The following is a 56,400-nucleotide window of genomic DNA, read 5'->3' as shown; positions in this document are numbered from 1 at the left end:
CAGCTCGCTGCCGGTGCTGAAGGACGCCAAGCCGGTGTTCACCACGGACGCGGCCGAGGCGGCCACGTTCCAGGACGTCTACAACACCAAGTCCAAGCCGCTGCCGCTGGTGCCGGCCGAGGACCAGTTCGAGTCGACCGTGGGCAAGGCGATGAACGCCATGTTCGCCAAGATCGCCACCGGTGGGACGGTGTCCGCCGACGACGTGAAGGCCGCTCTGCAGACCGCCCAGGACCAGGTGGCCGCGAGCAGCTGACGTAGCGACCAGTGGCCCGGGTGATCGTGCCCGGGCCACTGCCCACGTCAGCCCACCAGCACCCAGAAGACAGGAGGCGACCCCGAGATGTCCGTCGCCACACAGGACGCGACGCCGGCCGCCGCGACACCTGCCAAGAAGAAGAAGCAACGCGGTCTCGAGCACCGGCCCGGTCTGAACCGGTGGCTTCCGTACCTGCTGCTGGCGCCCGCGGTGCTGGCCGAACTGCTGATCCACATCATCCCGATGATCGTCGGGATCTGGATGAGCTTCGTGAAACTGACCAAGTTCTTCATCGCGAACTGGTCCGCCGCCCCGAGCGCCGGGCTCGGCAACTACAAGGTCGCCCTCGACTTCAACAACGCCGTCGGTGAGGGCCTGCTGAAGTCGTTCGGCGTCACGGTCGTCTTCTCGCTCGTCACCGTCGCGCTGTCCTGGCTGCTCGGGATGGCCGCCGCGGTCGCGCTGCAGCCGCCGTTCCGCGGCCGCGGGCTGCTCCGGACGATGTTCCTGGTGCCGTACGCGCTCCCGGCGTACGCCGGGATCCTGACCTGGAACTTCATGCTCCAGCGCGACACCGGCGCCGTGAACCACGTGCTCGAGCAGCTGCACCTCAGCGACGGGACGACGTTCTGGCTGATCGGCGGCAACGCGCTGGTCTCGCTGATCGTGGTCGCCACCTGGAAGCTGTGGACGTTCGCGTTCCTCACCCTGATGGCCGGGCTGCAGAGCATTCCCGGCGACCTGTACGAGGCCGCGTCGGTCGACGGCGCCGGCAACATCCGGCAGTGGCGCAACATCACGCTGCCGTCGCTGCGGCCGGTGAACCTGGTGCTCGTGCTGGTGCTGTTCCTGTGGACGTTCAGCGACTTCAACACGCCGTACGTGCTGTTCGGTACGGCGCAGCCGCCCGCCGGTGACCTGATCACCTTCCACATCTACAACGCCTCGTTCCTGACCTGGAACTTCGGGACCGGGGCCGCGATGTCGGTGCTGCTGCTGATCTTCCTGATGATCGTCACCGGCATCTACCTGTTCGTCACCGGAAGGAGGTCGCGCCGTGCGTGAGACCCAGGGCTTCAAGATCTACCGCGGTGTCGTGCTGGTCGTGCTCGGCCTGTTCGTGCTGGTGCCGCTGTACGTGATGATCACGTCGTCGCTGAAACCGCTGAAGGACGTCCAGGGCGCGTTCACCTGGTGGCCGTCGAACCTGACCTTCGCGCCGTTCATCGACATGTGGAAGACGGTGCCGCTGGCCCGGTACTTCGTGAACTCGACGATCGTGTCGGTGGCCGCGACGGTGTTCTCGGTGGTGCTGGCGATTCTGGCCGCGTTCGCGGTGTCACGGTTCAAGTTCCGCGGCCGGACGGTCTTCACCACCACGGTGCTGTCGACGCAGATGTTCCCGGGCGTGCTGTTCCTGCTGCCGTTGTTCCTGATCTTCGTGAACATCAACAACGGGCTCGGCGTCCAGCTGGTCGGGACGCGGCTCGGGCTGATCATCACCTACCTGACGTTCAGCCTGCCGTTCTCGATCTGGATGCTGGCCGGGTACTTCGACAGCATCCCGCGCGAGCTCGACGAGGCGGCGATGGTCGACGGGTGCGGGCCGATGGGCGCACTGTGGCGCGTCGTGCTGCCGGCCGCCCGGCCGGGGGTGATCGCGGTGGCGATCTACTCGTTCATGACCGCCTGGGGAGAAGTGCTGTTCGCGTCGGTGATGACGACCGAGGCGAACCGGACGCTGTCGGTCGGTCTGCGGCAGTACTCGACGCAGACCAACATCTACTGGAACCAGATCATGGCCGCTGCCCTGGTGGTCAGCATCCCCGTCGTGATCGGCTTCCTGCTCGCCCAGCGGCACTTCGTCGCCGGCGTCACCGCGGGTGCGGTGAAGTAGTCCGTACGTCGTTGCGCCCGGCCCCTTCACGGGTGCCGGGCGCAACCTTTTACTCGAACGCCGACGCGGCGTAGACCGTGACCGAGGTCGAGAAGCTGGAGCTGGCGCGAGCGCCGCGGCCGACGGTCGCTCCGCTGTAGCCGTGGATCGAGAGCCGGAAGACGCCGTACCGGGCCTCCTTGACCGCACTCGGGCCGCCGTTGGGCTGGCCGGCGTGCTGGTTGGTGAAGGCCGTGATCTGCTGCCGGACCCCCGCGTCGAAGACCGCCAGCGGGAGGACGCCGGGCAGACCGGCCTTCAGCGTCGCGAACGCCTGGCCCGGTCCCTGCGGGAACTCGCCCTTGCCGGTGGCCCGGCCGCCGACGTCGACGCTCTCGACGAAGCCCTTGTTGGAGTACGCGCGGTCGATCCCGATCTCGAGGTTGCCCTTGTCGCACTCGATCCCGAGCACCCGGTCCTCTTTGCAGGTGTACCCCTTGGACTTGAGCGTGTTCACGAGTCCGGTGACCGTCACGCCGGGGAAGCAGCCCTTGCAGACCGGCGGCCCGCTCGGGCTGGGCTTGGCGCTCGGGCTGTCGGCGGCCGTCGGGCTGCCGCTCGGCACCGACGGCGACTCGTCGACCGGCCGGGTCGTGGCCGGTCCCGGGATCGCGTCCGCGGGGTCGTCGTCACGGCCGCCGATCAGGACGATCGCGGTGCCGATCACGGCGAGCACGCCGACGATGCCGACCACGATCAGCCCGCCGCGGGACTTCCGGGCCGGCGGGGGCGGCGGCGGCGCGGGGTAGCCGCCGTACTGGGGTCCGTAGTTGTTGGCCACGGCACGGACTCTAGGGTCACGCCGGTTCATTTGCGTCCTGCTGCAAAGGTCGGCGCGTCGAGTTCCTGCCACGGCGGGTTGGTTGCCGCAGGCATCGGCGTACGGTGGACGGTGGGAGCGACCACGGGAGGACGACGCGATGAGCGTGCTGGACGGGATTCTGGACGGGGTCCGCGAGGACCTGGCCGAACGGCAGCGGCAAGTGCCGCTGGACGAGCTGAAGGCGCGGGTCGCCGATCTGCCCCCGGCGCTCGACCCGCTGCCGGGGTTCCGGGCCGACGGGGTGTCGATCATCGCGGAGGTCAAGCGCAAGAGCCCGAGCAAGGGTGAGCTGGCCGGCATCCCCGACCCGGCGGGCCTCGCGGCCCGGTACGCCGACGGCGGTGCCGCGGCGATCAGCGTGCTGACCGAGCAGCGCCGGTTCGGCGGGTCGCTGGCCGACCTGACCGCGGTCCGCGCGCGGGTCGGCGTACCGGTGCTGCGCAAGGACTTCATCGTCGAGGAGTACCAGCTGTGGGAGGCGCGCGCGTTCGGCGCGGACCTCGCGCTGCTGATGGTCGTCTCGCTGGACGACGCCCTGCTCGGCGACCTGATCGGGCTGGCCGGCGAGCTCGGGTTGACGCCGCTGGTCGAGTCGCACTCCCTGGAGGAGCTGGAGCGCGCCGCTGCCACCGGCGCTCAGGTGCTCGGCGTCAACGCCCGCGACCTGACCACGCTGCAGGTCGACCGGACCGTGTTCCAGAAGCTCGCGCCGCACATCCCCGCCGACCGCGTGAAGGTCGCCGAGTCCGGCGTCGCCGGGCCGGAGGACGTCGCGGAGTACCGGGACTGGGGCGCGGACGTCGTACTGGTCGGCGAGGCCCTGGTGAAGTCCGGCGACCCCGCCGACGCCGTACGGAAGTTCCGGGCTAGCTGAAGAGCTTCTCGCCCCAGAACGAGCCCGCCGGTACGCCGCCTGGGCAGGCGAAGATGCCGGAGCCGACGTGGCGGATGTACTCGTTCATCACGTCGGAGCGGGCCAGCTGGTTCTGGATCGGGATGAACTGCTTGCGCGGATCACGCTGGTAGGCCAGGAAGAACAGACCGGCGTCCAGGCGGCCGAGGCCGTCCGAACCGTCGACGAAGTTGTAGCCGCGGCGGAGCAGCTCGGCGCCGTTGTTGAACTGCGGGTGCGCGAGCCGGATGTGCGCGTCGGTGGCGACCTTCGGCTCGCCGTCGGCGGTCTTCGCGGTGAAGTCGATCGCGTCGAACTCGTCGGACTTGCCCAGCGGAGAGCCGGTGCCCTTGCCGCGGCCGACGATCATCTCCTGCTCGCTGAGCGGCGTCCGGTCCCAGGTCTCGATCGTCATCCGGATCCGGCGCGAGACCAGGTACGAGCCGCCGACCATCCACTCCGGACCGTCCTCGGGCTGCACCCAGAGCTGGTCCTCGAGCTTCGCGGTGTCCTCGAGCTTGAGGTTGTTGGTGCCGTCCTTGAAGCCGAACAGGTTGCGCGGCGTGGTCTGCGCGCGCGAGGTCGACGACGTGCGTCCGAAGCCGAGCTGGGAGTAGCGGACGGCCGTCGTACCGAAGCCGATCCGGGCCAGGTTGCGGATCGCGTGCACTGCGACCTGCGGGTCGTCCGAGCAGGCCTGTACGGCGATGTCGCCGCCGCTGCGGGCCGGGTCGAGGTTGTCGCCGATGAAGTGCGGGAGGTCGACCAGGGCCTGCGGGCGCTTGGCTTTCAGGCCGAAACGGTCGTTGCCCTTGGCATCCTGGAAGAAGCTCGGACCGAACCCGATGGTCAGGGTGAGCCGCGCCGGCGGGAGGCCGACCGCCTCACCGGTGTCCTCCGGCGGCGCCTCGGCCGGGCCGTTCACCGCGCCGTACTGACCGATGTCGCGGCCGGCGGTGATCAGCGCGGCGGCGGCCGTCCACTCCTTGAGGAGCGAGATGACGGCGTCGCGCTTGTCGGTGGTGACGTCGAAGGTCGCGAAGTGCAGCCGGTCCTGCGCCGGGGTGACGATGCCGGCCTGGTGCTTGCCGTAGAACTCCACCGGGCCGGTGGAGTCCGCCGCGTGCGACTCCTCTTGACTCACCACTGAATGAGCCGCATATCCGGCGACTCCAGTGGCGACGGCGGCTCCCGCCGCGCCGAACAGGCCGCGGCGGGAGAGGCCCTTCTTCGGCTCACTCATTTCTTGGCGATGACTCCGGCGACCTTGCTGACCGGCTCGGCCAGCGCGTCGACCACGGTGGCCAGCGCCTTCCGCTCGTCGGCGGTCGGCTGGTACGGCTTGAAACCGTCGCCCACGCGGTACTTGTCGACGGCCGCGAAGACCGCCTTGAAGTTCGTGTCCAGCGTGGTCACCAGCGCGGCGTCGCGCTGCTGCAGGGCCGGGCGGAGCGCCTGGATCGCGGCCTGCGAACCCTCGACGTTGGCCTGGAAGTCCCACAGGTCGGTGTGCGAGTAGCGGTCCTCCTCACCGGTGATCTTGCCGGTGGCGACCTCGTCCAGCAGCTCCTTGGCGCCGTTGGCCAGCTGCAGCGGGTTCAGCTGCACGGTCTTGGCCTTCGCGACCACCGTCTTCACGTCGACGAGCAGCTGGTCGGCGTACTTGGCCATGCCGGCGGTGGAGTTCTTCTCCCACAGCGCCTGCTCGATCCGGTGGTACCCGGTCCACTCGGTGCCCGGCTCGACGTCGTTCACGCGGGCGTCGATCTTCGGGTCCAGGTCGCCGAACGACTCCGCGACCGGCTCGATCCGCTCCCAGTACGTACGGGAGACGGGGAACAGCGCCTTGGCCTTGGCGACGTCACCGGCCTTGACCGCGTTGACGAAGTCGGTGGTCTTCTCCTCCAGCGCGACGGCCTGGGAGTTGACGTAGCGCTGGTAGCTGACGGTGGCGTCCTTGAGCGCGGTGTCGGTGTCGACCTGCGCGGCCGCGTCACCGGTGACGGTCAGGTCGCCGCGGATGCCGTCGCCGATCATGCCCGGCTTGCAGACCGCCTGGTACTTGCCGGTCGGCAACTCGACGATCAGGTCGCGCTTCAGGCCCGGGCCGATGTTCTCGACCTCGCCCATCACCCGGTCGCCCTCGGCGTACACGTAGAACTCGGTGACCTTGCTGCCGCCGTTGGAGACCGAGAACGTGCTGGTCCCGGACTTCACGTCGCGGCGGCTCAGCTCGCAGCCGTCGTCGGAGGCCTGCACCGCGACCGGCCCGGTGGCGTCGCCGGGCGCGGCGGCCGGGGTGTCCTCGGCACAGCCGGTGAGGGCGGCCAGCAGCAGTACGGCGCCGGCTGCGAGGCCTCGGCGGGTGGTCGTGTTCATGCGCGTTCCTTGTCGACGGACGGGTGGTGAGGTTCAGGCTTGGGCGGGGACCGCGGGCGGCGCCGGCGTCTGCTTGACCGGGCGGAGGTACAGCACCAGCACCGGGACCAGGTAGACCAGCCAGGCGGTCAGCTCGATCACGGTCGGCGACGGGTTGAAGTTGAAGATCCCCTTCAGCACCACGCCGTACCAGCTGTCCGGCGGGATGATGTGGGAGATGTCGAAGGCGAGCGTCTGCAGGCCGGGCAGGATGCCGGCCTCCTGCAGGTCGTGGAAGCCGTAGGCGAAGATGCCGGCCGCGACGAGGATCAGCAGTGCGCCGGTCCAGTTGAAGAAGACGCCGAGGTTGATCTTGATCGCGCCGCGGTAGATCGCGAAGCCGAGGCCGACCGCGGTGGCCAGACCGAGCAGCACACCGACGAACGGCGTCGCGGTGGTCGCGGTGGCGGCCGAGGCGTAGACGATGAACGCGGTCTCGATGCCCTCGCGGAAGACCGCCAGGAAGGCGAGCACGACGACCGCGGCCGGACCGACCTCGAGGGCCGCGCCCATCCGCTCGCGCAGCTCGCGGGCGATGCTGCGCGACGCCTTGCGCATCCAGAAGATCATCCAGGTGACGAAACCGACCGCGACGATCGACATCACGCCGCCGATGGTCTCCTGGGTGGTGAAGGACTTGGCGGTCAGCGAGGTGATGAACTGCAGCAGCGCCCAGCCGGCGACCGCGACGGCGACCGCCGCGGCCACACCGGCCCAGACCAGCTTGAGCCGGTCCTTGTGCCCCGACTTCACCAGGAAGGTGGCCAGGATGCTGACCACCAGGGATGCCTCCAGTCCCTCACGCAGTCCGATGAGGTAATTGGCGAGCATGGCGGTACTCCTGGAGCTTAGGTATGTCTAACCTTCGGAAGGCTAACCTAAGAAATCCCATTCGCCTACTGTGTCGTACGCCGCACCGTGGCTCGGCCCCTCACCGAGACGCGACGAGATCAGCCGCAGACTCTCCGCGGTCCAGGCGGGCCCCTGGTACTCGTCGAAGATCCGCACCCAGCGCACCACGTCCACGGGCTGGCGCATTCTCGCCAGTGTCAGGTGCGGCGTGAACTTCCGCCCGTCCACGGTCACCCCGGCCTTGTTGGCCGCCGACCGCGTCGTCATCGCCAGGTGCTTGAGCGAGTCGGTCCCGTCCTCGACCCCCGTCCACAGCACCCGCGCGTTCGGTACGCCGGGAAACGCCCCCGACCCCCGCAGCCGCAGGTCGAACGGCTTCTGCCGCTTCGCGGCCCGCTCGAGCCCCTCCCCCAGATCATCGGTCTTCCACTCCGGCACCTCCCCCAGGAACGCGAGGGTGATGTGCCAGGTCTCGTCACTCGCCCACCGAACATCCTCGTCAGGATGCGCCCGACGAGGCTCCACGAACTCACTCAGATGCTCGACAACCTCCACCGGCGGCACAACAGCCACGAACAATCGCATGAACCAAGCCTAAGGCCGGGCTCGGACAGTGCATCCTTGTTCCATGACCACTGGATCGGATCTCTCCACCACCGCGTGACCGGCCGACTCCGCCCCTGGGCACGACTGCCCGAGCGGTACGCACCGGACGATGTCCTGGCCGCCTGCATCGACCATCGGGGTCGCCTGGTTGCACTGATCGCCGAAGGCGTGGCCCGCGGGTCCGCCAGTACGCCGTACGACGCGCGGATCGTGGCAGTGGAAGCCTCGGGGCAGACCACCGAGCTGGCGATCGAGCAGCTCGCGTTCAGGTGGCCGCTGGTCGACGCGCTGGACGACGGCTTCGTCCTCGCCGACGCCCGTAACCGCCCGCTCGACGGGCACAACCTGAGGGTCGTCGACGCCACCGGGGGCACCCGCGCCAGCTTCTCCGTCGGCGATGCCCTCGAGCATCTGCTGGTCGATCCCGGCGGCGACATCTGGACCGCGTACTTCGACGAGGGTGAGCTGCAGGTTCCTGGGAGCGACCGGCTGGTCTGTCCTGCCGGGCTCGCTCGGTGGCGCTCGGACGGTGAGCTCGCCTGGCTGGCGGATGGCGACGGGATCGACTGGCTCGACTGCTACGCGCTCAACGTCGGGCGAGAGCGGGCCTGGGCGTGCCCGTACACGATGTTTCCGCTCGTGGCGCTCGACCGGAACGGCGTTCTGGACGTCACGCCGTCGCCCGTCCGGGGAGCTCGGGGGCTGCTGATCGCCGGGGACACGGTCGCTTACCTGGGCGGGTACACCGATCTGCGGGCCAGCGGGCAGTTCACGATCAGCCTGGCTCAGGTCGCCGACGGCCGGTTGGCGACGGTTGGCACGGCGCGGCTGACGATGCCGGACGGGCGTGTGCCGGAGGGACAGCCTCGTCAGGTGGTGTGCCGGGACGATCGTGCGTACCTGTGCTTCGGTGACTGGAGCGAGTGGTTCGTGCTGGAGCTCTGACTCGGGTCAGACAGTCGCCGCGTGTTTCCAGAAGTCCTGGAGGTAGGTGGCGGGGACCGGGCTGTCCATCGCGACCTGGGTGAGGAGGATCGTTGTGGTGTTGGTGGTGGGGACGATGTGGGCGGAGGTGCCGGTGCCGCCGACCCAGCCGTAGCGGCCGGTGGGATCGACTGAGCCGCCGTAGCCCCAGCCCTGGTCCTGGTCGAGGAAGAGATCGGCGGTACGGCGGGTGGCGGGAGTGGTGTGGTCGGTGAGCATTTGGTGGATGGCGTGTTCGGAGAGCAGGCGGTGGCCGGATGGGGTGGTGCCGTTGGACAGGAGCATGCGGGTGAAGGTGAGGTAGTCGGTGGCTGTGCCGGTGAGGCCGCCGGACGGTAGGGGGAAGGGCGATGGGGTGGACCACTGGCCGGTGGGTGGGTCGGCTAGTTCCAGACCTGACTGGGTGTTGCGGTAGTACGACGTGAAGCGGGTGAGCTTTTCGGGTGGGACCACGAAGGCGGTGTCGACCATCTGGAGGGGGGCCAGGAGGCGGGTCGACAGGAAGTCGGCGTACGGGCGGCCGGAGGCTCGGGTGACGAGGATGCCTTGGAGGGTGGAGCAGGTGTCGTAGAGCCAGGCTTCGCCGGGGTGGTGGAGGAGGGGGATGCGGGACAGGGCCGCGATCCAGTCGTCTTCGGGGAGGAAGGACTGGATTTCCCGGCCGTCCTTCTGGACCTCGAAGAGGGCTTGCACGGCGGGGAGGGAGAAGTCCGAGGCGAAGCCGTAGCCGGCTTGCGAGGTGAGCAGGTCCTCGACGGTGATCGGGCGGTTGGCCGGTACGACGTCGTCGACGGGGCTGGTCGGCGTACGGACGACCACCGGGTCGGCCAGCTCGGGGAGCCATTCGGCGACGGGGGCGTCGAGGGTGAGGGTGCCGTCGTCGACGAGCAGCATCACCGCGGCGGCGGTGAGTGGTTTGGTGAGCGAGGCGATGCGGAAGATCGCGTCGTCGGTCATCGGGGCCTGGGACTCGAGGTCCATCGCGCCGACGGCGGCCCGGTCGAGGATCTGGTCGCCGCGGGCGATCAGGGCGACGGCGCCGGGGATCGCGCCGGAGGCGACGTGCTGGGAGAGCAGCTGCTGCAGATCACTCATCACACCACTCAAGCACCAGGGCGGGGCACACTGAAGTATGGACGAGCGGAAGTTGCCTTCGCCGTGTGTGGTGGTGCTGGTGGGGCCGGGGGCTTCGGGGAAGTCGACGTGGGCCGCGGAGCGGTTCGCGGCCGAGCTCGTGGTGTCCAGTGATCGGCTGCGGGCATTGGTGGGCGCCGGGGAGGACGATCTCGCGGCCAGTGCTGATGCGTTCGCGTTGCTGGAGCAGGTGGTGCGGCAGCGGATCGGGCGGCGGTTGACGACCGTGATCGACACGCTCGGGACGGATCGGGAGCGGCGGCTCGGGTGGCTGGCGCTGGCTCGGGAGTACGGCGTGCCGTGCGTGGCGGTGGCGTTCGATACGCCGGCCGCCGAGTGCCGGCGGCGGAACCGGGAGCGGCTGAAGCGGATTCCGGCCGATGCGCTGACGGCGCAGTTGAAGAGCTGGAGCGTGGCGAAGAAGGAGCTTCCCGAGGACGGGTTCGACGAGGTCCTGCAAGCGGAGGTAGGGGTTCGGGTAGTGCCTGAGGTGTTTGCTCAGGCACAAGGTCAGCAGATTGAAGCACCGCGTGGGCTGCGGTTCGGGCTGCAGATCTCCAGCTACACGCACAAGGGCGGGCGCAAGACCACCGGCGAGTGGATCCGGCAGGTCGGCGTACGGGCCGAGGCCGCGGGGTTCGACGCGATCTACGTGATGGACCACTTCCGGCAGATCCCGCAGGTCGGGCGGGCCTGGGAGGACTTCCTCGAGAGCTGGACGACGCTCGCCTACCTGGCGGCCTGCACCGAGCGGGTCCGGCTCGGGACGCTGGTCAGCGGGATCACCTACCGCAACGTCGCGCACCTTGGGAAGATCGTCGCGACGCTCGACGTGCTGAGCGGCGGGCGGGCGGTCTGCGGCGTCGGGCTCGGGTGGTTCGAGGCGGAGCACAAGGCGTACGGGTGGGAGTTCCCGCCGGTGAGTGAGCGGTACGCGTTGCTGGAGGACGCGGTGCAGCTGCTCCCGGCGATGTGGGGAGCGGGCAACAAACCCTTCAGGGGCAAGGTTCTCGACGTCCCCGATACGACGTGCTACCCGCGGCCGTTGCAGGAGCGCGTCCCGGTGCTGGTCGGTGGGAGCGGGCTGCGAACGCTACGACTGGCCGCCCGGTACGCCGACGCGGCGAACGTGTTCGGCACCGCGGAGCAGGTGCGCGCGAAGGCGACGTACCTGCGGGAGCGGAGGCGGCAGATCGAGCTGACGCATCTGTCGACGACGCTGATCGGCCGGGACCAGCGCGAGGTCGATGCCTTGGTCAACCAACTGCGGCCGCGGAACCAGGACCCGGCGAAGTACGCCGCGGCGGTGAACGCGGGGACGGTCGCCGATCAGGTGAGTCGCTTCCGCGCGCTGGCCGAGGCCGGCGCCGCCGAGGTGATGTTCAGCCTGCCCGACCTGGACGACGACCTGAGCCCGCTCGACGCCGCCGAGGTGATCGCGGCCTTCAGCTCTTCTGCTCCAGTGGCAGGTTGAGCAGCGCGTTCTCGATCAGCTCCGGCAGCGCCGGATGGATCCAGTACTGCCCGCGCGCCATGCTCGCAGCGTCCAGCCCGAAGCTCATCGCCTGGATCAGCGGCTGCAGGATCGAGCTCGCCTGCGGGCCGATGATGTGGGCCCCGAGCAACAACCCGGTCTTCGGGTCGGCGAGCAGCTTCGCGAAACCCGTCGTGTTCTCCATCGCCCACCCGTACGCGATCCCCGCGTAGTCGGCGCGGCCCACGACGTACGGGACGCCCTGCTCGACGGCCTCCTCCTCGGTCAGCCCGACCGACGCGACCTGCGGCGACCCGAAGACCGCCGACGGGACGTAGCGGTGGTCGGACTCGATCGGCGCGTCCGGATTCAGCAGGTTGTGCTGGACGACGCGGGCCTCGTGGTTGGCGACGTGCTTGAGCTGGTACTTCGACGACAGGTCGCCGAGCGCGTAGATCCCGTCGACGACGGTCTGCTGGTACGCGTCCACGACGACCCGCTCGTCCTCGTCGACGGTGACACCGGTCGCGGGCAGGTCGAGCAGGTCGGAGTTCGGCCGGCGGCCGATCGCGATCAGCACCTCGTCGACCACGATCTCGTCGCGGCCGCCCGGGCTCAGCGTCTCCAGCGCGATCGCGCCGTCGTCGAGCCGGCGGGCGCTGACCGTGTCGTGGTTCAGCCGGACGTCGTACGCCGCGGAGGCGAGCTCGGTGTACCGGGTCGCGATCTCGGTGTCCTCGTGGCGCAGCAGCAGCCCGGAGCGCGCGACCAGCGTCACCTCGACGCCGAGCGAGCTGAACACGTGCGCGAACTCGGCCGCGACGAACCCGCTGCCGATGATCCCGAGCCGGGCCGGCAGCTCGCCGAGCCGCATCACCGTGTCGGACGTGTGGTATCCGACCTCGGCCAGGCCGGGCACGAAGGGGATGTTCGGCCGGCTCCCGGCGGCCAGCACGAACCGGTCGGCGGTGATCACCCGGACCGAGCCGTCCGGCGCGGTCACCGACAGCTCCTTGACGCCGGTGTAGCGCCCGGTGCCGTGGTACACGGTGACGTTCGCGTTGTCGGCGTGGTGCTCGCGGTACTCCTGACCGCCGGCCGCGATCGGGTCGATCCGGCCGAAGACCCGGTCCCGGATCTCCGGCCAGCGGACGCCGGTCAGCTCCTCGTCGACGCCGAAGCGCGAGCTGTACGACGGGGTCTTGGCCAGGTCGGCGGTGTGCACGAACATCTTGGTCGGGATGCAGCCGACGTTCAGGCAGGTGCCGCCGAAGACGCCGCGCTCGACGATCGCCGTCTTCAGGTCCGCGAACCGCGGGTCGAGGATCGAGTTCCCGGAGCCGGTGCCGACGATCACCAAGTCGTAATGAGTCACAGCCTCATTGTGGCTGAAGGCTCAAGCGACCTTGGGGTTGGTCTCCACTGTCGCCTTGTCGGCGAGCAGCTCGGTCTGCGGCAGCACCTCGAGCCGCGGCCTGGGCAGCAGCCGGGGCCGGATCGCCAGACCGCGGCGCCGGGAGAAGTAGATCACCGACGCGGTGGTCCCGATCACGGTCAGCGCGCCGCCGACGATCAGCGACCAGCGGGCGCCGAACTCCTGCCCGACCCAGCCGATGAACGGCGAACCGATCGGGGTCCCGCCCATCAGGACCGTCATGTAGAGCGCCATCACCCGGCCGCGCATGGTCGGCTCGATGCTCAGCTGCATGGTCGCGTTGGCCGCGGTCAGCATCGTCAGCGAGGCGAACCCGACCAGCGGCAGCACCGCGGCGTACGTGAAGTAGTTCGGCATCAGGCCGCTGACCACGACGGCGATCCCGAAGACCAGCGCGGAGCCGATCACCAGCCGGGCCCGGACCCGGACCCGCCGGGCGGCCAGCAGCGCACCGGCCAGCGAACCGATCGCCAGCACCGAGCCGAGGATGCCGAACTCCCCCGCGCCCTTGCCGAACGCCTGGGTCGCCATCAGCGCCGAGGTGAGCTGGAAGTTCAGCCCGAAGGTCCCGGCGAAGAACACCGCGACCAGCACCATCATCAGGTCCGGCCGGCGCCACAGGTAGCGCATGCCGTCGCGGATCATGCCCTTCTCGCGGGCGGCCGGCTTCGGCGAGTGCAGCTCGCCGACCCGCATCATCCGCAGCGAGATGATCACCGCGGCGTAGGTGAAGCCGTTGATCATGATCACCGGGCCGGTGCCGATCCAGTGGATCAGCAGGCCGGCCAGCGCCGGGCCGAGCAGCCGGGCGGCGTTGAAGGAGGCCGAGTTCAGCCCGACGGCGTTGGCGAGCTCGTCGCGGCCGACCATCTCCACCACGAAGGCCTGCCGGGTCGGCGCGTCGAACGCCGTCCCGACGCCGAACAGCAGGGCGAGCAGGTAGACGTGCCACGCCTCGACCACGCCGGTCACGGTGAGCGTGCCGAGCACCAGCGCCACGGCGCCCATGAAGAACTGGGTGACGGTCAGGACGAGTCGCTTGGGGAAGCGGTCGGCCACCAGGCCGGCGTACGGGCCGAAGAGCAGGGCGGGCAGGAACTGCAGGCCGGTGACGATGCCGAGCGCCGTCCCGGAGTGGGTCAGCTCCAGGACCAGCCAGTCCTGGGCCACGCGCTGCATCCAGGTGCCGACGTTGGAGACGATGGCACCGGTGGCGTACAGGCGGAAGTTACGGACCCGGAAGGCCCGGAAGGTGGGGCTCACGAGCCCGCCAGTCGTTCGAGTACAGGGGCTGCCTTACGCAGGATGTCGCGCTCCTCGGGGGTCAGTTTCTTCAGCTTGGTCTGCAGCCACTCGTCGCGGCGCCGGCGGTTGGCGCGCAGCAGGGCGTGCGCGGCGTCGGTCAGCTCGACGACGATCTGGCGCTTGTCGGTGGGGTGCGGGCGGCGGACCACCAGGCCCGCCTCCTCCATGTTCGACACGATCCGCGTCATCGACGGGGGCTTGACCTGCTCGTGCGCGGCCAGCTCACCGACGGTCATCGCGTCGTGCTTGCCGAGCGCACCGAGGACGCCGAGCTGGTTCGCGGTCAGGTCGTGCCCGTCCTCGCGCTGCCGCCGGATCTGCCGGGACAGCCGCAGGGTGGACGACCGCAACGCGCTGGCCAGCCCCACGTCGCTCTTCACCTGCTGGGCGACGATCTCGGGCATGTCGTTAGCATAACTCATTACCTTTGCTAACGAAAAAGAGTTCCTGGGCATTCCACGGAGTGGTCCGGGGCGGCCGGTAGGGTGAGCCGCCATGGGGACACCGGTCGAGCTGGCGAAGTACGAGCAACGGTTCCGGCGGGCCGGGCTGCCGCTGTTCATCGAGGACTTCTCGCCGACCCACGACATCTTCGCCCGGGCCACCCCGGTGCTGGCGCTGGTCTTCCTGGCCGAGGTGCTCGGCGCGATCGAGCTGACCTGGACCTGGTGGCAGAACGCCCTGGCCGTGCTCGGCGGGCTGGCCGTGCTGATCGGCGGCTTCGGCCTGCTGAACGGGATGCGTGGCCGGCCGTTCTGGTCGTTCCCGACCCGCTTCGGCACGCCTGAACTGGCCGTCTTCGTGCTGCTGCCGGCGCTGCTCCCGGTGATGTCGCACTTCCAGTGGAAGCAGTTCTTCGGCGTCGCGGCGAGCAACCTGGTGCTGATCGGTGTCGTGTACGTCGTGGTCGGCTACGGCCTGATCGGGACCACGGTCTGGGGCGTCCGCCGGCTCGCCGGCGAGCTGGCGAACTCGCTGGCCAGCCTGATCCGGGCGCTGCCGCTGCTGCTCGTGTTCTCCCTGGTGCTGTTCGTGAACACCGAGATGTGGCAGGTCTTCGCGGGCATGCCGATCGCGTTCATCGTGCTCTCGGCGATCGCGTTCGCGCTGCTCAGCGACCTGTTCCTGGTGCTGCGGCTGCCCCAGGAGCTGGACCGGATCGAGCGCGACGCCGGCTCCGGCCCACCGCTGCGCCGGATCCAGCGGCTGAACCTGAGCATCAGCCTGGTGGTCCGCCAGTGGATGCAGGTCCTGGTGGTCAGCGCCGGCGTCGGCGCCTTCTTCGTTGCCTTCGGCATGCTCGCGATCAGCGCCAGGATCTACGGCGAGTGGGGTGTCGACACCGGCTCCTGGTTCTACACCTTCGACCTGCTCGGCCACCCGGTCCTGATCAGCGCCGCCCTGGTGAAGGTCGCGATCGGCATCGCGAACTTCACCGGGCTCTACTACTCCATCTCGCTGATGACGGATGCCACCTACCGCACCGAGTTCCTCGACAACGTCACCGACGAGCTCCGCGAACTGTTCACGGCCCGGACGGAGTACCTGGAACTGCGATCCCGGCTCGTCGGCTGAGCGCTGCCGCTAGGCTCTGAGGCCTGGGGCAGCACGTGACGAGGCGGTGACAGCCGGTGGACGAGATCCGGGTGCGGTTCTTCGGCGGGCTGCGGGTCCTGCGCGGCGACCAGGAGCAGCCGCTGTCGTCGGGCCGCCTGCGTGACCTGACGGCCGTCCTGGCGCTGTCGACCGGTGAGCTCGTCCCGGTACGGACGATCGGCGACCGGGTCTGGGGCGAGGACCCGCCGCAGCGACTCGCGCCGACCGTGCACACCGGGATCTCCAGGCTGCGCAAGATCGTCGGCGCGGACGTCGTACGGGCCGGTCCGAGCAGCTACGGGCTGGCCCTGCCCCGCTCGGCCGTCGACGTGCTGTGGTTCTCGGACGAGGTCGAGCGCGCCGCCGGCCGGCCGGTGCCCGCCGACGAACGCGCCGTACTGCGGAGCGCGCTCGCCGGGTGGACCGGTCCGCCGTTCGCCGACCTCGGGTCGCGGTGGTTCGCGGACACGGTCGCACCGGCACTGACCGAGCAGTACCTGAGCGCCCGGGAGCGCCGGATCGACCTCGACCTGGCCGACGGCGGGCTGGAGGCGCTGGTGGTCGAGCTGCGCGAGCTGATCGCGGCGTACCCGCTGCGGGAGTCGCTCCGGTACCGGCTGATCAAGTTGCTCGCAGCAACAGGCCGGTACGCCGAGGCGCTGGCCGGCTACCAGGAGGCCCGGGCCCGGATCGCCGGCGAGCTGGGAGTCGAGCCCGGACCGGAGCTGCGGGCGCTGCACACCGAGCTGCTGGCGACCGACGCGCCGGCCGCGCAACCGAGCCGTCCACGGCCCGCTGAGCGGGTGCCCCGGCAACTGCCGCCGGACTCGGTCCGGATGATCGGCCGCGACGCGGCGGTGAAGCGGCTCGACGAGCTGGTCACCGAGCTGGACCGGCCGGACCCGCCGACGGTGATCGCGGTGATCTCCGGGGTCGGCGGCGCCGGCAAGACCACCCTCGCGGTCAGCTGGTCGCACCGGGTCGCCCACCGCTTCCCCGACGGCCAGCTCTACCTCGATCTCCGCGGCTTCGACCGGGCCGACGTCCTGTCGACCGCCTCGGCGCTGCGTGCGCTGCTGACCGGTCTGGGTGTTCGGGCCGAGCGGATCCCCGAGGAGGAGGAGAGCCAGGCCGCGCTGCTGCGCACGACGCTGGCCGGGCGCCGGATGCTGTTCCTGCTCGACAACGCCCGCGACGCCGTACAGATCAGGCCGTTGCTGCCGGCTGGCGGCTGCCTGGTCGTGGTGACCAGCCGGAATCGGCTCCGTGGGCTGGTGGTGCGCGAGGGCGCGCACCGGATCACACTGTCGCCGCTGGACCCGTCGGACTCGGTCCGGTTGATCCGTGCACTCGCGCCGCAGGCTCCGGACGACCAGCTCGGGGAGCTGGCCCGGATCTGCGGGCACCTGCCGCTGGCGCTGGCGATCGCGGGTGAGCACGCGGCCCGGCTGGAGCCTGACCAGGTGGCACAGCTGCCCGAGCAGATGCGGAACGAGCGCCTGCTGCTCGACGCGTTCGAGGGCGACGACCACTCCACCGACCTGCGGGCGATCTTCTCCTGGTCACCGAAGTACGCCGCCACAGGTACCGGATGCACGACCTGATCCGCAGCCACGCGGCAGAGCTCGCCACCCAACTGCCGCCGTCGGTCACCGAGCCCACGCTCGACCGGGGTGCTGTCCTGGTACCACTACACCTCGCACAACGCCCGGCTGCGCCGCGACGACCGAACGCGACCCGCTCACCTTCCACCTGATCGAGTCCTGCGGCGGCGACCTGCGCGGCCGGGACCTCGACCTGCTCACCGAGCTTCTCGGACTGGCGCTGGACAGCTCCCAGCGGCTCGACTCCACACTCCCCCGGGCCTTCGTCGAGAACGCGCTCGGCATGCGGTACATCGAGCAGGGCGCCGACTACCTGGCCGGTCTTGAGCACCTGCGCCGCGCTCACGACCTGTTCGCGGCGAACGGCCACGAGCTCGGGCAGGCGCGGACCATCGGCAACCTCGCCATCACCTACGACTCCCTGGGGCGCTACCAGGAGGCCATCGGCTGCTACGAGCAGTCGCTCGAGCTCAAGCAGCAGATCGGCGACGTGGCCGGTGCCGCCCGCTCCCGCGGCAACCTCGGCTACACCTACCGCAGGCTCGGCCGGTACGACGAAGCCGCCGACGTCCTCGGCAAGGCGATCACACACTTCCGGTCGATGCGCAGCCGCCGTGCCAGCTCCCTCGACACCCTCGGCACTGTCGAGCTGAGCCGCGGCCGGCTCGCCGAAGCGATCAGCTGCGGCCGGGAGGCGCTCCGGTTGCACCAGGACCTCGGCTACCCGTGGGGCGAGGCCGTCGTGCTGACCAACCTCGGGCGGAGCTACCGGGCCGCAGCCCTGCCGGCCGAGGCCGCCGAGGTCTGGCGGCGAGCGCTCGCCATCTGCGAGCGCATCAACCCGCCGGTCTCGGACGACCTCGAGCCGGACGAGCTCCGCCGTCTGCTGTCCGCGGTCACTCCACCCTGAGCGCCTCCCGGAGGAAGTTGAGCTGGTGGCGCATCAGGCCCTCGGCGGTGGCTTCGTCGGTGGGCATGTGGGTGGCGCCGGACAGCGGAAGGACCTGATGGGGGCGGCCGGCGGCCAGGAGGGCTGCGGAGAGGCGGAGGGTGTGGGCGGCGACCACGTTGTCGTCGGCCAGGCCGTGGACGAGCAGCAGCGGGCGGGTGAGGTTGCCGGCCTCGGGGATGGTGGAGCTGCGGCGGTAGGCCTCGGGGTTCTCGTCCGGGTGGCCGAGGAAGCGCTCGCGCCAGTGGGTGTCGTAGAGGGTCGCGTCGCTGGGGCCGGCACCGGCTACCGCGGCGTGGAAGACGTCGGGGCGGCGGAGTAGGGCGATGGTCGCCAGGACTCCGCCGTAGCTCCAGCCGGTGATGCCGACGCGGGTCAGGTCGAGGTCGGGGCAGTGCTCGGCGGCCGCGTGCAGGGCGGTGACCTGGTCCTCCAGCGGGAGCGACAGGGTGTCGCCGTACACGGTCTTGTCCCAGGCCGGGCCGCGACCCGGCGTACCACGGCCGTCGGCGATGATCACGGCGAAGCCGTGCTCGGCGTACCACTGGGCTGTCGGGAAGAGCGGCGTGCTGGCCCGTATTGCTACCTGTAGCGCTGGGCCGGCGTACGGGGACATGAGGACGGGCAGTGTCATGCCGGGCTCGTACCAGGTCGGCAGGACGAGCGCTGTGCGCAGCTGGAGCTCTCCTGCGTGCAGCCAGGTGATGCGGGGTGCCAGCGACGGCTCAGCGGCCAGCGACTGGATCTGCCGCCCAGTACGTCGTACGGCGTACGTCTGGCCGCTCTCGGTGTTGGAGGTGACCACTCCGCCAGCCACTGCGTGCACGCCGGGAGTGCTGGTGAGCTGCTGGAGTCCTGTCGAGTCGTGCACCCACAGGTGGCGCTCTGTGGGCTCCTCATTGGCCTGGAAGAGCACCGCCTCGCCGGTGACGTCCAGTACGGCGCGGAGCTGGAGGCCCTCCGGTGTCACCGGCTGACCGTCGATCAGCAGGCGGCGGGTGGAGGGGGTGTCGTCAGCGACCACCAGCTTGCCGGAGGCGGTCCTGGCCGGCGTACCGGGCACCAGCTCGACCCATGCCGGGTCATGCTGCTCGTGCAGCAGCTCGGTGCGGCCGGTATCGGGGTCGGCGGCCAGCACCCGCACGGTCTTCTGGTCGCGGGACTGCACGCTGACCAGTACGCCGTGCTCGTCCCAGGCGACCGTCGGCAGGTACTCGTGGTCGCCGCAGCTGATCTCGGTCGAGCCGCCGTGCAGATCGAGCACGTGCAGGGTGACCAGCGCGTTCGCCGTACCGGCTGCTGGGTATGCGATCTCGCGCGGACGGCTGCCGGGGTTGGCGGGGTCGGCGATCCACCAGCGCTGGACCGGCGACTGGTCGACCCGGGTGGCGAGCAGCCGGGTGCCGTCGGGCGACCACCAGTGGCCGCGGTGGCGGTGCATCGACTCCGAGGCGACGTGCTCGGCCAGGCCCCAGAACACGTCGGGCCCGGCCGCGGCGACCTGGAGGTTGTTGCCGTTGGCAAGCTCCAGGGCGTGCAGCGCACCGTCGGACGCGTAGGCGACCCGGCGGCCGGTCGGGTCGAGCCGCGGGTCGACGACCGGGCCGGCGGTCTCCAGGAGACGCAGCGCGCCGGTTTGCAGATCGAGGTGCCAGAGCTGGCCGTTGACCGGGAACACCACGACCGACAGCTCGGCATCGGCGGAGAAGGTGACGATGCCGTTGCTGCGCTCGCGGGCACGTTCGCGGCGGACCTGCTCGGCCTCGGGGACCGGGCCGTCGGCGCCGAGCTGCTCGGGAGTGACCAGCAGGCGCTCGTCGTTGCCGTCCAGCAGCCACAGACAGCTGGTCCGGTCCTCGGGGCCGCGGGTGCGCAGGAAGAGCACGCGCTCGCCGTCCGGCGTACTGGTGAAGGCTTTCGGCTGCCCCAGCGAGAAGCGCTGGGTGCGGGCCGCGTGGGCGGGGTAGGTCTCGCGGTAGTTGTCCATAACCGGGAGTCTTGGCGTCCTAGCAGCAACCGCGGAGGGGGATTTTTACGCTCGGAGAGCCCGAAGACACAGACAGTTTACCAAGCCCCACGAGATGGGTAGGCGGCGCCCCAAAGATGAGCAGGCGCTGCCGATGTGAGCGGGTCCGGCGTGCACTGCAATGGAGAGCATGACGACCGATCTGATCGCCCACCTGCGCACGACGATCCACGGCTCCGTGGTGACTCCCGACGATCCCAGCTGGGACCAAGAGCGGCTCGCGTGGCACCTCCTGGTCCCGCAGCAGCCGGCCGCGATCGTGCACGTCGACGGGGTCGAGGACATCCAGACGGCGGTCCGGGCGGCCCGCGCGTTCGGCGTGAAGGTGGCCGCGCAGCCGCGCGGCCACGGCGCCACCGCCGACACCGCGACCGGCACCATCCTGCTCCGGTTCGACCGGCTGCGCGGGATCGAGCGCCGCGACGACGTGGTCCGGGTCGAGCCGGGCGTGCAGTGGCGCGAGCTGAACGCCGTGCTCGAGGGCACCGGCTACATCGCGCTGGCGGGCAGCAACGGCGACACCAGCGTCGTCGGCTACTCGGTCGGCGGCGGCCTGAGCTGGTTCAGCCGCAAGTACGGCCAGGCCGCGCACCAGATCCGCGCCATCGACCTGGTCGATGCCGAGGGCAACCACCGGACGGTGACCGCGGACCACGACCCGGACCTGTTCTGGGCGGTCCGGGGCGGCGGTGGCGAGTTCGGCGTCGTCACCGCGCTGGAGCTGCAGCTGCAGGCCGAGGAGCAGGTGTACGGCGGCCGGTTGATCTGGCCCGCCGAGCACGGCCGCGAGCTGCTGCGCGCGTTCGCGGCGGTCGCCGGTGACGCGCCGGAGGAGCTGAACGTCTGGGCCTGGCTGATGAACCTGCCCGACGTCGACCCCGTTCCGGAGCCGCTGCGCGGCCGCTGGTGGATCGCGATCGACGCCGCCTTCCTCGGCGACGGCGACGACGCGGAGAAGCTGCTGGCACCGCTGTACGACGTCGCGGCGCCGGCCTTCGGCGAGCTCGCCGTCGTACCGTTCGGCCAGGTCGGGTCGATCGCGCAGGAGCCGGAGGACCCGATGCCGGCGATGGGCCGGATCCGGCTGCTGACCGAGTTCGGCGGCGAGGCGATCGACACGCTGCTCGACCTGCTGCTGGACGGACCGACGCCGATCGCGATGGTCGAGGTGCGCCAGCTCGGCGGTGCCTTCGCACGGCCGCGACCGGGCGACGGTGCGGCCGGGGTGATCGAGGAGCCGTACCTGCTGCTCGCGGGCGCGCTCGCGATGGCACCCGGCGACGCCGACGAGATCGAGAACGCCTTCCACAGCCTGCACACGGGGATGGGCCGCTTCCTCAGCGACCGGGTGCCGCCGAACATGGCGACCGTCGAGCCGATCGAGCAGCTCTACCCGGCGGAGACGCTGGAGCGGTTGCGGGCGATCAAGCGACAGGTCGACCCGCAGGACGTCATCCGCGGCAACCACCCGGTGCTCTGAAGAAACGCAACCCATCAACAGCTTTCAAGTACCGGCCACCGATCGAGGGTCGGTACTTGAAACGAGAGATCCACAGCTTTCAAGTACCGGCCACCGATCGGGGGACGGTACCTGCCAACGAGAAACGGGGCTTGAGCCCATGGGTCCACGGCGCACCGCTCTGCCGCCGTGGGCCCATGGTTCGCCGGAGCGGGCTCGGGGTTGCTCAGGCGGACTGCTGCTCCCGGGAGAGGCCGAGCGAGCGGGCAGCGGCAGCGGCCTCTCGCCGGGAGCCGGCGCCGAGCCGGTCGAGGATGCCCGAGACGTGCCGGTCGACCGTCCGTACCGACAGCACCAGCTCGGCCGCGATCTGCGGGTTGGTCAGCCCGTCGGTCAGCAGCACCAGTACGTCGAGCTGCCGGTCGGTGAGCCCGCCCGGGTTCTTCCTGGTCCGCGCCTGTGCTCCCCGCGGGATGCGCAGCGCCCCCAGCTCCTTCAGCCGCCGCCGGACCAGCGCCGCAGCAGGTGCGGCACCCATCCGGTCCAGGATCTCCAGCGCCCGCAGCATCGACTCGGTCTCCCCCGAGTCGGCCAGCCGCAGCGCGTCCTCGTACGGGTCGGCGTCGCGCTGCCAGCCCGGCATACCCGGCAGCAGGTGCATCATCTGGTTCACCACGGGGATGTCGCTCAGCTGCTCGACGTGGTCGCGGATCGACTCCCACACGTCGGTCTGGTCGTTCAGCCAGGCCCACTCGGCCAGCGCGAACGCGGCGTACCCCTGGCCGGTGTGCGATCCCTGCTCCAGCCCACGCTCCCACGCGCACACCAGGAGCTTCTCGGCGTCCGGGTCGCCGCGGCGGGCCAGCAGGCGGCCCAGCGCCGAGTGGCTCATCACCGACATCATGCCGTCGTCGTCCACGGTGTCCAGCAGCTGCCGCAGCCGCTGCTCGGCCTCGTCCCAGCGGCCCAGGCGCAGGTCCAGCAGCGCCTGGTGCACCTCCAGGTTGTAGGCGTGCGAGCCGAAGCCGTGCTCACGCACGTAGGCGAGCCCGTCGCGCAGGCACTCGGCCAGCTCGGTCCAGCGGTAGCCGCGGTACAGCATCTCGGCCAGGTTCGTGTAGCCGCGGGCAACGGCTTCGTAGTCCCCGGTCGACCGGGCCAGCTCGATGCTCGTCCGCAGCTGGGTGAACCCGAACGGCGAGCCCAGGTCGCACCAGGCGACGCCCAGGTAGTTGTGGCAGAGCGCGTCGATGTCCGTCCGGCCCGCCTCGACCGCACGGTCGTGGGCCAGCTCCAGTGCCGGGATGGCCTCGTGGGCAGCACCGGTGAGCACCATCAGCATCGCCCGGCTCGCAGCAGCCGACGCCTGCACGGCGGGCGAACCTGTGTACTCCGCGACCTCGACAGCGCGCTCCCCCGCCTGTACGGCGGCCGGCGTATCGCCTGCCATGTAGAGGAACCGGGACTGGCGCAGCAGGGTCTCGGCCAGCGCGGTCGACTCCCCCAGCTGCTCGAACAGCCGCACCGCCTGGTCGCCGGCTTCGACAGCTTCGCCGAACCGGTGCGCGATGTGCAGCTCCCAGGCGTACGCGTCCAGCAGGCCAGCGCGCTCAGCGAGGACCAGGCGGTCGGCGTACGGGAGGACTGCTTGCAGGTTGGTCAGCGCCTGCCGATGCGACCCGGCACGGCTCGCCTCCCGGGCAGCCAACGGCGCCTGTGCCAGCACGGTGTCGATGTCGCCCGCCTCGACGGCGTGGTGGACCAGGCGGAAGCGGTGCACGTCCGGGCAGCCCAGCATCACCTTCAGCACGCGGCGGTTCAGGGACCGGCGGCGCAGCGGCGGCAGCGCCTGCTCGATCGCCCGCCGGGCGAGGTCGTGGCGGAAGGCGATCCGGTCGCCCGCCGTCTCCAGCAGGCCGATCTCCTCGGCCTCGGTGAGCTCGGCGAGCCCGGAGTCGAGCACGGCCTCGACGTAGCGCAGGTCGACGGCAGAGGGGATCACCGACAGCTGCTCCAGCGCTGCACGGCTCTCCTGCGACAGCCGGCGGATGCGTGACAGTACGGCGTCCACCACTGTCGCGGGGATGGTCTCTTCCGTCCCGGCGAGCACCTCGGTCAGGTAGAACGGGTTGCCACCGGTCAGCTCGTACAGCTCGTCGGCGTCGCGACCACTGCCTGCTGCGATCGCTCCGACCGCCGCACGCGACAGGGGGCTCAGCGCGATCCGCCGCATCGGTACGTCGGCCAGTGCACCGAGCCACGCGCGCAGCGGGTGCCGGGTGTCGATGCTGTCCTCACGGTAGGTCAGTACGACGACGGAGCCGGGGAGCTGGTCGAGCCGGCGTACGACGTACCGGAGGAGGTCGAGGGTGGCGTCGTCGGCCCAGTGCACGTCCTCGACGATCAGCACCGTCGGCTGCTCGAACTCGCGCAGCACCGCGTCGAATACCAGGTCGGACGGAACCGGCCGGTCCATCGGCCCGCCGGAGCCGCGGAACGCGTCCCGGATCGGCTGCAGCAACGGCGGTACCAGGAAGTCGTCGCAGGACCCGATCAGGACCCGGCGCTCGGACCCGATCCGCGCGACCAGCTCGCGGACGAGCGTGGTCTTGCCGACCCCGGCCTCACCGGTGACCAGCACCGTCGACCCGGTGCCGTCGCGGAGCAGCTCGAGCAGTTCCTCGACCTGATGCTCCCGTTCCCAGACGTGCGTCATTGTTCCCTGGCTCATTCCGAACCCCCGGCGGTAGCCGGCGACACGCCCCCGAGTCGCCGTGACCACGACAGCCTAGTCACCCCCGAGGGGGTGACCAGGCACGCTGGTTGAGACCTTGACGAGAATCAGACATCTTGTCACGTGGTCTGCCCGAAAGGGTCAGGTCAGCCAGTCGCCGAGCGGCCCGATCGCGAAGTACACGACGAACAGCGCCGACACCACCCACATCAACGGGTGCACCTGACGGGCCTTGCCGCGGACCACCTTGAGCAGCACGTAGGAGACGAAGCCGGCACCGATGCCGGCCGAGATCGAGTACGTGAACGGCATCAGGATGATGGTCAGGAACGCCGGGATCGCGACCTCGAGGTCGTCGAAGTCGATCCCCTTCACCTGCGTCATCATCAGGAACCCGACCAGCACCAGCGCCGGCGTCGCGGCCTCGTACGGGACCAGCGTCACCAGCGGCGCGACCACCATCGAGATCAGGAAGCAGATCCCGGTCACCACGCTGGCCAGCCCGGTCCGCGCGCCCTCACCGACGCCGGACGCCGATTCGATGTACGACGTGTTGCTGGACACCGACGCGGCCCCACCGGCCGCCGCGGCGACGCTGTCCACGATCAGGATCCGCTGCGCGTTCGGCGGGTTGCCGTCGGCGTCGAGCAGGTTGGCCTCGGCGCCGATCGCGGTCATCGTGCCCATCGTGTCGAAGAAGTCGGCCAGCATCAGCGTGAAGATCAGCAGGATCGCCGACACCGCGCCGATCTGCTCGAACGAGCCGAACAGGTTGAACTCACCGAGCAGGTCCAGGTTCGGCTTGCTGAACCAGCTGTCCGGCAGCGACGGCACGCTCAGGCCCCAGCCGCCCGGGTTGTCGGCGGTGCGGGCGCCGACGTCGGTGATCGCCTCGACCACGATCGCCAGCACGGTCGCGACCAGGATGCCGATCAGGATCGCGCCCTTCACCTTGCGCGCGTACAGCGTGACGATCAGGACCAGGCCGACCACGAAGATCAGCACCGGCCAGCCGCGCAGGCTGCCGCCGACACCGAGCTCGACCGGCGGGCCGGTCGGTGCCGCCGGACGGCGTACAAAACCGGCGTCGATGACACCGATGAACGCGATGAACAAGCCGATGCCGACACTGATCGCCACCTTCAGCTGCCGTGGCACGGCTTCGAAGACGGCTCGGCGGAACCCGGTCAGGACCAGGATCAGGATGATGATGCCCTCCAGCACCACCAGGCCCATCGCGTCGGCCCAGGTCATCTTGGACGCGACCGAGTAGGCCAGGAACGCGTTCAGGCCGAGGCCGGTGGCCAGCGCCAGCGGGAAGTTCGCGACCAGGCCCATCAGGATCGTGATCACGCCCGCGATCAGCGCGGTCGCGACGGCGACCTTCGCGATCGAGGCGGTCGGGTCGGTGCCGCCGCCGACGTACTGGCCGGTGCTGTCCTTGACCGTACCGATGATCAACGGGTTCAGGACGACGATGTAGGCCATTGTGAAGAAGGTGACCAGACCACCCCGGATCTCCCGGGGGACGGTCGAGCCGCGGTCGGTGATCTTGAAGAAGGAGTCCAGGAAACCGGGGCGGGAGGCAACAGCCGGGCGCTCGCTCATGACCGCATCGTGCCAGTCGGCCGTCGCCGGGGCGAGCACCGGTCGGGGTTAAGGTGATCAGGTGGCAGACGAGAAGCCGGCACCGGCGTCGAAGAAGCGCAACGACCCGACCAGTCAGCTGGCCCGCGGCGAGCTGGTGCACGCCGAGGTGAAACCGCTCGACCTGTCCGGCATCCCGACCGTGATCGCCGGGATCGTCGCGTGGGCGCTGGCGTTCGTGGTGGTGCTGATCTTCCACGACGACCTGAAGCGCTCCGGCGACGAGTGGTGGCTGTGGGTCACGGTCGCCGGCTTCGGCCTGGGTTGGATCGGGCTCGCGTACTGCAAGCGCCGCTGGACGAGCATCCAGGCCGGGCATGGAGCCCCGGCCCACGAGGACTGACCCCGCTCCAGCGCCTGCCGCAACCACCGTTGCAGCACCCGCCGCGCGCACGCCCTTCAAGTCCGCGCCGCCCCAGCGCCTGCCGCGCCCGCCCTCAAGTCCGCGCCGCTCCAGCGCTCGCCGCGCGCACGCCTGTCAACTCCACGCCCGCCGCGCGCACGCCTTTCAAGTCCGCGCGGCTGCTGACGAGCCGCGCGACCCGTCAGTCCTTCTCGACGACCTCTTCGACGCTCGCGGCGACTTCCTCGACCTCGTCGTCCGACGTCGGCTCGGCCGCCGCCTCGACCTCGGCCTGAACGGCGTCCGCCTCCGCGGCCTCGTCCCCCGCCTCGGCCGGCTCCGACGACATCGCCAGCTCGTCGTACCCGGTGGTGTCGAAGGCGTGCTCGGTCGACGGGTGGTCCGGGGCGTCGATCACGACGTCCGAGTGCGCCCCGCAGCCGTAGTCGTACGCGACGACGCGACCCTCACCGGGAGCCATCTCGTTCGCGCACGCACCGAAGGCCTGGCCGAGGCTGTCGGCCAGCCGGATCCAGTACCCGCACGAGTTGCACTTGAACGGCACGGCCTGCGCGATCGGCGACGACGGGCCGAAGTCCCCGGCGTACCAGCGCTCGGCGGCGTCCTCACGACCGGCCGGCGACAGCACCCGCTCGCGACCGAGCCCGAGCTCCTCGACGACCGCGAGCACCTCGTCGGGCGCGCCGGTGGTGTCGGTGTAGCCCGGCTCGAGCCGCGGGTCGTCGGGCAGCGTCGGGAACAGGTCGCCCGGCCGCAGGTCACCCGGCTGGACGCGCTCCGACCACGGCACCCACTCGGGCGCGACGATCGCGGCGTCGCCCGGCAGCATCACGACCTCGTTGACCGTGACCGTCTTCGCGCGCGAGGCGCGGGTGACGGTGACCGCCCAGCGCCACCCCTGGTACCCGGGGTGGGTGGAGGCGAAGTAGTGCGTGACCAGCCGCTCGCCCTCGACCGAGTGGCCGAGGTGCTCCCCGACCTGAGCGGCGCCGGCTTCCTCGATCGCGGCGTCGCGGGCGGGTTCCACCGCCGCGACGCAGACGGCGTCGGGCTTGGCGCGGACCGGTTCCGGAGCTTTGACGGGAGTCACAGTCGGTCATTCTCGCACGCCCCACCAAAGGAAACCGAACCGTGCCGCGCCTGCGCTCTGTCCCCCGCACAAGGCAGGATGGGTGCATGGAGAGTCCCGACCCGACGGACCGGCCGCAGAGCGAGCAGCCGCGGCGTCCCGACGCGGACTCCTCCGGCGGCAAGAGCGCCGGTACGGCGGGCTCGCGCGATCGCGCCGGTACGGCGGGCTCGCACGATCGCGGGCCGGGCTCCGGGACCGCGGGCCCCGGCACGGGTGGGGCCAACTCCCGCTCCGGCTCGGGCTCCGGCACCGACTCCAACACCCGCTCCCGCACCGGCTCCAGCTCCGGCTCCGGCTCCGGCTCCGGCTCCAGTTCCGGCTCCGGCTCCGGCTCCGGCTCCGGCAAGAAGTCTGCCGGGGAGCGACTCGGCGCTGCTGGGCAGCGACTCGGGAGCGCCAGCAAGAAAGTCGGGCATGCCTCCAAGGTCGGAGCGACCGGTTTCGCCTCGGTCTCCAAGAAGACTGCGGGAGTCACCGGCCGGGTCGGCAAGGCGACCGGGCGACGGATCCAAGGGCTGACCGGCGCCCAGGGCGCCCGCGAGTCCGGGCTCTCACGGCTGATCGAGCTCGGCGCAGTCAACGCAGCCGGCGACACCGCCTTCGCGGTCTCGCTCGCGGGCACCGTCTTCTTCGCCGTACCGAGTGAGCAGGCCCGCGACCGGGTCGCCCTGTTCCTGCTGCTGACGATGGCGCCGTTCGCGCTGATGGCGCCGCTGATCGGCCCGATCCTCGACCGGTTCCGGCACGGCCGCCGCTGGGCGATCGGCGCGACCCTCGGCCTGCGCGGCTTCCTGGTCTGGAGCCTCGCCGCGTCGATCCACGACAGCTCCACCTGGCTCTACCCCGCGGCGCTCGGCTGCCTGGTCGCCTCCAAGGCGTACGGCGTGACGCGCGCGTCCGCCGTACCGAGGCTGCTCCCGAAGGAGATCACCCTCGTCACCGCCAACTCCCGGATCTCGCTCGCCGGCGTCGCGGGCGCGACGATCGGCGCGGGTATCGCGGGCGCGTTCGCGGCGATCGGGCCGGAGTGGTCGCTGCGCTGGGCCGCCGTCGTCTACACCGTCGGCCTGATCCTGGCGATCCGCCTGCCGAGCCGCGTCGACTCACCGGCCGGCGAGGAGATGACCGGCTCCGCCGGGCGCGAGGCCCGCCGCCGGGCGATCACCGCGGCGGTCGCGCGCGGCATCCGCTGCAACCTCGGGCTGCGGTTCGTGTCGGGCTTCCTGACCATGTACCTGGCCTTCCTGCTCCGCGACAAACCGATCAGCGGGCTCGACGGCGTGGTCGCCGCGGGTGCGGTGATCGCCGCGGCCGGCATCGGCAACAGCCTGGGGACCCTCGCCGGGTCGTTGCTCAAGGCAAGAAAGCCGGAGGCGGTGGTGCTCGTCGTCCTGCTCGCCGACGCCGCCATCGCGGTCACCGTCGCGATCTTCTACGGCTTCCCGACGCTGATCGTGCTCGGCCTGGTCGCCGGCCTGTGCAGCTCGCTCGGCAAGCTGTCGCTGGACGCGATGATCCAGCGCGACGTCCCGGAGACGGTCCGGACGTCGGTCTTCGCCCGCTCCGAGACCGTCCTGCAGCTGTCCTGGGTGATCGGCGGCGGCTGCGGCATCGTGCTGCCGCTGATCCCCCGCCTCGGCTTCGGCTTCCTGGCGGCGGTGCTGCTGGTGGTCATCTTCCTGGTCATCCGCCACAAGCCAGCACCGCATCCCGGTCCGGCGTCCAGCCCGCCGGGCCCACGCACTCCGGCACCCCACCAGGAAACCCGCCCGGTCCGCCGCCCCGACGAGTCCCACCCCGAAGGCACCACCCGCACGGTGATGACCAGCGAGCCGCCCACCACCCGCATCAGCGAACGCCGAGCCCAAGCACCGCGAACGGACAACCCGAACCGGGTCAACGAACCGACCGTGGAGCTGAGGATCAACCCGAACGACGCGACCGGCTCCGGCGCTCCCGCCCCGAGCAACACCGCGGCCGCAGGCCGCTGGTGGAGCGGCCAACCCGACGACGACGAAACCGTCACCGAACCAACCGCGTGGTCGGAGGAACCAACCGTCGAACGCACCGCCGAGCAGCCGACCAGCCGCCCGCACGACACCCCGCAGGCCAGCGCGAACGACGAAACCCGCGTCGAGCGCCGCCCCGGCCTGTTCCGCCGCCGACCCCGCTGACCTGCCCGAACGACGAGCGCCGCGTCGAGCGCCACCCGGCCCGTTCCGCCGCCGACCCCGCTGACCCGCCCGACTGCCTTGGCGGCCGAACCTCCACCACTCACCAACCCTCGTCACCTCACCCCGTCTGAGCCCAGCACGCCTGCGAACGCACCACCCAGCGGTGGTTACTGAGTGGTGGACGTCCGCAGCCCACCACCCCTCCACAGCTCCCCCGCCTGAGCCCAGCGCGCCCGCGACCGCACCACCCAGCGCTGACCCCGTCGCTGCTCCTGGACCGCTTCGCCTCCGGGCTGGGTTAGTGAGTGGTGAACGCTCGACGCCCAACACCCACCAACCCTCCGGCCGTGGCACCGGCCCCACGGGGCGGAGGGCCGAGATCGGGCCGTTCGGCGGGATTGGACGATGGTGGACGTCCGACGCCCACCACCCACCAACCCTCCGACCGGGGCATCGACCCCACGGGGCGGAGGCTGAGGTCGGGCCGTTCGGCGAGGTTGGACGGTGGTGTCGACGAAACAGTCTGGCTACCTGTGGTCTGCGAGCTCAGCAGCGTCCACCGTCTCCGCAGTCCCCCGCAGTACGACGGTGATGGTGATCGCGGTGGCGACGAGCAGCACGGCGCCGACGATGGCGGCGACGTTGAGGCTGTGGTTGAAGGCGTGCCGGGCTGCGGTGACGACGGCGTCGTGGAGGTCGGCGGGGAGCTGGGCGGCTACGGCGGTGGCGGCGGGTAGACCCTCGCGGGCGCCGGCGGCGATCTCGGCGGGGAGGTCGAGCGGGAGCTTCAGGTCCGACCGGTACGCCGCCGTACCGATGCTCCCCAGCACCGCGATCCCCAGTGCCCCGCCGAACTCGCTGCAGGTCTCCATCAGCGCCGACGCCGAACCAGCACGCTCAGGAGCGACAGCGCCGACCACAGCCTCCGTGACCAGCGCCATCACCATCACCAGCCCAGCCGCAAGCAGGCCCGACCCGCCGAGCAGCATCCACAGCCCCGACCCGATCTCGATCTGAGTCAGCAGCACGAACCCACTGGCGGCCAGCAAGAACGCCCCGCCCAGCACGTACGCCCGGTCGAACCGCCCCGCCAGCGCAGTCGCCAGCGGCGCTGCTCCGCCGACAGCGACCGACGGCACCAGCGCCCACAGCGCTGCCTTCAGCGGGCTCATCCCCAGCACCAGTTGCAGGTACTGCGTCATGAAGATCGCGTTCCCCACCAGCGCCAGCATCCCGATCGTGTTCGCCGCCAGGGCGCCACTGAACGCCCGGTTACGGAACATCCCCAGCTCCACCATCGGGTACGCCGCCGTCCGCTGCCGCTGCACGAACGCCGCACCCACCAGCAGCCCGGCCACGACCGCCACCACCGCGACACCGGACACCCCGTGTGCCGCGATCTCCTTGATCCCCCAGATCACCGGCAGCACCGCCCCCAGCGACAGCACCGACCCGAGCAGGTCGAACCGCCCGAAGGTCGGTGCCTTGAACTCCGGCAGCAGCACCGGCGCGATCACCAGCAGCAGCACCATCGCGGGGGTGTTGATCAGGAACACCGAGCCCCACCAGAAGTGCTCGAGCAGCACCCCGCCGAGCACCGGCCCGAGCGAGATCCCGCCGAGCATCACCGCGCTCCAGAACGCGATCGCCTTCTGCCGCTGACCGGCGTCGTGGAACAGGTTGCGGATCAGCGCGAGCGTCGACGGCATCAGCGTCGCGCCACCGATCCCGAGCACCGCCCGGGCCGCGATCAGCTGCTCCGGGTTCTGCGCGTACGCCGCCGCGACCGAGGCCAGCCCGAAGGCGACCGCGCCGATCAGCAGCAGCCGGCGGCGGCCGATCCGGTCGCCGAGCGCGCCCATCGTGATCAGCATCCCGGCCAGCACGAAGCCGTAGATGTCGAAGATCCACAGCTGCTCGGTGGCGCTGACGCCGAGGTCGGCGGAGATGAACGGGACGGCGAAGTACAGCACCGAGACGTCCATCGAAACCAGCAGCAGCGGCAGTGCGAGCACGCCGAGCGCGATCCATTCCTTGCGGCCTGCTCGTTCGGTCATGACCCCTCCGAGTGATCTGTGTACGACGCACACTGTGTGCGCCGTACGCAGACCATAGCCGCCATCTGTCTATGTTGTAAACAGATAGACTGCGGGTATGGAGAAGCGCGAGGTGGAGCTGCCGAGAGTGCTGCAGCAGCTGTGGGGCTGGGAGCAGCCGGCCCGGCCGGGGCCGAAGCCGACGTTCCACATCAGCGAGATCGGCGCGGCAGCGGTCCGGCTGGCCGACGCCGGCGGGCTCGGCGCGGTCTCGATGAGCAAGGTGGCCGCCGAGCTCGGCTTCACCACGATGTCGCTGTACCGCTACGTCGAGGCCAAGGACGACCTGTACGTCGTGATGCTCGACGAGGCGTTCGGCAAGCCGGCGCCGGTCGATGAGTCGCTCGGCTGGCGGGAGCAACTCACCGCCTGGGCCGTGCACTTCCGCGACGCCCTGGCCCAGCATCCGTGGGTGCTGCAGGTGCCGGTGTTCGAGCCGCCGCTGTCACCGCAGCAGCTGGACTGGATGGAGGCGGCGCTGCGCGCGTTCGCCGGCACGCAGCTGACCGCCAACGACAAGCTGTCGTCGATGATGCTGGTCAACATCTACGTCCGCGGTACGGCGCAGCTGACCGCCCACCTGGATCTGGACGACGGCGCCGACCAGCTCTACGGGCAGCGGCTCGCGATGCTGGCGACCCCGGACCGCTACCCCACGATCGCGGCCGGGCTCACCAATCTGGAGATCGACTACACCGACGACTTCACCGACGGGCTGGACGTCGTACTGGACGGCATCCAGCAGCTGATCGAACGGCGCAACAAGTAGGGGGACTCAGATGTCGAGGCGGTCGGCGACACCGCGCAGTACGGTCGCGACCTGACGGGCGGCCTTGCCGTCGGGGTGCCGGCCGCGGCGGTAGCCCTCGCCGAGGTTGTCGAGCAGCTTGATCAGGTCCTCGACGACCAGCGCCATCTCCTCCGGCTTCGGCCGCATCGCCTTGGCCACCGACGGCGGCGGGTCGATCAGCCGGACCTGCAGCGCCTGCTCACCCTTGCGGCCCTCGACGACGCCGAACTCGACCTTCTGGCCCGGCTTCAGGCTGGTCACTCCGGCCGGTAAGGCCTCGGCGCGCACGTAGACGTCCCCGCCCTCCTCCTTGCTGAGGAAGCCGAACCCCTTCTCGGAGTCATACCACTTGACCTTGCCAACAGGCACGGGAACCTCTTCGATGTCGATCGTCGGAACAGGACGGAAAAGGTGACCGGACAGGCTGCCCGGGCCGGCTACCCAGCGTACGTGACCAGGGTCCGCCGCGCCTGTGGAAAACTACCTGATCAGACACCGATTCCACACTCCCCGGTCTCGTAATTCCGGGTCACCCGGTGCTGCGACCGGGTCGCCGATGGAACGATCCCCCGAACCGGCGCCGCCGACCAGCCCGGCAACCGTCTCCAGCACCGAATCTGCCCGATCGGGCAACCCGCGTCAGCGGTACTTCTCGGGTTCCTTGAGCCGCTCGTTCATCGACCCCGACCGGAACCCGCGCGGGTCCACCGCGGCCGCCGTGAACCCCTCGGCCCGGACCAGCTCGACCAGCGCCGAGCTGTCGACGGTGCCGAGCAGCGAGGCGTCGATCTCGATGCTCGCCGACTCACCCAGATCCCGGACGCGCACGTTCTGCACGCCGTACGGCGTGAGGTGCGCGCGGACGGCCGCCTCGGCCCGGTCGACCCGGGCGAGCAGGTTCGGTGTGATCCGGATCCCGTACGCGATCCGGCTGGACAGGCAGGCCGCGGCCGGCTTGTCCGACGTCTCCAGTCCCCAGCTGCGCGACGCCTCGCGGATCTGCGCCTTGGTCAGCCGGGCGTCCTTCAGCGGCGTGATCGCACCGCGCTCGAAGGCGGCCCGGATGCCCGGCCGGAAGCCGGCGATCGCGTCGTCGGCGTTCGTCCCGGTCGCGATCGCGGCGATGCCGAACTCGTCGGCGATCGGCTGCAGCGTCTCGACCAGCTCGGCCTTGCAGAAGTAGCAGCGGTCGCCGGCGTTGGCCTGGTACCCCTCGCGGTCCATCTCGTGCGTGTGCGGGGTGACGTGCCGGACGCCGATGCTGTCGGCGAAGCGCGCGGCCGGCTCCAGCTCCGCGACCGGCAGGCTCGGGCTGACCGCGGTCGCGGCGACCACGTTGGCCGGGCCGATCGCGCGGGCCGCGGCCGCCAGCAGGAACGCCGAGTCGGCGCCGCCGCTGAACGCGACGACGAGACTCGGGTACGACGCCAGCCGCGCCATCAGCGCCTCGAGCCGCTGCTCCAGCACGTACGCGTCCAGCCAGGCCGGGAACTCGGTCAGGTCGTTCAGTACGACGTCAGCGCCGTACGCGCGCAATTCGTCGGCGGTGAACGGCCCGGTCGCGACGCTCACCGCGACCGCACCGGCGGCGCGGGCGCCGTCGATGTCGGCGGTGTGGTCGCCGACGTAGATGCTCGCCTGGTGCTCGCGCAGCGCGATCCCCTTCTCGGCGCCGTGCAGGTCACCGACCGGCTCGTCGACGTCGAGGCCGAGGTGGTCCAGGTGCAGCTTGACGCTGGGGGTGTACTTCGCCGAGACGACGACGCTGCGGCCGCGCAGCGCGCGGACGGCGGCCAGCGACTCTGCGACGCCGGGCAGCGGCAGGCTGCCGGTGATCGCGTGCGCCGGGTAGTGCTCGCGGTAGCGGTCGATCATCGGCTGGATCTGGTCCTCGGGGAACCAGTGCTTCATCTCCCAGGTCAGCGGCGGCCCGAGCCGGCTGACCACCAGGTCGGTGTCGATCTCGGCGCCGGTCTCGGCGGCCAGCAGGTCCCAGACGGCCTGGATCCCCGGCCGGGAGTCGATCAGCGTCATGTCGAGGTCGAACCCGACCACGAGCTCCGGAACGTCGGTGGCGGTGGCAGCGGACGGCATCTCGGCGGTTGACACGTCCCCAACTCTACGTCTTCCCTCTCTTTACATTTTCCCTCCAGATGTAAAGAATGATCACATGACGAAGCGCCGCCTGCACGACGAGTTACTCGACGCGGCGTACGACGTCCTGGTGTCCGGCGGGTACGCCGGGCTGAAGATGGCGGAAGTCGGGCGCCGGGCCGGGGTGTCTCGCCAGTCGGTCTACAACGAGTTCAAGGACCGGTGGGGTCTGCTGCAGGCCGTGGCGGCGCGGGAGACCGAGCGCTTCCTGGTCGAGGTGAACGCGGCGCTGGCCGAGCACAGCGATCCGATCGACGGCCTGCGCGCTGCTGTCGAGCGGGCGCTGTCGCTGGCCGCCGACAACCCGCTGGTGAAGGCCGCGCTCGGGCAGCCCGGCTCGGACCAGGCCAGTCAGCTGCTGACCACACGGGGGCAGCAGGTGCTGGAGCTGAGTCACCAGCGGCTGGACGCGCACGTGCGGGAGCACTGGCCCGCCGTACCGGCGCAGGACGCGACCACGTGCGTGGACATCGCGCTGCGCGTCGTACTGAGTCACATCGTCAACCCCGGCGCCGCACCCGCGGTCGTCGCGTCGCAGGTGGCCCAGGTCCTGGGCCCGTTTCTCAGGAGGCAGTGATGACGACCACCGCTAATCCCCTGCACCGCAAAGGCTTCAACTCGTTGCGCGAGGGCGGCTTCAACTGGGACGCGCTGCCGCTGCGCCTGTTCGACAAGGGCAACCGCAAGTTCTGGAACCCGCGCGACATCGACTTCAGCCAGGACGCGGAGGACTGGCAGCGGCTGACGCCGAACGAGAAGGACAACGCGATGATGCTGTGCGCACAGTTCATCGCCGGCGAGGAGGCGGTCACCGAGGACCTGCAGCCGTTCCTGCAGGCGATGGCGGCCGAGGGGCGGTTCGGGGACGAGATGTACCTGACCCAGTTCTGCTTCGAGGAGGCCAAGCACACCGCGGTCTTCCGGCTCTGGCTCGACGCGGTCGGCGTCACCGAGGACCTGCACCGGTACGTCGAGGAGAACCCCGGCTACCGCGCGATCTTCTACGAGGCGTTGCCGGTGGCGCTCAAGTCACTGGCCGACGACCCGTCGCCCGCCAACCAGGTCCGCGCCTCGGTCACCTACAACCACGTAGTAGAAGGCACTCTGGCACTGACCGGCTACCACGCCTGGAACCTGCTCTGCACGGCTCGCGGCATCCTGCCCGGCATGCAGGAACTGATTCGCCGGATCGGTGACGACGAGCGCCGCCACATGGCCTGGGGCACCTTCACCTGCCGCCGCCACGTCGCCGCCGACGAGTCCAACTGGAAGGTCGTCACCGACACGATGGAGGAGCTCCTCCCGCACGCCCTGGTCCAGATCCAGTGGGCGCTGGAGAACTCCCCCGAGCTTCCGCCCGAGATCAACCCCACCGCCCTGATGACGTACGCCGGCGACCGCGCCACCCGCCGCCTCGGCGCCATCGAGTCCGCCGTCGGCGCCGACGTCGCCGGCATCGACCTCGACTACTCGCCGGAGAAACTCGAGGACGACTTCGGCGCCGAGGACTCCGCCGCTCTGGCCGCCGTCCGCTAGAACCTCTTTGTCGACAAATCCATTGCCGGGTGCAACTAGTTGGTCAGGCCGAGCAGCTCGACGGACTTCTCGCGCATCTCGACCTTGCGGATCTTGCCGGTCACCGTCATCGGGAAGTCGTCGACCAGCAGGACGTAGCGGGGGATCTTGTAGTGGGCCAGTTTGCCGGTGGCGAACTCCTTGATCGCGGCGGCGTCGAGAGCGTCTGCGCCTGGTTTGAGTTTGATCCAGGCGCAGAGCTCCTCGCCGTACTTGGGGTCGGGGACGCCGATCACCTGGACGTCGGCGATCGACGGGTGGGTGTAGAGGAACTCCTCGATCTCGCGCGGGTACACGTTCTCGCCGCCGCGGATGACCATGTCCTTGATCCGGCCGACGATGTTCACGTAGCCGTCGTCGCGCATCGTCGCGAGATCGCCGGTGTGCATCCAGCGGGCGCGGTCGATCGCCTCGGCCGTCTTCTCGTCGTCGTCCCAGTAGCCGAGCATCACCGAGTACCCCCGGGTGCACAGCTCGCCGGGCTCACCGCGCGGTACGACGAGGCCGGTGGCCGGGTCGACGAGCTTCACCTCGACGTGCGGCATCACCTGGCCGACCGTCGACGTACGCCGGTCGAGGTCGTCGTCGCGGCGGGTCTGCGTCGACACCGGCGAGGTCTCGGTCATCCCGTAGCAGATCGCGACCTCGGCCATGTGCATGTCGGCGACGCAGCGCTTCATCACCTCGATCGGGCACGGCGACCCGGCCATCACGCCGGTCCGCAACGAGGTCAGGTCGTAGTCGGCGAAGTCGGGCAGCCCGAGCTCGGCGATGAACATCGTCGGTACGCCGTACAGCCCCGTGCAGCGTTCGTCCTGCACCGCGCGCAGTGTCGCGGCCGGGTCGAAGGCCGGCGCCGGGATCACCATGCAGGCACCGTGCGTGGTGCAGCCGAGGTTGGCCATCACCATGCCGAAGCAGTGGTAGAAGGGGACTGGAATACAGAGCCGGTCCTCGGCGGTGAAGCCGATCAGCTCGGTGACGAAGTAGCCGTTGTTCAGGATGTTGTGGTGCGACAGCGTCGCTCCCTTGGGGAAACCGGTCGTCCCTGAGGTGTACTGGATGTTGATCGGGTCGTCGAACGCCAGCGCCGCCTCCCGCTCGGCCAGCTCGTCGTCGGTCGTCCGGCTCGCAGCCTCCACCACGGCGTCCCAGTCCGGCGTACCGATGTAGACGATCTCCTCCAGCGCGGCGCAGTCTCCGCGCACCTCCTCGACCATCGCGCGGTAGTCGCTGGTCTTGAACTCCGTGGCCGAGATCAGCAACCGCACACCCGACTGGTTCAGCGCGTACGACAGCTCGTGCGTCCGGTACGCCGGGTTGATGTTCACCAGGATCGCGCCGATCGTCGCCGTCGCGTGCTGCGTGATCGTCCACTCGGCGCAGTTCGGCGCCCAGATCCCGACCCGGTCACCCTTGCCGATCCCCCGCGCCAGCAGGCCTTTCGCGAAGGTGTCGACGGCAACCCCGAACTCGGCGTACGTCCAGCGCCGCCCCGACGCGACCTCGACGAGCGCCTCCTGCCCGCCGGACGCCGCGACCGTCCGGCGCAGGTTCGCGCCGATCGTCTCACCCAGCAACGGAACCTCGGACACCCCGGACGCGTACGAAGACAGACCCATGGCGCCATGGTGACTCTCCAGTAGCACTGCGACAACCTCCTTCGGCCTGTCGCGGATACACTAGCAGAGTAATCGAACACCTGTTCGAGTGAAGGCGAACAGGGTGTGGACGGCAAGCAATGTCATGACCAACTCTGCGTCATCGGTGGTTGCAGAGCGTGGTGGGCCGTTTACGCTGGACGGGAGAGGTGTGAGGCCATGGGCTGGTCGGTGGATCGACATGCCCGCAGCGACCGTCCGCCCGGGCGTACCGCCGAGGCGGCTCAGCGGACCGCTGCGGTCCGTGAGCATGTCCGCGCGCTGGAAGGCGTGCTGGCCACCGCACTGGCCGAGGAGGTGTGCGGCACCGATCTGCAGACGCTGAAGCGCGCACCGCGCCGGGCGCCGCCGCGGCTGGCGGAGGCGGACCGGCAGCCGCACCCGGGTCCGGTGTGGGCTGCCTTCCTGCCGAGCCCGCCCGGCCCGTTCGCGAGCTGGGTCGGTGGAAACCGGCGCTACGCCCGGCGATTGCGCGACGCCGAGGACAGGTTCGCCGAAGCGATCGAGCGGCACCGGCTGGCCGAGGAGGCCCGGCAGCAACGCGTCGTGCGGGCTGTCCGGGAGCAGGCCGAGCAGCAGCGGCGACTCGACGAGGCGACTGCCGCGCAGCATGCCCGCGTCGACGAGTACGAGCGGTGCGTGCGCGCGAAGGACCGGCGCGCGGTCAGCCGGTACTTCCAGAAGGCGCTGGACCGGACGCCGGAGCCGCTGGACTTCCCGACCCGCCGCAAGGCCGGCTACGTGCCCGAGTCGACGCTGCTGGCGCTGGAGTGGGACCTGCCGGACATCAGCGTGATCCCGAAGGCTTCGGCGTACCGGTACGACGAAGCGCAGGACGCCGTGGTCGCCGTACCGCGGGAGGACAAGGAGGTCCGGCTGCTCTACCAGCAGCTGGTTGCCCAGTGCGCGCTGCGGGCACTGCACCTGGTTTTCGCCCACGACCGGTACGCCGTGGTCGACACCGTCGTGTTCAACGGCATGGTCGAGGCAGTGGATGCCGCAACGGGCCGGACGGTCCGGCCGTGCCTCATCACGCTGCGGGCGACCAGGGAGCAGTTCACCGCGCTGGTGCTCGACCAGCTCGACCCGGTCGCCTGCGTGCGGCACTACTTCGGCGCCGAGGTCTCCCGGCACCCGGAGGAGCTGCAGCCGGTGGAGCCGGTGCTGGAGTTCGACCTGACCGACCCACGCACGGTAGAGCCGATGGACGTGGTCAGCGAGCTCGACACCCGGCCGAACCTGCTGGACCTGAGTCCTGAGGAGTTCGAGCACCTGGTGCACAACCTGCTGACCCGGATGGGTCTGGAGACCCGGCTGTTCCGCAGCAGCAACGACGGCGGTATCGACTGCGTCGCGTACGACCCGCGGCCGATCACCGGCGGCAAGTTCGTCGTCCAGGCCAAGCTCTACACGCGGACCGTGCCGCCCAGCGCCGTACGGGACCTGTTCGGCACGGTGGTCGACGCCGGGGCGACCAAGGGGATCCTGATCACCACCAGCGGTTTCGGCCCGTCCAGCTACCAGTTCGCGAACGGCAAGCCGCTGCAGCTGATCGACGGGACCGGGCTGCTCGCGCTGTGCCACCAGCACGACATCCCGGCCCGCATCGTCCCCAGGGCTAGCTGATCGGCGACTCGTACACGTACAGCTCGGTGCCGTTCTTGTCCTCGCCGTCGTCGGGAGCCGTGAACAGCCGCAGCGTCTTGCCCGAGACCTCCAGCGCCACCGGGTTGCGGGTGGCGCTGTGGCCGGTCGACGAGAACGCCGGGAACGGGATCTCGTGCAGAATCCGGTTGTCGTCCTTCAGGTCGATCAGAGCCAGTCCACCGAGCTCGTAGCCGCCACCGGTCGCGGTCGGCAGCCCGGTGACGCCACCGCAGAGCTGCTTGCTCCGGCTGACGTAGTCACAGTCCTGGTAGTCCAGCAGGTGGCTCTGGTTGGGCTGAGCGTCCAACTGCTTGCCGGACGCGGTCCACTCGTACAGGGTCCGCGAGCCCCAGCTGACGCCGTGCACCAGGCCGGTACGGCGGTCGCGGACGACGCCGCCGACGTGATCGCGCACCCGGAACTGCTCGGTGACCCGGTACGTCTTGGGGTTCACCTTGTAGACGATGGCCTTGCTGTCCGGCCGGTACTCCGCCGCCGGCACCCAGACGTTCTCGCCGTCGAAGTCGATACCGCCCGGGTGGTACACCGTGCCCTCACCGAGCCGGATGTCCTTCAGCAGCTCGCCCTGCCGGGTCAGCACGAACAGGTGCCCGATCCCCTTGCCCGGGCTCCGGTCGTACCCGTCCACCGGCACCGGGTACTTCACCGGTGCCTCCAGCACCTCCACGCTGGACAGGTAGATCAAGTCACCGACCAGCGCGAAACCCTGCGGGTGGTACGTCGGGAACTTCAGCGGGATCTTGGCGACCTGCGCCCACGGCGTACTGCGAGTGGTCGCCTCGAACGCGCGAGCGACCTGGTCGTCGCGTCCGCCCGCCTCCGCCCCGGCAGTGGTCAGTCCGACGAGCAGTGCGCCCGCCAGGACGGTGGCGAGCATGGTCTTGCGGCGCATGTGGTCTCCCTGGGCGGTGTGGTGGTTCCGGGCAGCGTGTGCCGGGCTGAAGAAGGCCCGGCCGACACCAGCTGACCAGAGGCTGTGCGCCGGGTGAAGTGTCAGACTGCACGCATGGACACTGGGATCACCGTCACCGGAACCGGCCAGGCCACCGCGCCGGCCGACCTGCTGCGCATGACCCTCAGCGTGGGGCAGGACGCACCCGACGTCGCCGACGCCGTCGCTCAGGTCGCCGAGCGCACCGCCTCGGTGATGGCCGCGCTGCTGGCCGAGGGGGTCGGCGCCGGCGACGTCGCCACCAGTGCGGTGTCCGTGCACCCGCAGTACGGCGACCAGATGACGGTGACGGGCTACCGCGCCTCGCACTCGATGACGGTGACCACCCGCGACCTGACCGGCTTCGGCCGGCTGCTGAACGCCGCGGTGGCTGCCGTGGGCAACAGCTTGGGGCTGGACTTCCTGCAGTTCGACGTGGAGGACAAGGCAGCACTGGTCGACAAGGCGCGGCAGCTGGCGTTCAAGCAGGCGCAGCAGAAGGCAGCACAGCTGGCTGAGCTGGCCGGGCAGTCCATCGGCGGGATCGCTGCAGTGCGCGAGACCCAAAGTCAGGTCATGCTGCGGGAGGCAGGACGCAAGGCCGGCGGCGCGGCGGCGTTCGCCATGGACATGGGGGTCACCCCCGGCGAGCAGTCCATCGATGTCACGCTCGAAGTCCGCTGGAACTGGGCCTGAGTCGTTCGTCTCAAAACAAGACAACCCGCCCACAGGTCTGTTCTGTCGGCCATAGTTCTCCCATGTACGCACCGGCACCGCTTCGACGTCAGCTGAACCGATCAGGTCTGTTGCTGCTCGGCCCTGCCTTCGTGGCGGCCGTGGCGTACGTGGACCCGGGCAACTTCGCCACCAACATCGCGGCCGGGGCGACGTACGGGTACCTGCTGTGCTGGGTGGTCGTCGGGGCGAACCTGATGGCCGTGCTGGTGCAGTACCTGGCGGCGAAGGCCAGCATCGCGACCGGGAAGACGCTGCCGCAGCTGTGCCGGGAGCACTTCCGGGCGACCACCTCCCGCGGGCTGTGGGCGCAGGCCGAGCTGGTGGCGATCGCGACCGACCTGGCCGAGGTGGTCGGTGGGGCGATCGCGCTGAACCTGCTGTTCGGGATCCCGTTGCTGCTGGGCGGTGTGATCACCGGTGCGGTGTCGTTCGCGCTGCTGATCTACCAGTCGAAGCGGGGACAGCGGCCGTTCGAGGCGGCCATCATCGGGCTGCTGGCCGTCGTACTGGTCGGGTTCGTGGTGTCGACGATCCAGTCGGAGCCGTCGGCGTCCGGTGTGGTCGGCGGGCTGGTGCCGCGGCTGGACGGGACGGAGTCGCTGGTGCTGGCGGCCGGCATGCTCGGTGCGACCGTGATGCCGCACGCCATCTGGCTGCACGGTGCACTGGTCACCGACCGGCACTGGAAATCGATCCGCTCGACCGCTGGTAAGCAGCGCGTACTCCGGGCCACCCGGATCGACGTGGCCGTGGCGATGGCGCTGGCCGGCGCGGTGAACCTGGCGATGGTCGTCCTGGCCGCTGCCGCGCTGAGCGGAACCGGCGCCGACTCGCTCGACGCCGCGCACAGCGCGATCGGCGACCGGCTCGGTCAGCTCCCGGCGCTGCTGTTCGCGCTGGCCCTGCTGGCCAGTGGTTTCGCGTCCTCCTCGGTCGGCACGTACGCCGGATCGGTCATCCTGGAAGGGTTCTGGCAACGGCACGTGCCGCTCGCCGTACGCCGGTTGATCACGCTGCTGCCGGCGCTGATCATCCTGGCGATCGGTATCGACCCGAGCCGGGCGCTGGTCGTTTCGCAGGTGGTGCTGAGCTTCGGTATCCCGTGTGCACTGTGGCCGCTGGTGAAGTTGACGGCAACACGGCGCATCATGGGCAGCCTGGTCAACCGGTTGCCGACTACTCTCACCGCATGTCTGGTCGCCACCGCCGTCTCGGTCCTCAACGTCGTACTGATCGTGCTGACGCTGCGAGGCTGACATGACCGCGTCGTTCGTGGTGAGCGACGTGCACGGGCACCCGGACAAGCTGGCCGCCTCGCTGCTGGAGGCCGAGCTGGTCGACGCCGAGGGCAACTGGTCCGGCCGGGACGCGCGGCTGTGGCTGCTCGGCGACTTCTTCGACCGCGGGCCGGACGGGATCGGCGTGCTGCGGCTGGTGCAGCGGCTGAGCGCTCAGGCGTCGCAGGGCACCGGCGAGGTCCGGATGCTGCTCGGCAACCACGAGATCCTGGCGCTCGGCATGCACAAGTTCGGCGACGAGGCGGTGCCGCACGACGGGATCACGCTGCGCAGCTTCGAGCGCAGCTGGGCGCTGAACGGCGGCATCGACCGCGACCAGGAGCTGCTCACCGACGAGGACGTGGAGTGGCTGCTGGAGCAGCCGATGCTCGGGCTGGACGCCGGGCACCTGCTGATGCACTCCGACACCGCGGAGTACGTCGAGTGGGGCAGCACGATCGACGAGATCAACGCGGGCGCCCGCGCGGACCTGCTCAGCGACGACATCACCGTCTGGTGGGAGATCTGGCGGCGGATGACCGCTCGCTACGCGTTCCGCGGCCCGGAGGGACCGGAGCTGGCCCGGACGCTGCTGCAGCACCTCGGCGGCGAGCGGATCGTGCACGGGCACAGCATCGTCGCCGACCAGATGGGGATCGACCCGGCCTGGGTCACCGGGCCGCTGCTGTACTGCGAGGACCTGGTGCTCGGCATCGACGCCGGCACCTTCGACGGCGGGCCGTCGCTGGTCGTGGAGCTCGAGCCGCTCGGGGAATGAATCGGTCCCGCGCCGGGGTTGCTGGTGTTTGGACCAACACCTCGCGGAGCGGAGACGAAGATGGCGGACAAGCCGGTCAAGATCCCTGGCCCGGACCACCCGATCACGGTCGAGAAGAACCCGGACCGGGTCGTGGTGAAGGCCGCCGGCCAGGTGCTCGCCGACACCCGCGCCGCGCTGTCGCTGCAGGAGTCGACCTACCCGGCCGTGCAGTACGTGCCGCTGGCCGACGTGGACCTCAGCCTGCTCGAGCGGACCGAGCACACGACGTACTGCCCGTACAAGGGTGACGCCGGGTACTACAGCATCCCGGCGCTCGGCGAGGCCGGTGTGAACGCGGTGTGGACCTACGAGCAGCCGTACGACGCGGTGGCCGACATCAAGGACCACGTGGCGTTCTACACCGACCGGGTCGAGCTGGAGATCATCGCCGACTGAAGAAGTCCGTGCCGTCGGCGGAGGCAACGTTCTCCATCGGTTCCTCCCTGGGTTCGGCGGGGACGTCGGAGCCGCCGCAATTGGCTCGACATGACCCTCGCGATGCGCTTCACTGCGGGCGATGTCTCATCTCACGCGCGTTGACGAGTACCTGCACGCCGTACCGCTGTCGGGGGCGACCCCGGAGCAGGTCGGGCCGTTCACCCTCTTCCGGTCGACCACGATCTGGCCGTACTACGCCCGCCCGGTGCCCGGTAGCGGTGCCGTGGTCGAGCAGGCCGACGTGGAGCTGGTGCGGGAGCGGTGTGCCGAGCTGGACCTGCCGCTGAGCTTCGAGTGGGTCGTGGAGACCTGCCCGTCGCTGGGGCCTGCTGCTGCGGCTGCTGGACTGACTGTCGTGGAGTACCCGCTGCTGGTGCTGGAGCGGGCCGACTTCAAGCCGGTGGAGACTGCGGCACGCAGCGAGATCCTGCCAGCCGACCGGGAGCTGCTGGCGCAGGCCAGGGCTGTGGCGAACGTCGGGTTCAGCAACCCGGGGACTGGTGTCGGCGAGGCCGGTGTGGCCGAGCGGAACGCGCACGAGGTGCCGGAGGAGACCAGCCGGGCTCTGCTCGAGCGGGCTCGCACTGGGGTTTCGGTGACGGCAGCTGTGTTCGGCGACGACGGGATGCTGGCGTCCGGCGTACACCAGCCTGTTGGTACGACCTCGGAGATCGTGGGAGTGGCGACGCTTCCTGCTGCTCGCCGCCAGGGTCTGGGCGCTGCGGTGACCAGCTGCCTGGTGGAGCACGCGTTCGCGAACGGCGTCGACCTGGTGCTGCTGTCGGCGCAGGACAACGCGGTGGCGGCGGTCTACGAGCGGGTGGGCTTCCACCGGATCGGGCACGCCGGCGGGGCCGAGTGATCGGCAGCACCACGTCGCGGCTGATCGTGCTGCGCGGCAACTCCGGGTCGGGCAAGTCGACGACGGCCCGGCACCTGCGGTCGCGGCTCGGCCGCGGCACCGCGATCGTCGAGCAGGACCAGATCCGGCGCGTGCTGCTCTGGGAGAAGGACCACCCGGGCAACGCCGCGATCGACCTGATCGGGCTGAACGCCCGCTACTGCCTCGACCGTGGCTTCGACGTGATCGTCGAGGGGATCATGCACGCTGATCGGTACGGCGAGATGCTGCGCGCGCTGACCGCGGAGCATCGCGGGACGACTCGGCACTACTACTTCGACATCCCGTTCGAGGAGACGCTGGTCCGGCATGCGACCAGGTCCTGGGCCGCGAACGTCGCGCCGGAGTCGATGCGTGAGTGGTACGAGGCGCGGGATCTGCTGCCGGGTGTGGAGCAGCATGTGTTCGACGAGCACCAGGACATGGATGCGGTGCTGGTGAGGATTCTGGCCGACCTGGGGTTGCCCGCGGACACGCCGGTGGACCCAGGAGCGTTGTCGTACGGGCGGTAGGCGGCGAGATCTCGCCGGGGCGCGCGGCGGGCGGCTGACAGGTTCGACCGGGCCGCGGGTCGTGCGGGGTGTGCCGGGGGCCGTACGGTTGGAGGGATGAGCAACACCGAGCGGACCCGCCCCCGTACCCTCGCCGAGGCGCTGCGGAGCTGGGACGACGGCGCACTCGGGCACCTGCTGCGGCACCGGCCCGATCTGGCGACGCCGATCCCGGCCGACACCGGCCAGCTGGCGGCGAGGGCGACCACGAACGCCTCGGCGGCCCGGGCGATCAACCGGCTCGACGAGTTCGGTGTCGACCTGCTGGAGACGCTGTCCGCGCTGCCTGAGCCGGTGGACCTCGCCGGGCTCGCCGCTGGGGTCGGTCAGCCGGTCGACGTGGTGCAGCCGCGAGTGGTTGAGCTGCTGGCGCTGGCGCTGGTCTGGGGCACCGAGGACGACCTGCGGCCGATCAGAGCGGTGCACGAGCTGCTCGGCCCGACACCTGCTGGGCTGGGCCCGGTCACCACCCGCCACTTCGGCGACCTGGACAAGCTGATCGAGGAGGCCGGGCCAGAGGCGCGGGAGGTGCTCGCCAAGCTCACCTGGGGTCCGCCGACCGGCACGGTCGAGAAGGCCGAGCGGCCGGTGACCATCGCGTCGGCCAAGACGCCGGTCGAGCAGCTGCTGGCGCGCGGGCTCGTCGTACCGAAGGACGCGACGACCGTCGTACTGCCTCGGCAGATCGGGCTGCACCTGCGGGGTGGGCGGGTTCTTGCTTCTACTCGGCCCACTCCCCCGCCGCTCGATGGCAAGCAGGTGTCGGCGTCCATTGCTGACCGGGCTGCTGCTGGGGCTGCGCTTGACCTCGTTCGGCTGGTTGATCGTGCGCTGGAGCAGCTGGGGACCGAGCCGCCGCCTGTACTGCGGACCGGTGGCATCGGCGTCCGTGAGCTGCGGTCGCTGGCCGGGCGGATCGGTGTCGACGAGCAGGTCGCTGCCGCGGTGCTGGAGATCGCGTACGCCGCTGGGCTGCTCGCCTCGGTTGAGGTGGGCTCCAGCGACCTGTGGCTGCCGACTGGTTCGTACGACGACTGGCTGGAGCTCGACACCGCGCATCGGTGGGCTCAGCTCGTTATCGCCTGGCACACAGGGCTTCGGGCGATCGGTCTGATCGGCCGGCGTGACAGCGGCGGTGCGACTGCTGCTGCTCGCGAGCGGCTGGTCAACGCGCTGGCGCCTGACTTGGAGCGGCTGCTGGCGCCGGAGGTCCGGCAGCTGACGCTGCAGGCGCTGGCCGAGGCGGGGGCGGCTTCAGCGCCGGCTGCCGAGTCGGTGGTGACCTGGGTGGCGTGGCACCGGCCGCGGCGTGGCGGGCAGTTCCGCGACGACCTGGTCGAGTGGACTCTCACGGAGGCCGCTCTGCTCGGGCTGACCGGTTTGGGGTCGCTGGGTGTTCATGCGCGCCCGTTGCTGGGTGAGGAGCCGACTGCTGACGACCTGGCCGCGGCGATCGCGCCAATGGTGCCTGAGCCGGTGTCGGAGTTCCTGCTGCAGGCAGACCTGACCGCTGTGGCGCCGGGACCGCTGGTGCGCGCCGTACAGGATGAGCTGACGGCGATGGCGGATGCGGAGTCGCATGGTGGTGGCGGGGTGTTCCGCTTCAGCGAGGGCTCGGTACGCCGGGCGTTCGACCTGGGGCGGACCAGCGACCAGCTGCACAAGTGGCTGGCCGAGCACTCACGCACACCGGTGCCGCAGCCGCTGACGTACCTGATCGACGACGTCGCGCGACGCCACGGCGTACTGCGGATCGGCACGGCGACGACGTACCTGCGCTGCGACGACGAGGACGTGCTGACCCAACTACTCAGCTCGAATCTGCCCGGCGTGCGCTTCCGGCGACTCGCGCCGACGGTCGTGGTGTCGCCTTCGCCGCCCGACATGGTGCTGGCGCGGCTGCGCGAGGCAGGCCTCGCGCCGCTCGCCGAAACCTTCGACGGCGTGGTCCAGATCAGTACGGCGACTGCCCGCCGCGGCGACGCCCCCCGCCGCCGTACCAGCCGGGACTTCGTGGACACCCCCAGCGAACTCACCGAGGACCAGGTCAAAGCCGTCATCGAAAAGGTCCGCACCGGCGACCGCCTGGCCGCCGAACGCCCCGACTCCGCCGGCCAGGAACCGACCGCCCCCGCCGAGACCATCAGCATCCTCACCAACGCCGCCGAGTCCAGCTCCCGCACCTGGATCTCGTACGTCGACCACAACGGCAACGCCTCGGAACGCATCGTGGAACCGGTCCGAGTAGCCGACGGCTGGCTGACCGCCTACGACGACGGCGCCGACCAGCCCCGCACGTACGCGCTCCACCGCATCGCCAACGCGCGACCTGTCTGACCACAGCCGGGCGCTCCCCAGCACAGCCCGATCCCGCGGCGACTCGACAACACACCGCAGTAACAGGTGAAGCCCGCGGCGGGGTGGGGGCAGGTGGGGTGCTGGTGACGCCGTCAGAACAGCGCGTCTTGCTCGAGCTCGAGCGGGGGGACGGGTTCCAGTGGGGCGTTTTGCTGGGCGGTGGGTGGGTGGAGAGACCAGCCGGCGAGTAGGTGGGTGTCCACCAGCACCAGGCCGGCAGATGTCCGCAGGTAGACGTCGGCGGCGATGGTGCAGGCGACTTCGCCGGTGACTGTGCTGCCGGGCGTGGGTGACTTGAGGGCGGCATCAGGGTGGAGGCCGGTGGTGGGGAGGCCGTAGGTCGGGGTGTGGTCTCGGATCGCCACATCGCAGCGGGTTTGGCCCTCCGGCCAAGGCAGGTCAGCTGCTTGGGTTGCCAGATCGCCAAGGGTGGTGGCGCGGGCGGCGGTGGGGACCGGGCGGCCGCGGGCCGCGCGTTTGCGGGTGGTGGAGACGCGGTCGGGGAGGCCCAGTGTCGTCATCAGGAGGTTCTCGATGCGCCGGGCGCCCAGGAGGCTGCCGGAGGAGATGAAGGTCGACGAGAGGGCGCCCTGCTCGAGGAGGCGGGCGTCGCCGCGTTCGGTGGCGGTGATGCCGACCTTCACCACGCTGCCGTGGTGGGCCAGGTAGACCGAGAACGAGCGGGGGTCGTCCAGGCGCGTGTCGGCGGCGATGGAGTTGGAGCGTTCCATGGATTGGCAGTCGGGGCATTGCGGGGAGCGGCTTGCAGGAGAGAGTTCTGTGGCCGTCGTACAGGCCAGGCGGCGGCCGGCTCGCCAGATGCCGATGCAGCGACGGTCTGGGCCGAGGGTGAAGGACAGGTTGGTTCCGACGGCCAGCGACGTGGTGACGCCGTCGACTCGTTCCAGCTGCGCTTCCGCGCCTTTCCACAGCACGCCGCTTACCTGCATGCGCGCAAGTTACAGGAGGGCGCCGACAGTCACCCGCGGGTGACCGGCGCCAGCAGGAGGCCGGTGATCGCGTCCGACAGACCTGTGGCGAGGTGGTGCCAGGTACGGGTAGCCGTGCCTTCGGCGACAGCCCGCTCGTGCTCGGCGCAGCTGTGGACGATCACGTGCCGAGCCATCTCCCCGCGCTCCGCACGCACAGCAGCGGGCAGCGTCGGCAGGCACGGGTTCAGCCCCTCGCGCACCTGCCGGAGCTGCGGTGAAGTCAGCGCCTCGTCGATCATGATCTGCCGCAGCAGCGGGTCGGTCATCGCCTGCGCCGTGAACCGCCCGTACCAGGTCGGCGCGGCCAGCGTCCCCAGGTACTCCGGCACCGGCCGCACCATGCACGCCACCCAGTCGCCCAGCTCAGGGTCGGCGGGCAGCCCGCCGATCATCTCGCCGCGGATCCGCTCGATCGGCTCGCTGTGCCGCCGTACGACGGCCCGCACGAGGTCCGCCTTCGTCCCGAAGTGGTAGCCGACCGCGGTGTTGTTGCCCTGCCCGGCGGCCTCGCTGATCTGCCGGTTGGAGACCACGCCGACGCCGTGCTCGGCGAACAGCTTCTCGGCCGCGGCCAGGATCAGTTCCCGGGTCTGCTGTGCCCGCACCGCCATCGTCAACACCCATCTGTCCACCGGTTGTCGGCTTCAGATTGCCGAGTCGCTTGCTTTAAGTCAACTGACTGACTTACCGTTAGTTGTATTCCGCAACCAACAGTTTCCGCCCGGAGGCCCCTGCATGTCCGCTGTCCCCGCCGCACCGCGCCCCAACGCGGTGGTCGCCGCGCTGGCCTGCGCCGGTATCACGGTCTCGCTGATGCAGACCCTGATCATCCCGCTGGTCCCGCAGCTGCCGGCCCTGCTGCACGCCACCCCCAGCGACGCGACCTGGGCGATCACCGCCACCCTGCTGGCCGGTGCGATCGCCACCCCGATGATCGGCCGGCTCGGTGACATGTACGGCAAGCGCCGGATGCTGCTGCTCAGCCTGAGCATGCTGGTGATCGGCTCGATCATCGGCGCGCTGAGCGACTCGCTGACCCCGATGATCGTGGCCCGCACCCTGCAGGGCCTGTCCGCCGGTGTCATCCCGCTCGGCATCAGCATCATGCGCGACGAGCTCCCGTCCGACCGGCTCGGCACCTCCATCGCGCTGATGAGCGCCTCCCTCGGTATCGGCAGTGCGCTCGGTCTACCCGCCGCAGCGCTGCTGGCGGAGTACACGAACTGGCACGTGCTCTTCTGGACAGCAGCCGCAGCGGGCGCAGTAGTGCTCGTGGTGGTTGTCGCACTCGTCCCCGAGTCAGCCGTACGCAGCGGAGGCCGCTTCGACGCGGTGGGCGCGGTCGGGCTGTCCGTCGGGCTCTTCTGCCTCCTGCTGGCGATCTCCAAGGGCGCCGACTGGGGCTGGGGCAGCGGCCCCACCGACGGCCTGTTCGCTGCCGCCGTACTCGTCCTGGTGCTCTGGGGCTGGTACGAGCTGCGCGCCAAGCAGCCGCTGGTCGACCTGCGGACCACCGCCCGCCGCCAGGTGCTGCTGACCAACATCGCCTCGGCCGTGTTCGGTTTCGCGATGTTCGCCATGTCTCTGGTCCTCCCGCAGCTGCTGCAGCTCCCGAAGGCCACCGGGTACGGTCTGGGCCGCTCGATGCTCGCCGTCGGCCTGGTACTCGCGCCGTCCGGTCTGGTGATGATGGCGACGGCTCCGCTGTCGGCCAAGATCTCCCGGACCCGCGGCCCCAAGGTGACGCTGATGCTCGGCGCGGTCGTGGTCGCGCTCGGCTACGGCCTCGGCATCGTGATGATGTCGGCCGTCTGGCAGCTGGTCGTGATCGCGGCCGTGATCGGCGCCGGCATCGGTCTGGCGTACGGCGCGATGCCGGGGCTGATCATGGCCGCCGTACCGGTCTCGGAGACCGCCGCCGCGAACAGCCTGAACACGCTGATGCGCTCGATCGGTACGTCGGTGTCGAGCGCGGTCGCCGGGCTGGTGCTGGCCCAGGTGACGATCTCGTTCGGCGGCTTCCAGGTCCCGTCGCAGAACGGGTTCCGGCTGATCCTGGCGATCGGCTGCGGGGCGTCGCTGCTCGCGCTGGCGATCGCCGCGTTCCTGCCGCGGCACGCGCCCGCGGTGCCGCAGGCGGCCGTCGTACCGGGAACGCTGGAGGCCGACCCGGTCGGGTGACTTGCGGGACGAGGCACAATGGAGGGTCGGGCAGGGTGTCCTGCCCGGCCCCATCCGTCTGACGGGAGATGTTGCGTGACCGACGGACCCTTGATCGTGCAGTCCGACAAGACCCTGCTGCTGGAGACCGCGCACCCGGACTCGAACGACTGCCGCAAGGCGATCGCCCCCTTCGCCGAGCTGGAGCGGGCGCCCGAGCACGTGCACACGTACCGGTTGACCCCGCTCGGCCTGTGGAACGCCCGGGCCGCCGGGCACGACGCGGAGCAAGTGATCGACGTCCTGCTGCGCTACAGCCGGTACCCGGTCCCGCACTCGCTCCTGGTCGACATCGCGGAGACGCTGGACCGGTACGGCCGGCTCCGCCTCGAGAAGCACCCGCAGCACGGACTGGTCCTGGTGACGACGGACCGGCCGGTGCTGGAGGAGGTGCTGCGCTCGGCCAAGGTGAAGCCGCTGCTGGGCGACCGCATCGACGACGACACCGTGCTGGTGCACCCGTCCGAGCGCGGGCACCTCAAGCAGACGCTGCTGAAGCTGGGCTGGCCCGCCGAGGACCTGGCCGGGTACGTCGACGGCGAGAAGCACAAGATCGACCTGGACACCGACGGCTGGGAGATGCGGCCGTACCAGCAGCAGGCGGTCGACTCGTTCTGGCACGGCGGCTCCGGCGTCGTCGTCCTGCCCTGTGGCGCCGGCAAGACCATCGTCGGCGCGGCCGCGATGGCGCAGGCCTCCGCGACCACGCTGATCCTGGTCACCAACACGGTGTCGGCGCGGCAGTGGAAGGAGGAGCTGCTCAAGCGGACCAGCCTCACCGAGGACGAGATCGGCGAGTACTCCGGTGCCCGCAAGGAGATCCGCCCGGTCACGATCGCGACGTACCAGGTGATGACGACCCGGCGGAAGGGCGTCTACACGCACCTGGAGGTGTTCGACGCCCGCGACTGGGGCCTGATCGTGTACGACGAGGTGCACCTGCTGCCGGCGCCGATCTTCCGGATGACCGCGGACCTGCAGACCCGGCGCCGGATCGGCCTGACCGCGACGCTGGTCCGCGAGGACGGTCGCGAGGGTGACGTGTTCTCGCTGATCGGCCCGAAGCGCTACGACGCGCCGTGGAAGGACATCGAGGCGCAGGGCTGGATCGCACCGGCCGACTGCATCGAGGTCCGGGTCGACCTGGAGCAGACCGAGCGGTTCGTCTACGCGACCGCCGAGCCCGAGGACCGGTACCGGCTCGCCGCGTCGACCCCGGCCAAATCGCGGCTGGTCCGGCAGATCGCCGACCACCACAAGGGTGAGCCGATGCTGGTGATCGGCCAGTACATCGACCAGTTGGACGAGCTCGGCGAGCGGCTGGAGTGCCCGGTGATCAAGGGCGAGACGACGGTCAAGGAGCGCCAGCGGCTGTTCCAGGCGTTCCGGACCGGCGAGATCGACCGGCTGGTGGTCAGCAAGGTCGCGAACTTCTCGATCGACCTGCCGGAGGCGTCGATCGCCGTCCAGGTGTCGGGCACGTTCGGCTCGCGGCAGGAGGAGGCGCAGCGTCTGGGTCGCGTGCTGCGGCCGAAGGGTGACGGGCGGACCGCGCGGTTCTACTCGATCGTCGCCCGGGACACCGTCGACGCCGAGTTCGCCGCGCACCGGCAGCGGTTCCTGGCCGAGCAGGGTTACGCGTACACGATCGTGGACGCCGAGAACTTGTTCGCTAGCTGATCAGGTCGTCGCAAGGGATCAACGGGCAGGGAACGCGTTTGAGGTAAGGGCCCATGGAGCGGTCGCCGGTGGCGGCGGCCGCTGCGGCGGCCCAGTGGTCGCGGCCGATGACCACCGGGTAGCCGGCGAACCCGTTGAAGCCGGCTCGGGCCAAGGCGGCTGGTCCAGGGTTCGTCACTGACAGGACTCGTTCTAGGACTGCAGGTCCGACCTCTGGGCGGTCGACCATGTGAAACAGCGCCGTCGGCGCGTCCGTCTGCTCGGCCCAGGCGAACGCGGCCTTCACCGAGTGGGACAGCCCGTCCGACCAGTCCGGTGACGGTACGACGGTGACGTCCTCCCCCGCCAGCAGCGCGACCACGTCCGGCGCCGCCGCCCCGACCACCACACCGATCGGCCCGCAGCCCGCCGTCCGGAGGACGCCGATCGAGCTGACCACCCACGGGGTCCCGTCGGCCGCACGCATCAGACCGCCCGGCATCCCGAGCCTGGTCCCGGCGCCGGCCGCGAGCAGGACGCCCACCAGTTCTCCCATCCGGACAGTGTGGCCTGTCGTCTCCCTGTCATCCAGGAATTGACCCGGCACCGGCGTGGGTTGCACCGTGGGAGAGGGGGTGACGGTCCGGTAGCGGGTCGTGACCCGGGGGTTGCCCAGGGCAACTTCAGGGTTGCGCCTGGGGCATTCCGGAGGCTTCGACCGGTACCGTCGAAAGGTATGGGGACACAGGCACTGGAGCCCGTCGGGCTGGGTGAACGGCACCGGTCGGCAGGCCCGGTGGTCTGGCGAGTGGTCCGGGAAGCAGTCCTGCTGGCCACGCTCTTCCTGGTCTACAGCGCGGGCCGGCAGATCGCCGCGAAGCACACCGGCTCGGCCTTCGACCACGCCGGTCAGGTGTTGTCACTCCAGCGCTGGCTGCACCTGCCCAACGAGGCAGCGCTGCAGCAGCACGCTCTCCAGGTCCCGCACCTGGTCGAGGGCGCCAACCTGTACTACGCCTCGGTGCACGCGCCGCTGACCGCCGTCGTCCTGCTCTGGTTGAGCATCTGGCGCCCGGCGGCGTACTCGCGGGTGCGCTGGACGATGGTGTCGGTCACCGCCCTCGCCCTGATCGGCCACATCGTGTACCCGCTGGCGCCGCCGCGGATGATGCCCGGCTTCGTCGACACCGGACTGCTCTACGGCCAGTCGGTCTACGGACCGGACCACTCCGACGGCGTCGCGAACCAGTTCGCCGCGATGCCGAGCCTGCACGTCGGCTGGGCCGCGCTGATCGCGCTGTCGATGATCCTGATCACCCGCACCAAGTGGCGCTGGCTGTGGCTGCTGCACCCGGTGATCACGTTCGGCGTGGTGGTAGTGACAGCGAACCACTACTGGATGGACGGACTGGTCGTGCTGGTCCTGCTCGCGGCCAGCCTGCCGCTGCTGCTGCTGCGGCCCGGTCTGCGCGTCGCGGCTAATTCGGTTTCCCCGGCGGCTGTGGTCAAGTAACGTGACCGGGCTCCCCTGACCGTCGGCCCGCTTTGCGGAGGTCCTGTCATGCCCCCGGACGATCCCACCCTCGACGACGAACGTTCCTACCTCGCGACGTCGCGCGCCGCGCTCGCGGTGATGCGCGCGAAGACCGGCTCGCTGGAGATCGCCAGCGCCGACCCGGTGAACACCGAGTTCCTCAAGCAGGCGATCTGGCGCCGGATGAAGGAGCTCGAGGACGACCCGGACGTGCCGCTGTTCTTCGGCCGCCTGGACTACCTGCGGCCCGTGCCGGAGACCTTCCACATCGGCCGCCGGCACGTCAACGACGAGGCCGGCGAGCCGCTGGTGGTGGACTGGCGGGCCGAGATCTCGGTGCCGTTCTACCGGGCCAGCAAGACCGAGCCGATGGGCGTCGGGACGCGGCGCCGGTTCGGGTTCACGCACGGCGAGATGACCGCGTTCGAGGACGAGGACCTCACCTCCGCGGACGCCGCCGAGGAGCACAGCGACATCCTCGACGCCGAGATCGAACGTCCCCGCTCCGGCCCGATGCGTGACATCGTGGCGACGATCCAGCCCGAGCAGGACGTGATCGTCCGGGCCGGCGTCGAGCAGACCATCTGCGTCCAGGGCGCGCCCGGGACCGGGAAGACCGCCGTCGGGCTGCACCGGGCGGCGTACCTGCTGTACGCGTACCGCGACCAGCTGTCGCGCGCCGGGGTCCTGGTGGTCGGGCCGAACGCGAGCTTCCTGCGCTACATCGGTGACGTGCTCCCCGCGCTGGGTGAGATCGAGGCGAAGCAGACCACCGTCGAGGAGATGGTCGCGCGGGTGAAGATCGCCGGGCCGGGTCCGGCGCCGGTCGACGTGCTCAAGGGCGACGCCCGGATGGCCGAGGTGCTGCACCGGGCGGTCTGGTCGGGCATCCAGCTGCCGAAGGAGTCGCTGGTCGTACCGCGCGGCTCGCACCGGTGGCGCGTCCCGGCGTACGAGGCGGAGGAGCTGGTCACGGAGCTGCGGACCAGAGGCATCCGGTACGGCGCTGGGCGGGGCATGCTGCCGCAGCGGCTCGCGCACGCCGTACTGCTGCGGATGGAGGCCGCTGGAGACTCACCCGACGACCGGGTGCAGGACGCGGTCGCCAGGAGCCGCCCGGTGAAGCAGTACGCCGAGCTGCTGTGGCCGGCGGTGGATCCGGTGAAGCTGCTGTTCCGGCTGTTCACCGACGCGGAGCTGCTGGCTGAGCATGCTGCTGGGGTGCTGACCGAGGAGGAGCAGCAGCTGCTGCTGTGGGAGAAGGCGCCGCGGTCAGCAGGAGCTGCGAAGTGGTCGGTGGCTGATGCGACGCTGATCGACGAGCTGGCCGATCTGGTGGACCGGACGCCGAGCCTCGGGCACGTCGTACTGGACGAGGCGCAGGACCTGTCGGCCATGCAGCTGCGGGCGGTGGGGCGGCGGTGTTCGACCGGATCGATGACGGTGCTCGGTGACATCGCGCAGGGGACGACACCGTGGGCCACGCCGTCGTGGGACGAGGCGCTGACGCACCTGGGCAAGACCGGGGCGCACACGGAGGAGCTGACGGCCGGCTTCCGGGTGCCTGGCCAGGTGATCGAGTACGCCGCTCGCCTGCTCCCGCAGATCGCCCCGCACCTGACGCCGCCGACTGCTGTCCGGCGGGCGCGTGGTGAGCTGGCGATCACGAGGGTGGCCGACAGCCTGGCTGCTGCTGTCTCCACGGTCACCGAGGTCTCCGAGCGCCTCGGCTCCATCGGGCTGATCGTGCCGGACGCGTTGGTCGCGGAGACTCGCAAAGCGCTGCAGGACAAGGGCCTCACGTTCGCGGTGCTCGGCGACGAGGACGATGTCGAGACGCACCTGGACGTTGTGCCCGCCAGCCTGGCCAAGGGTCTCGAGTTCGACCACGTGGTGTTGGTGGAGCCGGCAGGGATCATCGCCGGCGAGGCGGACGAACGCACTGGGCTGCGGAGGTTGTACGTGTGCCTGACTCGTGCAGTCACGTCACTGGCGGTCCTGCACAGTGAGGACCTACCGGCAGTACTGACTTAGAAGCCTCTGGATCCACCTGAGCGACGGGAGGACCGGCGGCTGGAGCCTCCTCCGCTGCTGCGGGTTCTGGAGGAGAAGGAGCGGCGGCGGCTCGAGCTGCTGCTCCAGCTGCTGTCGGAGTCGCCGGAGCCCGAGCTGGCTGACCAGTTGCCGATGGACGTGCCGATGTTCGAGGCGGCTCGGCCCAGGCGGGCGCCGGC

At 70.3% G+C, this 56,400-nt stretch carries 49 protein-coding genes (2 of these 49 cut by a window edge); 27 read left to right on the top strand and 22 right to left on the bottom strand.

Going from position 1 to position 56,400, the window contains the following annotated elements; translation table 11 throughout:
* The 3 genes from ACZ6Z4_RS21795 to ACZ6Z4_RS21785 all read left to right on the top strand — a co-directional run.
* Positions 1-256 carry the 3' portion of an ABC transporter substrate-binding protein gene (locus tag ACZ6Z4_RS21795; RefSeq protein ID WP_363665857.1) on the top strand. 1,061 nt of this gene lie to the left of the window's left edge, so 256 of the gene's 1,317 nt are visible here — the last part of the coding sequence; its start codon lies beyond the left edge, outside the window; its stop codon occupies positions 254-256.
* A gap of 87 nt (positions 257-343) precedes the next feature.
* The gene (locus ACZ6Z4_RS21790) at positions 344-1,324 is read left to right on the top strand and encodes a carbohydrate ABC transporter permease (protein WP_465567297.1); all 981 of its coding nucleotides are present in this window, start codon (positions 344-346) and stop codon (positions 1,322-1,324) included.
* Positions 1,317-2,156: a carbohydrate ABC transporter permease gene (locus ACZ6Z4_RS21785; RefSeq protein WP_465567294.1), complete on the top strand. Its 840-nt coding sequence runs from the start codon at positions 1,317-1,319 to the stop codon at positions 2,154-2,156. The genes ACZ6Z4_RS21790 and ACZ6Z4_RS21785 overlap by 8 nt, the downstream gene beginning before the upstream one ends.
* A gap of 49 nt (positions 2,157-2,205) precedes the next feature.
* Here the strand turns inward: ACZ6Z4_RS21785 and ACZ6Z4_RS21780 are convergent, their stop codons facing one another.
* Complete coding sequence (locus ACZ6Z4_RS21780) at positions 2,206-2,976, bottom strand: hypothetical protein (RefSeq protein WP_465567291.1); 771 nt, start codon at positions 2,974-2,976, stop codon at positions 2,206-2,208.
* A gap of 139 nt (positions 2,977-3,115) precedes the next feature.
* On the opposite strand from ACZ6Z4_RS21780, the gene trpC reads away from it, so the two are divergent.
* A complete protein-coding gene (gene trpC / locus ACZ6Z4_RS21775) occupies positions 3,116-3,892 on the top strand; it encodes an indole-3-glycerol phosphate synthase TrpC (protein ID WP_465567286.1) in 777 nt (258 codons plus the stop codon).
* On the opposite strand, the gene efeB is transcribed toward trpC, so the two are convergent.
* From efeB to thpR, 4 genes are read right to left on the bottom strand one after another with little or no spacing between them, the layout of a single operon-like run.
* A complete protein-coding gene (gene efeB / locus ACZ6Z4_RS21770) occupies positions 3,885-5,153 on the bottom strand; it encodes an iron uptake transporter deferrochelatase/peroxidase subunit (protein ID WP_465567283.1) in 1,269 nt (422 codons plus the stop codon). The genes trpC and efeB overlap by 8 nt on opposite strands.
* Positions 5,150-6,289, bottom strand: a complete 1,140-nt coding sequence (efeO, locus tag ACZ6Z4_RS21765) for an iron uptake system protein EfeO (RefSeq protein WP_465567280.1) — start codon at positions 6,287-6,289, stop codon at positions 5,150-5,152. Before efeO ends, efeB begins: the two co-directional genes overlap by 4 nt.
* A gap of 33 nt (positions 6,290-6,322) precedes the next feature.
* Positions 6,323-7,159, bottom strand: coding sequence for an iron uptake transporter permease EfeU (gene efeU / locus ACZ6Z4_RS21760; protein WP_465567277.1), 837 nt, complete (start codon positions 7,157-7,159; stop codon positions 6,323-6,325).
* Positions 7,160-7,201: 42 nt separating this feature from the next.
* A complete protein-coding gene (gene thpR / locus ACZ6Z4_RS21755; RefSeq protein ID WP_465567274.1) occupies positions 7,202-7,765 on the bottom strand; it encodes an RNA 2',3'-cyclic phosphodiesterase in 564 nt (187 codons plus the stop codon).
* A 75-nt stretch (positions 7,766-7,840) separates the two neighbouring features.
* On the opposite strand from thpR, the gene ACZ6Z4_RS21750 reads away from it, so the two are divergent.
* Positions 7,841-8,731 (top strand): hypothetical protein, encoded by an 891-nt coding sequence (locus ACZ6Z4_RS21750; RefSeq protein ID WP_465567271.1) that lies wholly within the window; start codon positions 7,841-7,843, stop codon positions 8,729-8,731.
* A 6-nt stretch (positions 8,732-8,737) separates the two neighbouring features.
* Here the strand turns inward: ACZ6Z4_RS21750 and ACZ6Z4_RS21745 are convergent, their stop codons facing one another.
* The gene (locus tag ACZ6Z4_RS21745; protein ID WP_465567265.1) at positions 8,738-9,865 is read right to left on the bottom strand and encodes a serine hydrolase domain-containing protein; all 1,128 of its coding nucleotides are present in this window, start codon (positions 9,863-9,865) and stop codon (positions 8,738-8,740) included.
* Positions 9,866-9,902: 37 nt separating this feature from the next.
* On the opposite strand from ACZ6Z4_RS21745, the gene ACZ6Z4_RS21740 reads away from it, so the two are divergent.
* Positions 9,903-11,378: an LLM class flavin-dependent oxidoreductase gene (locus ACZ6Z4_RS21740; protein WP_465567260.1), complete on the top strand. Its 1,476-nt coding sequence runs from the start codon at positions 9,903-9,905 to the stop codon at positions 11,376-11,378.
* Here ACZ6Z4_RS21740 and ACZ6Z4_RS21735 read toward each other — a convergent pair.
* Genes ACZ6Z4_RS21735 through ACZ6Z4_RS21725 form a run of 3 tightly spaced genes read right to left on the bottom strand, consistent with a single transcriptional unit; the run spans position 11,350 to position 14,522 of the window.
* Positions 11,350-12,753, bottom strand: coding sequence for a mycothione reductase (locus ACZ6Z4_RS21735; protein WP_465567257.1), 1,404 nt, complete (start codon positions 12,751-12,753; stop codon positions 11,350-11,352). The genes ACZ6Z4_RS21740 and ACZ6Z4_RS21735 overlap by 29 nt on opposite strands.
* 21 nt (positions 12,754-12,774) lie before the next feature.
* Positions 12,775-14,076, bottom strand: coding sequence for an MFS transporter (locus ACZ6Z4_RS21730; RefSeq protein ID WP_465567252.1), 1,302 nt, complete (start codon positions 14,074-14,076; stop codon positions 12,775-12,777).
* Positions 14,073-14,522 (bottom strand): MarR family winged helix-turn-helix transcriptional regulator, encoded by a 450-nt coding sequence (locus tag ACZ6Z4_RS21725; RefSeq protein WP_465567248.1) that lies wholly within the window; start codon positions 14,520-14,522, stop codon positions 14,073-14,075. Before ACZ6Z4_RS21725 ends, ACZ6Z4_RS21730 begins: the two co-directional genes overlap by 4 nt.
* Positions 14,523-14,613: 91 nt before the next feature.
* On the opposite strand from ACZ6Z4_RS21725, the gene ACZ6Z4_RS21720 reads away from it, so the two are divergent.
* The 3 genes from ACZ6Z4_RS21720 (at position 14,614) to ACZ6Z4_RS21710 (ending at position 18,228) form a co-directional block, all read left to right on the top strand.
* Entirely contained in the window at positions 14,614-15,693 is a 1,080-nt protein-coding gene (locus ACZ6Z4_RS21720; RefSeq protein WP_465567245.1) for a hypothetical protein, read from the top strand.
* 56 nt (positions 15,694-15,749) lie between these two features.
* Complete coding sequence (locus ACZ6Z4_RS21715; protein WP_465567243.1) at positions 15,750-17,318, top strand: AfsR/SARP family transcriptional regulator; 1,569 nt, start codon at positions 15,750-15,752, stop codon at positions 17,316-17,318.
* 283 nt (positions 17,319-17,601) lie between these two features.
* Positions 17,602-18,228, top strand: a complete 627-nt coding sequence (locus tag ACZ6Z4_RS21710; protein WP_465567241.1) for a tetratricopeptide repeat protein — start codon at positions 17,602-17,604, stop codon at positions 18,226-18,228.
* On the opposite strand, the gene ACZ6Z4_RS21705 is transcribed toward ACZ6Z4_RS21710, so the two are convergent.
* Positions 18,215-20,254, bottom strand: a complete 2,040-nt coding sequence (locus ACZ6Z4_RS21705) for a S9 family peptidase (protein ID WP_465567238.1) — start codon at positions 20,252-20,254, stop codon at positions 18,215-18,217. The genes ACZ6Z4_RS21710 and ACZ6Z4_RS21705 overlap by 14 nt on opposite strands.
* Positions 20,255-20,423: 169 nt before the next feature.
* Between ACZ6Z4_RS21705 and ACZ6Z4_RS21700 the strand changes: the two genes are divergently transcribed.
* The gene (locus ACZ6Z4_RS21700) at positions 20,424-21,773 is read left to right on the top strand and encodes an FAD-binding oxidoreductase (RefSeq protein WP_465567231.1); all 1,350 of its coding nucleotides are present in this window, start codon (positions 20,424-20,426) and stop codon (positions 21,771-21,773) included.
* 205 nt (positions 21,774-21,978) lie between these two features.
* On the opposite strand, the gene ACZ6Z4_RS21695 is transcribed toward ACZ6Z4_RS21700, so the two are convergent.
* Together ACZ6Z4_RS21695 and ACZ6Z4_RS21690 are read right to left on the bottom strand one after the other, a co-directional pair.
* Complete coding sequence (locus tag ACZ6Z4_RS21695; RefSeq protein ID WP_465567226.1) at positions 21,979-24,483, bottom strand: ATP-binding protein; 2,505 nt, start codon at positions 24,481-24,483, stop codon at positions 21,979-21,981.
* Between the two features lie 144 nt (positions 24,484-24,627).
* Complete coding sequence (locus ACZ6Z4_RS21690) at positions 24,628-26,094, bottom strand: NCS2 family permease (protein ID WP_465567223.1); 1,467 nt, start codon at positions 26,092-26,094, stop codon at positions 24,628-24,630.
* 61 nt (positions 26,095-26,155) lie between these two features.
* On the opposite strand from ACZ6Z4_RS21690, the gene ACZ6Z4_RS21685 reads away from it, so the two are divergent.
* Positions 26,156-26,476, top strand: coding sequence for a DUF2530 domain-containing protein (locus tag ACZ6Z4_RS21685; RefSeq protein ID WP_363665896.1), 321 nt, complete (start codon positions 26,156-26,158; stop codon positions 26,474-26,476).
* A gap of 202 nt (positions 26,477-26,678) precedes the next feature.
* Here the strand turns inward: ACZ6Z4_RS21685 and ACZ6Z4_RS21680 are convergent, their stop codons facing one another.
* A complete protein-coding gene (locus tag ACZ6Z4_RS21680) occupies positions 26,679-27,587 on the bottom strand; it encodes a DUF3027 domain-containing protein (RefSeq protein ID WP_465567217.1) in 909 nt (302 codons plus the stop codon).
* 86 nt (positions 27,588-27,673) lie between these two features.
* On the opposite strand from ACZ6Z4_RS21680, the gene ACZ6Z4_RS21675 reads away from it, so the two are divergent.
* Positions 27,674-29,803: an MFS transporter gene (locus ACZ6Z4_RS21675; RefSeq protein WP_465567214.1), complete on the top strand. Its 2,130-nt coding sequence runs from the start codon at positions 27,674-27,676 to the stop codon at positions 29,801-29,803.
* A gap of 527 nt (positions 29,804-30,330) precedes the next feature.
* Here the strand turns inward: ACZ6Z4_RS21675 and ACZ6Z4_RS21670 are convergent.
* The gene (locus ACZ6Z4_RS21670) at positions 30,331-31,860 is read right to left on the bottom strand and encodes an MFS transporter (protein WP_465567211.1); all 1,530 of its coding nucleotides are present in this window, start codon (positions 31,858-31,860) and stop codon (positions 30,331-30,333) included.
* Between the two features lie 97 nt (positions 31,861-31,957).
* Between ACZ6Z4_RS21670 and ACZ6Z4_RS21665 the strand changes: the two genes are divergently transcribed.
* Positions 31,958-32,668 carry a TetR/AcrR family transcriptional regulator gene (locus ACZ6Z4_RS21665; RefSeq protein WP_465567206.1) on the top strand — a complete coding sequence of 237 codons (711 nt, stop codon included), beginning with the start codon at positions 31,958-31,960 and terminating at the stop codon, positions 32,666-32,668.
* A 6-nt stretch (positions 32,669-32,674) separates the two neighbouring features.
* Here ACZ6Z4_RS21665 and ACZ6Z4_RS21660 read toward each other — a convergent pair whose 3' ends face one another.
* Positions 32,675-33,058, bottom strand: coding sequence for a cold shock domain-containing protein (locus tag ACZ6Z4_RS21660; RefSeq protein ID WP_184798346.1), 384 nt, complete (start codon positions 33,056-33,058; stop codon positions 32,675-32,677).
* A gap of 270 nt (positions 33,059-33,328) precedes the next feature.
* Complete coding sequence (larE, locus tag ACZ6Z4_RS21655; protein ID WP_465567203.1) at positions 33,329-34,798, bottom strand: ATP-dependent sacrificial sulfur transferase LarE; 1,470 nt, start codon at positions 34,796-34,798, stop codon at positions 33,329-33,331.
* A 61-nt stretch (positions 34,799-34,859) separates the two neighbouring features.
* On the opposite strand from larE, the gene ACZ6Z4_RS21650 reads away from it, so the two are divergent.
* Both ACZ6Z4_RS21650 and ACZ6Z4_RS21645 read left to right on the top strand, forming a co-directional pair.
* The gene (locus tag ACZ6Z4_RS21650; RefSeq protein ID WP_465567200.1) at positions 34,860-35,420 is read left to right on the top strand and encodes a TetR/AcrR family transcriptional regulator; all 561 of its coding nucleotides are present in this window, start codon (positions 34,860-34,862) and stop codon (positions 35,418-35,420) included.
* Complete coding sequence (locus ACZ6Z4_RS21645) at positions 35,420-36,379, top strand: R2-like ligand-binding oxidase (RefSeq protein WP_465567195.1); 960 nt, start codon at positions 35,420-35,422, stop codon at positions 36,377-36,379. Before ACZ6Z4_RS21650 ends, ACZ6Z4_RS21645 begins: the two co-directional genes overlap by 1 nt.
* A 35-nt stretch (positions 36,380-36,414) precedes the next feature.
* Here ACZ6Z4_RS21645 and ACZ6Z4_RS21640 read toward each other — a convergent pair whose 3' ends face one another.
* A complete protein-coding gene (locus ACZ6Z4_RS21640) occupies positions 36,415-38,040 on the bottom strand; it encodes an AMP-binding protein (RefSeq protein ID WP_465567192.1) in 1,626 nt (541 codons plus the stop codon).
* A gap of 198 nt (positions 38,041-38,238) precedes the next feature.
* On the opposite strand from ACZ6Z4_RS21640, the gene ACZ6Z4_RS21635 reads away from it, so the two are divergent.
* A complete protein-coding gene (locus ACZ6Z4_RS21635; RefSeq protein WP_465567189.1) occupies positions 38,239-39,705 on the top strand; it encodes a restriction endonuclease in 1,467 nt (488 codons plus the stop codon).
* Here the strand turns inward: ACZ6Z4_RS21635 and ACZ6Z4_RS21630 are convergent.
* Positions 39,698-40,639 (bottom strand): DUF6454 family protein, encoded by a 942-nt coding sequence (locus ACZ6Z4_RS21630; protein WP_465567187.1) that lies wholly within the window; start codon positions 40,637-40,639, stop codon positions 39,698-39,700. The two genes, ACZ6Z4_RS21635 and ACZ6Z4_RS21630, sit on opposite strands and share 8 nt — an antisense overlap.
* A 114-nt stretch (positions 40,640-40,753) precedes the next feature.
* Between ACZ6Z4_RS21630 and ACZ6Z4_RS21625 the strand changes: the two genes are divergently transcribed.
* The 7 genes from ACZ6Z4_RS21625 to ACZ6Z4_RS21595 all read left to right on the top strand — a co-directional run bounded on the left by ACZ6Z4_RS21625 (position 40,754) and on the right by ACZ6Z4_RS21595 (position 47,740).
* Entirely contained in the window at positions 40,754-41,374 is a 621-nt protein-coding gene (locus ACZ6Z4_RS21625; RefSeq protein WP_465567184.1) for an SIMPL domain-containing protein, read from the top strand.
* 62 nt (positions 41,375-41,436) lie between these two features.
* A complete protein-coding gene (locus tag ACZ6Z4_RS21620; protein ID WP_465567181.1) occupies positions 41,437-42,672 on the top strand; it encodes an Nramp family divalent metal transporter in 1,236 nt (411 codons plus the stop codon).
* Position 42,673: 1 nt separating this feature from the next.
* The gene (locus ACZ6Z4_RS21615) at positions 42,674-43,471 is read left to right on the top strand and encodes a metallophosphoesterase (RefSeq protein WP_465567178.1); all 798 of its coding nucleotides are present in this window, start codon (positions 42,674-42,676) and stop codon (positions 43,469-43,471) included.
* 60 nt (positions 43,472-43,531) lie between these two features.
* Positions 43,532-43,909 carry a DUF427 domain-containing protein gene (locus tag ACZ6Z4_RS21610; RefSeq protein ID WP_465567174.1) on the top strand — a complete coding sequence of 126 codons (378 nt, stop codon included), beginning with the start codon at positions 43,532-43,534 and terminating at the stop codon, positions 43,907-43,909.
* Positions 43,910-44,030: 121 nt separating this feature from the next.
* Positions 44,031-44,813, top strand: a complete 783-nt coding sequence (locus ACZ6Z4_RS21605) for a GNAT family N-acetyltransferase (protein WP_465567171.1) — start codon at positions 44,031-44,033, stop codon at positions 44,811-44,813.
* On the top strand, positions 44,810-45,364 hold the full coding sequence (locus ACZ6Z4_RS21600; RefSeq protein ID WP_465567168.1) for an AAA family ATPase: 555 nt from the start codon (positions 44,810-44,812) through the stop codon (positions 45,362-45,364). Before ACZ6Z4_RS21605 ends, ACZ6Z4_RS21600 begins: the two co-directional genes overlap by 4 nt.
* 96 nt (positions 45,365-45,460) lie before the next feature.
* Positions 45,461-47,740, top strand: coding sequence for a helicase-associated domain-containing protein (locus tag ACZ6Z4_RS21595; protein WP_465567165.1), 2,280 nt, complete (start codon positions 45,461-45,463; stop codon positions 47,738-47,740).
* A gap of 113 nt (positions 47,741-47,853) precedes the next feature.
* Here ACZ6Z4_RS21595 and ACZ6Z4_RS21590 read toward each other — a convergent pair whose 3' ends face one another.
* Both ACZ6Z4_RS21590 and ACZ6Z4_RS21585 read right to left on the bottom strand, forming a co-directional pair.
* Positions 47,854-48,711 carry a DUF2797 domain-containing protein gene (locus tag ACZ6Z4_RS21590; RefSeq protein ID WP_465567162.1) on the bottom strand — a complete coding sequence of 286 codons (858 nt, stop codon included), beginning with the start codon at positions 48,709-48,711 and terminating at the stop codon, positions 47,854-47,856.
* Between the two features lie 29 nt (positions 48,712-48,740).
* Positions 48,741-49,364 carry a TetR/AcrR family transcriptional regulator gene (locus tag ACZ6Z4_RS21585; RefSeq protein WP_465567159.1) on the bottom strand — a complete coding sequence of 208 codons (624 nt, stop codon included), beginning with the start codon at positions 49,362-49,364 and terminating at the stop codon, positions 48,741-48,743.
* A gap of 124 nt (positions 49,365-49,488) precedes the next feature.
* Here ACZ6Z4_RS21585 and ACZ6Z4_RS21580 point away from each other — a divergent pair, with 124 nt between their 5' ends.
* Positions 49,489-50,934: an MFS transporter gene (locus ACZ6Z4_RS21580; protein ID WP_465567156.1), complete on the top strand. Its 1,446-nt coding sequence runs from the start codon at positions 49,489-49,491 to the stop codon at positions 50,932-50,934.
* A gap of 75 nt (positions 50,935-51,009) precedes the next feature.
* A complete protein-coding gene (locus ACZ6Z4_RS21575; protein WP_363665958.1) occupies positions 51,010-52,653 on the top strand; it encodes a DNA repair helicase XPB in 1,644 nt (547 codons plus the stop codon).
* Here the strand turns inward: ACZ6Z4_RS21575 and ACZ6Z4_RS21570 are convergent.
* Entirely contained in the window at positions 52,646-53,188 is a 543-nt protein-coding gene (locus ACZ6Z4_RS21570; protein WP_465567149.1) for a nucleotidyltransferase family protein, read from the bottom strand. The genes ACZ6Z4_RS21575 and ACZ6Z4_RS21570 overlap by 8 nt on opposite strands.
* 180 nt (positions 53,189-53,368) lie before the next feature.
* Here ACZ6Z4_RS21570 and ACZ6Z4_RS21565 point away from each other — a divergent pair, with 180 nt between their 5' ends.
* The gene (locus ACZ6Z4_RS21565) at positions 53,369-54,145 is read left to right on the top strand and encodes a phosphatase PAP2 family protein (RefSeq protein WP_465567146.1); all 777 of its coding nucleotides are present in this window, start codon (positions 53,369-53,371) and stop codon (positions 54,143-54,145) included.
* Positions 54,146-54,193: 48 nt separating this feature from the next.
* Positions 54,194-56,200 (top strand): HelD family protein, encoded by a 2,007-nt coding sequence (locus tag ACZ6Z4_RS21560; protein WP_465567143.1) that lies wholly within the window; start codon positions 54,194-54,196, stop codon positions 56,198-56,200.
* On the opposite strand, the gene ACZ6Z4_RS21555 is transcribed toward ACZ6Z4_RS21560, so the two are convergent.
* On the bottom strand, positions 56,197-56,400 hold the 3' end of the coding sequence (locus ACZ6Z4_RS21555; RefSeq protein ID WP_465567141.1) for a hypothetical protein. The gene runs 1,293 nt beyond the window's last position; only the last 204 of its 1,497 coding nucleotides appear in the window; its start codon lies beyond the right edge, outside the window; its stop codon occupies positions 56,197-56,199. The genes ACZ6Z4_RS21560 and ACZ6Z4_RS21555 overlap by 4 nt on opposite strands.

The sequence above is a fragment of the Kribbella sp. NPDC104740 genome (assembly GCF_055583505.1).
This window is presented reverse-complemented; position numbering and strand designations above follow the sequence as displayed.

Excerpts from the sequence above, each read along its gene's own strand:
- ACZ6Z4_RS21590 (WP_465567162.1), bottom strand. The coding sequence starts at position 48,711 with ATGCAGGTAAGCGGCGTGCTGTGGAAAGGCGCGGAAGCGCAGCTGGAA.
- ACZ6Z4_RS21595 (WP_465567165.1), top strand. The coding sequence starts at position 45,461 with ATGAGCAACACCGAGCGGACCCGCCCCCGTACCCTCGCCGAGGCGCTG.
- ACZ6Z4_RS21560 (WP_465567143.1), top strand. The coding sequence starts at position 54,194 with ATGCCCCCGGACGATCCCACCCTCGACGACGAACGTTCCTACCTCGCG.
- ACZ6Z4_RS21625 (WP_465567184.1), top strand. The coding sequence starts at position 40,754 with ATGGACACTGGGATCACCGTCACCGGAACCGGCCAGGCCACCGCGCCG.
- ACZ6Z4_RS21650 (WP_465567200.1), top strand. The coding sequence starts at position 34,860 with ATGACGAAGCGCCGCCTGCACGACGAGTTACTCGACGCGGCGTACGAC.
- thpR (WP_465567274.1), bottom strand. The coding sequence starts at position 7,765 with ATGCGATTGTTCGTGGCTGTTGTGCCGCCGGTGGAGGTTGTCGAGCAT.
- trpC (WP_465567286.1), top strand. The coding sequence starts at position 3,116 with ATGAGCGTGCTGGACGGGATTCTGGACGGGGTCCGCGAGGACCTGGCC.
- ACZ6Z4_RS21745 (WP_465567265.1), bottom strand. The coding sequence starts at position 9,865 with ATGAGTGATCTGCAGCAGCTGCTCTCCCAGCACGTCGCCTCCGGCGCG.
- ACZ6Z4_RS21605 (WP_465567171.1), top strand. The coding sequence starts at position 44,031 with ATGTCTCATCTCACGCGCGTTGACGAGTACCTGCACGCCGTACCGCTG.
- ACZ6Z4_RS21695 (WP_465567226.1), bottom strand. The coding sequence starts at position 24,483 with ATGAGCCAGGGAACAATGACGCACGTCTGGGAACGGGAGCATCAGGTC.
- ACZ6Z4_RS21645 (WP_465567195.1), top strand. The coding sequence starts at position 35,420 with ATGACGACCACCGCTAATCCCCTGCACCGCAAAGGCTTCAACTCGTTG.
- ACZ6Z4_RS21705 (WP_465567238.1), bottom strand. The coding sequence starts at position 20,254 with ATGGACAACTACCGCGAGACCTACCCCGCCCACGCGGCCCGCACCCAG.
- ACZ6Z4_RS21670 (WP_465567211.1), bottom strand. The coding sequence starts at position 31,860 with ATGACCGAACGAGCAGGCCGCAAGGAATGGATCGCGCTCGGCGTGCTC.
- efeB (WP_465567283.1), bottom strand. The coding sequence starts at position 5,153 with ATGAGTGAGCCGAAGAAGGGCCTCTCCCGCCGCGGCCTGTTCGGCGCG.
- ACZ6Z4_RS21675 (WP_465567214.1), top strand. The coding sequence starts at position 27,674 with ATGGAGAGTCCCGACCCGACGGACCGGCCGCAGAGCGAGCAGCCGCGG.
- ACZ6Z4_RS21740 (WP_465567260.1), top strand. The coding sequence starts at position 9,903 with ATGGACGAGCGGAAGTTGCCTTCGCCGTGTGTGGTGGTGCTGGTGGGG.
- ACZ6Z4_RS21565 (WP_465567146.1), top strand. The coding sequence starts at position 53,369 with ATGGGGACACAGGCACTGGAGCCCGTCGGGCTGGGTGAACGGCACCGG.
- ACZ6Z4_RS21790 (WP_465567297.1), top strand. The coding sequence starts at position 344 with ATGTCCGTCGCCACACAGGACGCGACGCCGGCCGCCGCGACACCTGCC.
- ACZ6Z4_RS21610 (WP_465567174.1), top strand. The coding sequence starts at position 43,532 with ATGGCGGACAAGCCGGTCAAGATCCCTGGCCCGGACCACCCGATCACG.
- efeO (WP_465567280.1), bottom strand. The coding sequence starts at position 6,289 with ATGAACACGACCACCCGCCGAGGCCTCGCAGCCGGCGCCGTACTGCTG.
- ACZ6Z4_RS21620 (WP_465567181.1), top strand. The coding sequence starts at position 41,437 with ATGTACGCACCGGCACCGCTTCGACGTCAGCTGAACCGATCAGGTCTG.
- efeU (WP_465567277.1), bottom strand. The coding sequence starts at position 7,159 with ATGCTCGCCAATTACCTCATCGGACTGCGTGAGGGACTGGAGGCATCC.
- ACZ6Z4_RS21585 (WP_465567159.1), bottom strand. The coding sequence starts at position 49,364 with ATGGCGGTGCGGGCACAGCAGACCCGGGAACTGATCCTGGCCGCGGCC.
- ACZ6Z4_RS21710 (WP_465567241.1), top strand. The coding sequence starts at position 17,602 with ATGCGGTACATCGAGCAGGGCGCCGACTACCTGGCCGGTCTTGAGCAC.
- ACZ6Z4_RS21640 (WP_465567192.1), bottom strand. The coding sequence starts at position 38,040 with ATGGGTCTGTCTTCGTACGCGTCCGGGGTGTCCGAGGTTCCGTTGCTG.
- ACZ6Z4_RS21580 (WP_465567156.1), top strand. The coding sequence starts at position 49,489 with ATGTCCGCTGTCCCCGCCGCACCGCGCCCCAACGCGGTGGTCGCCGCG.
- ACZ6Z4_RS21700 (WP_465567231.1), top strand. The coding sequence starts at position 20,424 with ATGACGACCGATCTGATCGCCCACCTGCGCACGACGATCCACGGCTCC.
- ACZ6Z4_RS21570 (WP_465567149.1), bottom strand. The coding sequence starts at position 53,188 with ATGGGAGAACTGGTGGGCGTCCTGCTCGCGGCCGGCGCCGGGACCAGG.
- ACZ6Z4_RS21635 (WP_465567189.1), top strand. The coding sequence starts at position 38,239 with ATGGGCTGGTCGGTGGATCGACATGCCCGCAGCGACCGTCCGCCCGGG.
- ACZ6Z4_RS21665 (WP_465567206.1), top strand. The coding sequence starts at position 31,958 with ATGGAGAAGCGCGAGGTGGAGCTGCCGAGAGTGCTGCAGCAGCTGTGG.
- ACZ6Z4_RS21725 (WP_465567248.1), bottom strand. The coding sequence starts at position 14,522 with ATGCCCGAGATCGTCGCCCAGCAGGTGAAGAGCGACGTGGGGCTGGCC.
- ACZ6Z4_RS21615 (WP_465567178.1), top strand. The coding sequence starts at position 42,674 with ATGACCGCGTCGTTCGTGGTGAGCGACGTGCACGGGCACCCGGACAAG.
- ACZ6Z4_RS21630 (WP_465567187.1), bottom strand. The coding sequence starts at position 40,639 with ATGCGCCGCAAGACCATGCTCGCCACCGTCCTGGCGGGCGCACTGCTC.
- ACZ6Z4_RS21720 (WP_465567245.1), top strand. The coding sequence starts at position 14,614 with ATGGGGACACCGGTCGAGCTGGCGAAGTACGAGCAACGGTTCCGGCGG.
- ACZ6Z4_RS21690 (WP_465567223.1), bottom strand. The coding sequence starts at position 26,094 with ATGAGCGAGCGCCCGGCTGTTGCCTCCCGCCCCGGTTTCCTGGACTCC.